Annotated in this window: 45 protein-coding genes, 2 tRNA genes and 1 riboswitch (2 of these 48 cut by a window edge); of the genes, 16 read left to right on the top strand and 31 right to left on the bottom strand. The window is 44.2% G+C overall.

Annotation, left to right across the window (positions count from 1 at the left end; all coding sequences use genetic code 11):
• Positions 1 to 82: riboswitch (cyclic di-GMP riboswitch) on the bottom strand; it reaches 3 nt to the left of the window's first position.
• Between the two features lie 75 nt (positions 83 to 157).
• Positions 158 to 928: a DUF1836 domain-containing protein gene (locus MHI37_RS12850; protein ID WP_076335719.1), complete on the bottom strand. Its 771-nt coding sequence runs from the start codon at positions 926 to 928 to the stop codon at positions 158 to 160.
• A 252-nt stretch (positions 929 to 1,180) separates the two neighbouring features.
• Here MHI37_RS12850 and MHI37_RS12845 point away from each other — a divergent pair, with 252 nt between their 5' ends.
• The 3 genes from MHI37_RS12845 (at position 1,181) to MHI37_RS12835 (ending at position 2,824) form a co-directional block, all read left to right on the top strand.
• Positions 1,181 to 2,500, top strand: a complete 1,320-nt coding sequence (locus MHI37_RS12845) for a hemolysin family protein (RefSeq protein WP_076335720.1) — start codon at positions 1,181 to 1,183, stop codon at positions 2,498 to 2,500.
• A 160-nt stretch (positions 2,501 to 2,660) separates the two neighbouring features.
• Positions 2,661 to 2,736: transfer RNA gene (locus tag MHI37_RS12840), tRNA-Thr, on the top strand.
• 11 nt (positions 2,737 to 2,747) lie between these two features.
• Positions 2,748 to 2,824 (top strand) — tRNA-Pro (locus tag MHI37_RS12835).
• 67 nt (positions 2,825 to 2,891) lie between these two features.
• Here MHI37_RS12835 and MHI37_RS12830 read toward each other — a convergent pair.
• Complete coding sequence (locus tag MHI37_RS12830; RefSeq protein WP_076335721.1) at positions 2,892 to 4,268, bottom strand: M48 family metallopeptidase; 1,377 nt, start codon at positions 4,266 to 4,268, stop codon at positions 2,892 to 2,894.
• Between the two features lie 35 nt (positions 4,269 to 4,303).
• The gene (locus MHI37_RS12825; RefSeq protein ID WP_218638923.1) at positions 4,304 to 6,046 is read right to left on the bottom strand and encodes a hypothetical protein; all 1,743 of its coding nucleotides are present in this window, start codon (positions 6,044 to 6,046) and stop codon (positions 4,304 to 4,306) included.
• Between the two features lie 138 nt (positions 6,047 to 6,184).
• Between MHI37_RS12825 and MHI37_RS12820 the strand changes: the two genes are divergently transcribed.
• From MHI37_RS12820 to MHI37_RS12800, 5 genes are all read left to right on the top strand, one after another.
• Positions 6,185 to 7,186: a substrate-binding domain-containing protein gene (locus MHI37_RS12820; RefSeq protein WP_076335723.1), complete on the top strand. Its 1,002-nt coding sequence runs from the start codon at positions 6,185 to 6,187 to the stop codon at positions 7,184 to 7,186.
• Positions 7,183 to 8,634 (top strand): sensor histidine kinase, encoded by a 1,452-nt coding sequence (locus tag MHI37_RS12815; protein WP_076335724.1) that lies wholly within the window; start codon positions 7,183 to 7,185, stop codon positions 8,632 to 8,634. The genes MHI37_RS12820 and MHI37_RS12815 overlap by 4 nt, the downstream gene beginning before the upstream one ends.
• On the top strand, positions 8,609 to 9,943 hold the full coding sequence (locus MHI37_RS12810; RefSeq protein ID WP_076335725.1) for a response regulator: 1,335 nt from the start codon (positions 8,609 to 8,611) through the stop codon (positions 9,941 to 9,943). The genes MHI37_RS12815 and MHI37_RS12810 overlap by 26 nt, the downstream gene beginning before the upstream one ends.
• Positions 9,944 to 10,179: 236 nt before the next feature.
• A complete protein-coding gene (locus MHI37_RS12805; RefSeq protein ID WP_076335726.1) occupies positions 10,180 to 11,553 on the top strand; it encodes a sugar porter family MFS transporter in 1,374 nt (457 codons plus the stop codon).
• Positions 11,554 to 11,798: 245 nt separating this feature from the next.
• Complete coding sequence (locus tag MHI37_RS12800; RefSeq protein ID WP_076335727.1) at positions 11,799 to 12,008, top strand: YrzA family protein; 210 nt, start codon at positions 11,799 to 11,801, stop codon at positions 12,006 to 12,008.
• Between the two features lie 63 nt (positions 12,009 to 12,071).
• Here the strand turns inward: MHI37_RS12800 and MHI37_RS12795 are convergent, their stop codons facing one another.
• The 7 genes from MHI37_RS12795 to MHI37_RS12765 all read right to left on the bottom strand — a co-directional run bounded on the left by MHI37_RS12795 (position 12,072) and on the right by MHI37_RS12765 (position 20,931).
• The gene (locus tag MHI37_RS12795) at positions 12,072 to 13,523 is read right to left on the bottom strand and encodes an amidase family protein (RefSeq protein ID WP_076335728.1); all 1,452 of its coding nucleotides are present in this window, start codon (positions 13,521 to 13,523) and stop codon (positions 12,072 to 12,074) included.
• 111 nt (positions 13,524 to 13,634) lie between these two features.
• Positions 13,635 to 14,990: an FAD-dependent oxidoreductase gene (locus tag MHI37_RS12790; protein WP_076335729.1), complete on the bottom strand. Its 1,356-nt coding sequence runs from the start codon at positions 14,988 to 14,990 to the stop codon at positions 13,635 to 13,637.
• A 25-nt stretch (positions 14,991 to 15,015) separates the two neighbouring features.
• Positions 15,016 to 15,858, bottom strand: coding sequence for a carbohydrate ABC transporter permease (locus tag MHI37_RS12785; RefSeq protein ID WP_076335730.1), 843 nt, complete (start codon positions 15,856 to 15,858; stop codon positions 15,016 to 15,018).
• Positions 15,848 to 16,804, bottom strand: a complete 957-nt coding sequence (locus MHI37_RS12780; protein WP_256710161.1) for a sugar ABC transporter permease — start codon at positions 16,802 to 16,804, stop codon at positions 15,848 to 15,850. Before MHI37_RS12780 ends, MHI37_RS12785 begins: the two co-directional genes overlap by 11 nt.
• A gap of 95 nt (positions 16,805 to 16,899) precedes the next feature.
• The gene (locus tag MHI37_RS12775; RefSeq protein WP_076335731.1) at positions 16,900 to 18,237 is read right to left on the bottom strand and encodes a sugar ABC transporter substrate-binding protein; all 1,338 of its coding nucleotides are present in this window, start codon (positions 18,235 to 18,237) and stop codon (positions 16,900 to 16,902) included.
• Between the two features lie 144 nt (positions 18,238 to 18,381).
• Entirely contained in the window at positions 18,382 to 19,164 is a 783-nt protein-coding gene (locus MHI37_RS12770; RefSeq protein WP_076335732.1) for a response regulator, read from the bottom strand.
• A gap of 3 nt (positions 19,165 to 19,167) precedes the next feature.
• Positions 19,168 to 20,931, bottom strand: a complete 1,764-nt coding sequence (locus tag MHI37_RS12765; RefSeq protein ID WP_076335733.1) for a sensor histidine kinase — start codon at positions 20,929 to 20,931, stop codon at positions 19,168 to 19,170.
• 280 nt (positions 20,932 to 21,211) lie between these two features.
• Between MHI37_RS12765 and MHI37_RS12760 the strand changes: the two genes are divergently transcribed.
• Positions 21,212 to 22,285 carry a hypothetical protein gene (locus tag MHI37_RS12760; protein ID WP_076335734.1) on the top strand — a complete coding sequence of 358 codons (1,074 nt, stop codon included), beginning with the start codon at positions 21,212 to 21,214 and terminating at the stop codon, positions 22,283 to 22,285.
• A gap of 167 nt (positions 22,286 to 22,452) precedes the next feature.
• Here MHI37_RS12760 and tatC read toward each other — a convergent pair whose 3' ends face one another.
• The 3 genes from tatC to MHI37_RS12745 all read right to left on the bottom strand — a co-directional run bounded on the left by tatC (position 22,453) and on the right by MHI37_RS12745 (position 25,123).
• Positions 22,453 to 23,190: a twin-arginine translocase subunit TatC gene (gene tatC / locus MHI37_RS12755; protein WP_076335735.1), complete on the bottom strand. Its 738-nt coding sequence runs from the start codon at positions 23,188 to 23,190 to the stop codon at positions 22,453 to 22,455.
• Position 23,191: 1 nt separating this feature from the next.
• Positions 23,192 to 23,407 carry a twin-arginine translocase TatA/TatE family subunit gene (gene tatA, locus MHI37_RS12750; protein ID WP_076335736.1) on the bottom strand — a complete coding sequence of 72 codons (216 nt, stop codon included), beginning with the start codon at positions 23,405 to 23,407 and terminating at the stop codon, positions 23,192 to 23,194.
• 78 nt (positions 23,408 to 23,485) lie between these two features.
• A complete protein-coding gene (locus MHI37_RS12745) occupies positions 23,486 to 25,123 on the bottom strand; it encodes an alkaline phosphatase PhoX (RefSeq protein WP_076335737.1) in 1,638 nt (545 codons plus the stop codon).
• A 227-nt stretch (positions 25,124 to 25,350) separates the two neighbouring features.
• Here MHI37_RS12745 and MHI37_RS12740 point away from each other — a divergent pair, with 227 nt between their 5' ends.
• Positions 25,351 to 26,346: an alpha/beta hydrolase gene (locus MHI37_RS12740; RefSeq protein ID WP_076335738.1), complete on the top strand. Its 996-nt coding sequence runs from the start codon at positions 25,351 to 25,353 to the stop codon at positions 26,344 to 26,346.
• Positions 26,347 to 26,500: 154 nt separating this feature from the next.
• Entirely contained in the window at positions 26,501 to 27,358 is an 858-nt protein-coding gene (locus tag MHI37_RS12735; RefSeq protein WP_076335739.1) for an SDR family oxidoreductase, read from the top strand.
• A 91-nt stretch (positions 27,359 to 27,449) separates the two neighbouring features.
• Here MHI37_RS12735 and arsC read toward each other — a convergent pair whose 3' ends face one another.
• The 16 genes from arsC to MHI37_RS12655 form a co-directional block, all read right to left on the bottom strand.
• Complete coding sequence (gene arsC / locus MHI37_RS12730) at positions 27,450 to 27,872, bottom strand: arsenate reductase (thioredoxin) (protein ID WP_076335740.1); 423 nt, start codon at positions 27,870 to 27,872, stop codon at positions 27,450 to 27,452.
• 24 nt (positions 27,873 to 27,896) lie between these two features.
• Positions 27,897 to 29,189 carry an arsenic transporter gene (locus MHI37_RS12725; protein WP_076335741.1) on the bottom strand — a complete coding sequence of 431 codons (1,293 nt, stop codon included), beginning with the start codon at positions 29,187 to 29,189 and terminating at the stop codon, positions 27,897 to 27,899.
• A gap of 9 nt (positions 29,190 to 29,198) precedes the next feature.
• Complete coding sequence (locus MHI37_RS12720) at positions 29,199 to 30,569, bottom strand: NAD(P)-binding domain-containing protein (protein ID WP_256710167.1); 1,371 nt, start codon at positions 30,567 to 30,569, stop codon at positions 29,199 to 29,201.
• A 50-nt stretch (positions 30,570 to 30,619) separates the two neighbouring features.
• Positions 30,620 to 30,937 (bottom strand): metalloregulator ArsR/SmtB family transcription factor, encoded by a 318-nt coding sequence (locus MHI37_RS12715; protein ID WP_076335742.1) that lies wholly within the window; start codon positions 30,935 to 30,937, stop codon positions 30,620 to 30,622.
• A gap of 179 nt (positions 30,938 to 31,116) precedes the next feature.
• On the bottom strand, positions 31,117 to 32,073 hold the full coding sequence (locus MHI37_RS12710) for a D-2-hydroxyacid dehydrogenase (RefSeq protein WP_076335743.1): 957 nt from the start codon (positions 32,071 to 32,073) through the stop codon (positions 31,117 to 31,119).
• A gap of 18 nt (positions 32,074 to 32,091) precedes the next feature.
• Complete coding sequence (locus tag MHI37_RS12705; protein ID WP_076335744.1) at positions 32,092 to 33,063, bottom strand: aldo/keto reductase; 972 nt, start codon at positions 33,061 to 33,063, stop codon at positions 32,092 to 32,094.
• Between the two features lie 246 nt (positions 33,064 to 33,309).
• Positions 33,310 to 35,634 carry a helix-turn-helix domain-containing protein gene (locus tag MHI37_RS12700; protein ID WP_076335745.1) on the bottom strand — a complete coding sequence of 775 codons (2,325 nt, stop codon included), beginning with the start codon at positions 35,632 to 35,634 and terminating at the stop codon, positions 33,310 to 33,312.
• Between the two features lie 132 nt (positions 35,635 to 35,766).
• Positions 35,767 to 37,347: an extracellular solute-binding protein gene (locus MHI37_RS12695; RefSeq protein WP_076335746.1), complete on the bottom strand. Its 1,581-nt coding sequence runs from the start codon at positions 37,345 to 37,347 to the stop codon at positions 35,767 to 35,769.
• A 31-nt stretch (positions 37,348 to 37,378) separates the two neighbouring features.
• The gene (locus MHI37_RS12690; protein ID WP_076335747.1) at positions 37,379 to 38,260 is read right to left on the bottom strand and encodes a carbohydrate ABC transporter permease; all 882 of its coding nucleotides are present in this window, start codon (positions 38,258 to 38,260) and stop codon (positions 37,379 to 37,381) included.
• 14 nt (positions 38,261 to 38,274) lie between these two features.
• A complete protein-coding gene (locus MHI37_RS12685) occupies positions 38,275 to 39,162 on the bottom strand; it encodes an ABC transporter permease subunit (RefSeq protein WP_083676135.1) in 888 nt (295 codons plus the stop codon).
• A gap of 102 nt (positions 39,163 to 39,264) precedes the next feature.
• Positions 39,265 to 39,732, bottom strand: a complete 468-nt coding sequence (locus tag MHI37_RS12680) for a heme-degrading domain-containing protein (protein WP_076335748.1) — start codon at positions 39,730 to 39,732, stop codon at positions 39,265 to 39,267.
• A 33-nt stretch (positions 39,733 to 39,765) separates the two neighbouring features.
• Positions 39,766 to 40,602 (bottom strand): phytanoyl-CoA dioxygenase family protein, encoded by an 837-nt coding sequence (locus MHI37_RS12675; RefSeq protein ID WP_076335749.1) that lies wholly within the window; start codon positions 40,600 to 40,602, stop codon positions 39,766 to 39,768.
• Positions 40,603 to 40,983: 381 nt separating this feature from the next.
• Positions 40,984 to 45,432, bottom strand: a complete 4,449-nt coding sequence (locus MHI37_RS12670; protein WP_076335750.1) for an endo-1,4-beta-xylanase — start codon at positions 45,430 to 45,432, stop codon at positions 40,984 to 40,986.
• Positions 45,433 to 45,935: 503 nt separating this feature from the next.
• On the bottom strand, positions 45,936 to 46,808 hold the full coding sequence (locus MHI37_RS12665) for a PhzF family phenazine biosynthesis protein (protein ID WP_076335751.1): 873 nt from the start codon (positions 46,806 to 46,808) through the stop codon (positions 45,936 to 45,938).
• Positions 46,809 to 46,961: 153 nt separating this feature from the next.
• The gene (locus tag MHI37_RS12660; RefSeq protein WP_076335752.1) at positions 46,962 to 47,522 is read right to left on the bottom strand and encodes a histidine phosphatase family protein; all 561 of its coding nucleotides are present in this window, start codon (positions 47,520 to 47,522) and stop codon (positions 46,962 to 46,964) included.
• 654 nt (positions 47,523 to 48,176) lie between these two features.
• Complete coding sequence (locus tag MHI37_RS12655; RefSeq protein ID WP_076335753.1) at positions 48,177 to 50,789, bottom strand: adenosylcobalamin-dependent ribonucleoside-diphosphate reductase; 2,613 nt, start codon at positions 50,787 to 50,789, stop codon at positions 48,177 to 48,179.
• Positions 50,790 to 51,068: 279 nt separating this feature from the next.
• Here MHI37_RS12655 and MHI37_RS12650 point away from each other — a divergent pair, with 279 nt between their 5' ends.
• The 3 genes from MHI37_RS12650 to MHI37_RS12640 all read left to right on the top strand — a co-directional run bounded on the left by MHI37_RS12650 (position 51,069) and on the right by MHI37_RS12640 (position 54,865).
• Complete coding sequence (locus MHI37_RS12650) at positions 51,069 to 52,892, top strand: SNF2-related protein (RefSeq protein ID WP_076335754.1); 1,824 nt, start codon at positions 51,069 to 51,071, stop codon at positions 52,890 to 52,892.
• Positions 52,889 to 53,848 carry a YqhG family protein gene (locus MHI37_RS12645; RefSeq protein WP_076335755.1) on the top strand — a complete coding sequence of 320 codons (960 nt, stop codon included), beginning with the start codon at positions 52,889 to 52,891 and terminating at the stop codon, positions 53,846 to 53,848. The genes MHI37_RS12650 and MHI37_RS12645 overlap by 4 nt, the downstream gene beginning before the upstream one ends.
• A 123-nt stretch (positions 53,849 to 53,971) precedes the next feature.
• Entirely contained in the window at positions 53,972 to 54,865 is an 894-nt protein-coding gene (locus MHI37_RS12640) for a hypothetical protein (protein ID WP_076335756.1), read from the top strand.
• Here MHI37_RS12640 and MHI37_RS12635 read toward each other — a convergent pair.
• Positions 54,862 to 55,050 carry a YqzE family protein gene (locus MHI37_RS12635; protein WP_076335757.1) on the bottom strand — a complete coding sequence of 63 codons (189 nt, stop codon included), beginning with the start codon at positions 55,048 to 55,050 and terminating at the stop codon, positions 54,862 to 54,864. The two genes, MHI37_RS12640 and MHI37_RS12635, sit on opposite strands and share 4 nt — an antisense overlap.
• Positions 55,051 to 55,185: 135 nt before the next feature.
• Between MHI37_RS12635 and MHI37_RS12630 the strand changes: the two genes are divergently transcribed.
• On the top strand, positions 55,186 to 55,887 hold the full coding sequence (locus tag MHI37_RS12630) for an N-acetylmuramoyl-L-alanine amidase (protein WP_076335758.1): 702 nt from the start codon (positions 55,186 to 55,188) through the stop codon (positions 55,885 to 55,887).
• Here the strand turns inward: MHI37_RS12630 and MHI37_RS12625 are convergent.
• On the bottom strand, positions 55,852 to 56,634 hold the full coding sequence (locus MHI37_RS12625; RefSeq protein WP_076335849.1) for a divergent polysaccharide deacetylase family protein: 783 nt from the start codon (positions 56,632 to 56,634) through the stop codon (positions 55,852 to 55,854). The two genes, MHI37_RS12630 and MHI37_RS12625, sit on opposite strands and share 36 nt — an antisense overlap.
• 514 nt (positions 56,635 to 57,148) lie before the next feature.
• Between MHI37_RS12625 and MHI37_RS12620 the strand changes: the two genes are divergently transcribed.
• Positions 57,149 to 57,671, top strand: the beginning of a protein-coding gene (locus MHI37_RS12620; protein WP_076335850.1) for a maltose ABC transporter substrate-binding protein. Its footprint extends 770 nt past the window's final position; the window shows 523 of its 1,293 coding nt (coding positions 1-523); its start codon is at positions 57,149 to 57,151; its stop codon lies off the right edge, out of view.

Here is a 57,671-nt window from a genome sequence, read left to right as displayed (position 1 = left end):
GGCGGTCTGGCCGCCGTAGTGTGAACACCTTAGGCCCATAACTTTGCGTACTAATCTTTCAATTAGCTTGCCTTTTCAGTTTGTCTATGTCTGTTTATTTACAACACTCCCCAGTATAGGTTATTTCAGAGAGCTTGTACATACCATTAGACCTAATTTACTCCGGATTTAGAAATAAAGTCGCGTTGCAATAACGCCTGGCCAACGAATGAAAGTAAGACGTCTGAATCGATATAACCGCAACGAGTAAAATATTACGAACCGCTTCCCATTGCTTCTCCGATAAATTGGGCAGTCGGCTGGCAAATTGATTCGCTGAGGAGCGAATCACATGCTCAGTCAGTTGATCCTGATGCGGATGCTCCTTCAAATGACCGGAAATATCAAGCAATTGATCGTTATTAGCATCCAATTCCTCAAACATACTTGTGTATGCTGCATATAGTTCAATTGGACCAATAAGATCATCTGCCATGTCCTCCGGCTTCTTAAAAATAATCTCAAACAGCTTGCGTATAGATTCAAAATCTAAATTTGACTTTAAATCATCAATAATGAACAATAACGCCGCTTGATTAAGCGAATATTTTTTACCTGCCTTTGGACAATCAAAATAAAGCTTGAAATCACGCTTTACCCAATTCTGCATCGAAGTTATCGATAGATTTGAATATTCAATCAGCTTGCCGAGCGCAGCTATATCATGAAGTGAGAAGCCTTTGAGCTCATTGCCTTTAATTAGCTTCTCAATAATTGGAGGCAGCAGCGTGGATAAAAACGCAGGCAATCCCGACCCTTTTTCCAAATCGCCCTGATGTGTTTTGGTCCATGCGGCTTGCAGTACCTGAAGCGGCTTCTGACCATGCTTGCCGTCCAAGGCAAGCAGCAGGCACGCCATCTCTTTTCGAGTAATCGTAAAGGACTCCATATCCCTTCCTCCTCGCAGTTTCGTCGTACATGCTATGTTGTAGTTCATATGAACTCATCATATGCCGGAGTTTGACGCTTGTAAAGGCTCGATAATCAATGAGAACTAGCTTTTCCAGCTTATAGAATCACTTTAAATGCAGATAGAAGGCGTTTACCGTTGGATATGAGAGTTGTCATATCCTGTTATGATTCGTTATAGTAGATCATAAGAATAAAAAATATAATAAAAAAAGGGTAGTGAGAAACGGAAATGGGTATAGGATTCAATTTATTCATGATTGCTCTTCTAATTTTATTAACTGCTTTTTTCGTCGCAACGGAGTTCTCCATCATTAGACTTCGCTCCAGTCGGATCGATCAGTTAGTTCTTGAGGGCCGGAAGAACGCGCTTGCCGTTCAACAGGTCACGAGTAATCTGGATGCCTACTTGTCAGCCTGCCAATTAGGTATTACCATTACAGCGCTCGGGCTGGGCTGGCTGGGAGAACCAACAGTAGAAAAAATGCTTTTACCCTTGTTTAAACAGTTAGAAATTAATGATGATATTAGTCATATTCTATCCTTTTTCATTGCCTTTATTTCGGTGACTTTTCTGCATGTCGTTGTCGGTGAGCTCGCACCAAAAACGTGGGCGATCCAAAAAGCAGAATTCATCAGTTTTTTAACAGCTAAACCGATTATTCTATTTTACAAAATTTTGTTTCCATTCATTTGGTTCCTCAACGGATCAGCCAATACCTTGGTTCGCTTGTTCGGATTAAAACCTGCTACGGAGCATGAAGAAGCGCATTCGGAAGAAGAAATTCAAATCATTCTTAATGAGAGCTATCAGAGTGGAAAAATTAACAATACAGAGTATGGCTATGTAAGCCGCATCTTCGCCTTTGACGAGCTGCTTGCCAAAGAAATTATGGTGCCTCGCACCGACATGATCTGTTTATATACAAACAAATCGTTAACTGAAAATATGGAAATTATTCGCAAGGAACAATATACACGCTTCCCAGTTGCACTTGAGAGCAAGGACAATATTGTCGGCATGATCAACACGAAACAGCTTTTCTTAGAATATGAGACGGATCGTGAACTTGATTTCAAAAAGCTAGTTCATCCCGTTCTAAGCGTTTCCGAGGTTACACCTGTAAAAATGCTATTAAAACGGATGCAGCTCGAGCGAGTTCATATCGCCATCCTGGTGGATGAATACGGCGGTACCTCCGGTCTAATTACGATTGAAGACATTTTAGAGGAAATCGTGGGAGAAATTCGAGATGAGTTCGATGCCGACGAGCGCAAAGAAATTGAACAGCTTGACGAGCATTGCTACCTTCTTGACGGAAAAGTATCGCTTACTGAGCTTAGCGACTTAACCGGTATGAACTTCGAAGAAGAAGATGTCGATACGGTTGGCGGCTGGCTTTACAGCCAGGTGACAGATCCGAAGCCCGGCAAAGAGCACTTTTACGAAAATTATAAATTCATCATACGTGAAACTAGTAAAAACCGAATTCGCAAAGTCGAAATGCTCATTCAGCGTAATGAAGAAGAAGTTGAAGGCGAAATCGCATAACGAAGTAAAACAAAGAAGAAGCCCCCTCAGCATCATGCAGGGAGGCTTCTTTTTCTTCCAAAAATCCCCTTTTTATTTTTCTTCTATTTTTTCAAAAAAACTCTTGCAATCTAATATTATTCTATGTAATAATACATCTTGTGCAAAACGAAAAACACGTGCCGTTGTAGCTCAACTGGTAGAGCAACTGACTTGTAATCAGTAGGTTGGGGGTTCAAGTCCTCTCGACGGCACCACTTTTTTTTAGCGGGACGTAGCTCAGCTTGGTAGAGCACCTGGTTTGGGACCAGGGGGTCGCATGTTCAAATCGTGTCGTCCCGACCACCGTTAATCAAATGAAGAGCTTGTTACATAGATGAAAGAAGCTTGATTGCTCAAGCTTCTTTTTTTTTTATATATTATCACCTATTTTTAGAAGTAATGCCGCAATATCCTCAAACCCGTAATCCAAAGCATAATCCCCGGCCGTATATCCATTATCATCGTATTTCATAGGATTAGCGCCTGCCTTCAGCAGCAATCTTGTCGCTTCCATATCGCCGTTGCTCGCTGCAGTCATTAGCGGAGTCCATCCGGTGCTGTCCTGCAAATCGGGGTTTACCCCCTCCTCCAGAAGCAGCATGACCATTTCCAAACTGTTATTATACAAAGCTACAGTGAGCGCTGTCTCTTCATAACTTGTCTCAACTAGATTGGGATTCGCTCCTGCTTCGAGCAGCGCTCTGCCAATCTCCGTATTATTTAATTGAGCAGCCCACATCAGTGAGGTCCATCCTTCCTCATCTGCCGTATCCGGATTTGCGCCTGAATCGAGCAGCGATTGCACCTCAGTTAGCTTCCCTTCTGATGCTGCGCCAAGCAAATCCTCTCCTGATGAAGCCTCCTTTATCATGGTCACTAATGTACTTGCAGAGATGGAAACCAACCATCCGATGGATAAGGTTCCAACCACGAGTACAGACACGATCGCAATAACAATACCTTTTCTCGTTGTTTTAAATACAATATTAGAAGGAATGCCAGAAAACTGCTGAATGGCATATATACGTTTAGGTAGAGAAGGATGCGTTGACAGCCTCTCAGCCAGCCATACAAAAAAACCTTTCTCATAGCTGGCTTGCAAGAGATACTCCTCTCGATCAACACGCTTATAGAGCGATTTGCCTATCGCCAATATCGTTAAGCCATCCATTGCTGCATCAACATCATTCGTAAAATAGACAGCCATGCGGTCACAGGTATACTCACAAGCACGAGAATACGCTTCCCCAATAAAAGGCAGCCATAAGGCTGGAATAATTAGCAGCTGCTTAGTTAGATGGTTTCGTTTGATGTGGGCGAGCTCATGCGTAATGACAAAGGTCAGCTCCTTTTCTCCACCCTTCTGAATAAGCTCGAACAAATCCGAATAAAGCACAACCATGTTTCTGCCAAAAAATCGCGAAGCAAACGCATTTAAAATGCCGCTGGATTCCATTACATACACATCCGGGACGACGGCAAAGCCCATTTTGCTGCATTGCTCCTGCACGACTGCAAACACTTCAGGAAATTGTCTCGGCGTTATTCTAACGCCATTCACCCGAATGCTGGCGAGCATAATTCCTTGCGCAAGCAGCGGCAGTAAAAACAATATCGGAATTACGATAATAAAGACAAGGGAAAACAACAAACAAAAATAAACCATAATGCTGAAAATCAGCGCTATCGCAAAATAGCGCCCCTCATTCTTATGGACTAGAGATTGATCTGTTTCATAGGGATTCAACAAGACAGCTCCTTTTTCGAGAATAGTACACACATTTACAGTTTTCTTATCGAGCTGACAAAAACCTCAGAGGTCAGCCATTTTCGGAATAAAAGAAAAATAACAATCGACGGCAGACTTAGCCATGCGCCAAATTGCAGTATCACCCTAATGTTGCCTTCTCCTGACGAGGCTTGCTGCGCAAATTGCATAACTGGAGAGTAGTTTTCCACATTGGCGAGATAGATTAATGAAGGATAATAAGAATTCCATAAGACTACAAATTGCAGTGCGCCAAGCGCTAACAGCGGCTTCCATATTTTTGGGATAAAGAGGGTAATAAAGGTATGGAGCTCTCCCCTTCCTCCGGCTTCCGCCTGCTCCTTTAAATCCGCATATCTTGCATTAAAGATACTTTTCAGAACAAATACGGCCGTTAAATTAAAAAATCCAAACAAGAATTGCGGGAATATGGTATTCACCATATTAAGATTACGGGCGAACAAATACTCGCTGATAAGTCCTCCCCCCATCGTAATGATGAGAATCAACAGAAGCTTGTATACGCTGCGTCCCGGCAATCTCTTGACCGTTAATGGATAGGCCAGAGTAACGGTAATGAACATAAACATAAAAACAGCAAGCAAATCAATGACTATATAGGAGACAACATTCCAAAAGGAGAAAAACGACCCTATTGATTCAATCCCCCCTGCAAACGGATATACAAATAGCATATACAATGGGACAATAACGACAATTGCATATAAACATGCTATCGCGATTCCAAAGATGCTCTTTCCACCGTTCTCTGCTTTTATAGCTGAAGGACTAGCATATCCGTTAAATAAATCTTTCAGAAAATTTCCTTTCACAATGAAATATGCAATTACCGTAAAAAAGAGCTGAATACCAAATTGAACCAGCCCAATAGCCGCTGATTGACTCACTTCCATCATCATAAAGCTGATTCGAAAGCTGTAATGTTCGAGTGTGTCTCCTACTTCATAGACCAATGGATTCACTAAGCTCCGAATAAGCTCGAAATCGGTAGACAGCAAGGTAGAGAGCTGTAAAATCATAAAAGCGGCTACTGCTCTTAGAGCGGGAAGCACATTCATTTGCATATAACTCAATTTACTTTTCGTGCTCTCGCTGGCCTGTCTCTCCACTGCCGCATGCTTGGCAGAAATAGCAGCAAGGGCAATCATAATGGGGATGCCACAGGTCTTCAGCACTTCAACGAAAACGAGCATCGGACGGAATACATCGGGATCAGCCCAAATAAGTGTCTCTGTCGTGAGAAAGGGAGAAGTGCTTGGTGAGAGCATATACAGAAAAATAAATGCAAATACAACAGACGGAATAAAAAATGGGATAAGAAACAGCGATGAAAACAATCCTCTTACCAGCTTTGACCGTATACTGCCTAATGCAAGCGCGATTAGAAACGCTGCAGCCCCGCATATGAATATATACATGACTTTGATAAGCAGCGTATTCACAAGCACCTTGCGAAAGATTGGATCAGCGAATAATCGGGTAAAATGATCAAAGCCCACCCATTGACTGTTAAACAAGCCTGTGAAAACTTTATAATCGACTAAAGATATCCATATCCCACTTACAAAAGGTATGATTTTGAAAATAATAAGCAATAACATAGCTGGAATTACGATGATATAGTGCAGCTTATATCTCCATATCCGCTGCGCTATACTTTCATGATTCCCAGTAAGCTTAATTTCTTCCCGCCCTGCAGCCCCTGCTTGATGCTCCATTTTGAACCTCACTCTCATCCATTATTTCCTAAATTATAGTAATTGTTTTTAGTTTTGTATAGCATGAACTTTTGAAAATCCGATGCTGACTTTTGATTGTACCAACTCTCTTGTATAATAATCGAATAGAAATGGATGTTATGAAGGAGCTTTAGCATGTCCAATCGAAAATGGAATATCGGAATTGCCATACTGTTTATAATTTTTGCTTGTCTATTGGCAAGCTTTTTACAATCCACCATAAATATCCGTACTTTACTTCAGCCTGCTCATTCAGATCCGGGGACCGAGAGCGAAGCTACCACTAAACATATCGTGCTCATCTCCCAAGAGCTGGACAATCCTTATTGGCGTTCCATCGAGGAAGGGGCCATAGAGGCAGCGCTCAAATACGGGATGCAGCTTGAGTACGTCGGTCCGCTCCGCATTAATTCATCAGAACAGAGCCAGCTCCTTGAGAAGGCGATTGCAGCCAAAGCGGACGCTGTGCTAGTGCAAGGTATCAACGACCCAAAATATATAGCTCTGATTGACGAGGCAATTGAAGAAGGCATTGCTGTCCTGACGATCGATACGGATGAACAAGGCAGTCGCCGTCTCTCTTATGTAGGAACTAATAATTTTGATGCTGGCGTTGCCATGGGCGAGTTAGTTGCCAAAGCAGCTAGAAATCGTGGAGACGTCGCTGTATTAATCGGCAACGAGCAATCACCGAATCAACAGCTCAGATTGGCAGGCTTTCGTTCCGTCTTGAGTCAGCTCCCTGAGATGACTCTCGTCGATGTTCGCTCCTCGAATATCTCTCGTCTTCAAGCTGCGGGAGAAACGGAGAAGCTGCTTATTCAAAATCCGCAAATTAATTTCATGGTTGGATTAAGCGCTTTAGACGGTATCGGTATTTCGGAAGCCGCACAACGATTACGGCGAAGCGGACTGCAAATCTTTGCATTTGATGCCTTGGAGGAAACCGTTGAGCGGGTTCGCAGCGGAGCCATCCATTCGACGATCGTACAGCAGCCCTATGATATGGGATACGCTGCGATTTCACAGCTGAACGATTATTTTCTTGGTAAACAGCTCCCTGAACATTTTTTCACGAAAGTGACGCTGCTTGGCTCCGATGAATTAAAACGATCAATGGGAGATGCAGACTCATGACTATTCGTACTAAACTGCTTATTTTCATCCCCCTTCTCGTGCTATCGGTCAATATGGTCACCTTTTTTTTATTTCAAAGCGGAAAGATGGTGCAGCAAAGCTACAATCAAATGCTGGATCGCCTCCTTTTGTACAAGCAGTCAACACAGAGCGCAGATACCAGCTTAATAGCACTTAACAGCTATTTGCTTAATCCCGATGAGAAGCAAGGCGAGCTGTTCTCATTGAGCAGAAACCAAGTAGAAGAGCACCAACAACAATTTGTTGAGCTAGCTGCTGCTTCTCTGCCCTCCTCCGTTATTACAAGCTACAGTCAAATGCTGGATACATTTTTGGAGCAGACGCAAGCCGCATTCGATATGACAGCTGCTTATTCCTCAAATGCCTCGTTTGTTCATTACGAGAAAGCTGAGAAAACAGCCAGCTTCATTCGGGAAGACAGTCAGCAGCTCGTTGACATGGAACTAAGTATTTATGAGCCGATCAACAAACAAGTTCAAGCTGAACATAATCGGATGTATTATTTAGGAGCCGCTGTATTTATAACGAATACGTTAATGAGTATTTTACTGGCGATATGGATATCTCGCAGCATTACGCTGCCTGTGAGCAGGCTTGTCTCAAGAGCACGGCAAATATCCAAAGGGAATTTGCAGCAAAGCGCTCATCCGCAATTAGCCGCGGATGAGCTGGGCATTTTATCCAATGCCTTTGAGCAAATGTCAAGCGATCTGTTCTTACTCATTGAGAAGGATAAAGAAAGCTTAGAGAAAGATCGGCTTGTTAAAGAGCTGGAGCTACAGGCGCTGCAAAGCCAAATTAATCCTCACTTTTTATTTAATACACTAAATGCGCTCTCCAAGCTCGCACTCCTTGAAGGAGCCGAGAAAACGAGTGATTTGATCGTATCAATGTCTAATCTGCTCAGGTACAATTTACGCAATCTAGAACATCCCGTCTCCCTGCACGATGAGGTTGAGCATGTGAAGGAATATGTTATTATTCAACAAGCCCGCTTTCGCGACCGCGTACGCTTTGAGCTGGATTTTGATCCACTTGCGCTACAGCAGCAAATTCCGGCATTAACGCTTCAACCGCTTGTAGAGAATGCTTTCGTGCATGGCATTGAGCATATGGAGAGCGGTGCGAAGATTCGCATGCAGATTAAACAGGATGCTAATTACGTGCGCATCATTCTGATGGACAATGGCATCGGGATGTCTGAAGAGGTTCGAGCGGCCTTGCTCCGGCTTGACTTAGTTTCTAATCATAAACAATCTACAGGCTTAGGTACAAAAAATGTATTTAAGCGCCTGCAGCTGTTTTACGGTCAAATAGGGCTGGTAGAAATTGATAGCTCTGCGGGCCAAGGAACAAAAATAACGATAAGCATCCCGCTTGGAGAGGAAGGTGAGCACAAAAATGTACCGACTATTGATCGCCGATGACGAAGCGCTTGAGCGCGAGGGGCTAGAATTAATTATCGAACGGCTGCTTCCAAAAACATTTCATATTGTCCACGCTGAAAACGGACGTTTGGCTATCGAGCATGCTGAGGAGCATCGACCCCATATCGTATTGATGGATGTGAATATGCCCGGTATTCAGGGCCTCGAGGCTATACGTGAAATCAAGCGCTCCATGCCAGAAACAAAGTTTGTCATGATAACGGCATACGATTATTTTGCCTATGCGAAGGAAGCACTCGCTCTTGGCGTAAAGGAATATTTGGTCAAGCCGGCAAAGCGTGAGCAAGTGATTCAGACGCTGCAGATGCTTATTTCAGAGCTCGATGCTGAGAAAAAGAAACGCTCGACCGAGCTGGAGCTGCGCCATAAGCTCTCCCAGTTGATTCCGATCGTAGAAAATGAGCTGGCAATGATGTTCATGATCGATCATATCACATCGACCGATATCGAGCAGTTATCCGAGTGGCTCAGCTTTTCACTGGAGGAGGCGTGTGCGATCGTAATCGCGTTTCCCGAACAGCTCAGCATTGCCAGCCAGCAAAAAATTTATGATAAAATAAGTGGATTTGCGAAAAACTATGAAGCAAACAGCATCGTAAGCTCGTTAATTGATCGTCATATGGCGATCTACATCCATAAAGAATCATTGCAAGACGATCATTTGTGGAAAGAGAGGGCAACGGCCTTCGGAGAAGAGCTATATGGAATGGCCGCTCGTCTCTTCGATTCTAAAATTTCAGTCGGTATCGGCCAAACCTACTCGGGTGCGGAAGGACTGCGAAAATCTTATTTTGAAGCCGTATTCGCTTCTAATTATGATGATCATAATGGAGTGGTATGCCGGTTCGATGAGTTAAAGCAAGGAAAGCGTGCCTCACAAGAGGAACTGCTTGAGTCGTCGCAAGTCATGAATACGATACCCGAAGCCTATGTGCTTTCTGCCATGCAGCGTATTCGTGAGCAGCGTGAGCAGCAAACCCATAGCGTTATGGACCGAGCAAAACATTATATCCAAAGCAAATTCGCCGAGGAGCTGTCGCTCGAGGAAGTAGCCGATTCCGTACACCTTAATCCTCATTATTTCAGTAAAATTTTCAAGCAGCAAATGGGTACAACATTCATTGATTATGTCACCGCTCTTCGTATTGATAAAGCAAAATCGTTAATGGCTTCGGGAAAGCTGAGCTTAAAGGAGGTCTGCTTCGAGGTTGGCTACAAGGACCCCAATTATTTTAGCCGTGTCTTCAAAAAAGTAACTGGCGTTCCTCCGTCCGATTACCGAGAATAAGGCTACAACCAATAAATACCGTGGCAGCTGCTCCATGACATGGACTTTTTTGTGCTTCAAGGCTCAATAAAATGCTAGTCAGTCTAAATTTGAGCGCTATCGGCTTATTGTCCGAAATAAATGCAGCAACAACACGAATTATTGAAGTCTTCTCTGCTCAGATCTACCCAATTTGCGTGATATAATGAAATTCGTTTTAGTGAAGGTTGGGTTTGTCAGAAAGGAGAAAAACGCAGATGGGAAATGTTGTTGCGAGCAATAATGATCGAGTAAGCATGAAATTTGTAACACTTGTTTCTATCGTATCCGCCCTAGGCGGCTTACTTTTCGGCTTCGATACGGCTGTCGTATCGGGTGCTGTAGGTTTTATGGAGGATCGCTTCGATTTATCGAAGCTGCAGGTCGGCTGGGCTGTTTCAAGTTTAATTATCGGCTGTATAGTAGGTGCAGCTATGTCTGGAGTGCTCAGTGATCGCTTTGGACGCAAAAGAGTGCTCATTGCTGCAGCTATCCTCTTCATCATTAGCTCAATAGGCTCCGCCATTCCGGACACCTTCTCTGGCTTTGTTATTGCCAGAATTATTGGTGGAATAGGGATTGGGATTACTTCCACCCTCTGCCCGTTATATAACGCAGAGATTGCTCCCGCCAAATATCGCGGTCGCTTAGTGGCTCTCAATCAGCTCGCTGTCGTTAGCGGCATCTTTCTTACTTATTTCGTAAATCTATGGATATCGAATTCAGGAAATGAGGCTTGGGGCATCGAGACGGCTTGGCGCTGGATGTTCGGAGTTGGCGCTGTTCCCGGTGTACTCTTCCTTGTTCTGTTGTTCTTCGTCCCTGAAAGCCCAAGATGGCTAATTAAGCAAGGACAAGCTGCTGCTGCACTGCCTATTCTCTTAAAGATCCATGGCGAGAAATTAGCTAAACAAGAAGTGATCGATATTAAAAACTCCTTTGCGAACGAAAATGGATCCATCCGTCAGCTGTTTAAACCAAGCTTGCGAATCGTATTAATTGTAGGTGTTGGGCTCGCCATCCTTCAGCAGGTAACTGGCATCAATGCAGTTATGTATTATGCTCCTGAGATATTTAAAGCAACGGGCGCTGGTACGAATGCTGCATTAGTTCAAACCATACTTGTCGGTTTCATCAACCTCTTGTTCACCATCATCGCATTGTGGCTGATTGATAAGGTTGGACGTAAAGCATTATTGCTCTTTGGTTCAGCATCCATGGCAATATCGCTGCTGGTTATCGGAATCGCCTTCCATTCCGGACATACTGACGGCCCGTTTGTACTTGTATTTGTATTGCTGTATGTCGCATCGTTTGCCGTATCTTTTGGCCCTGTCGTATGGGTGCTCATGTCAGAAATATTCCCAAATCGGATTCGCGGCAAAGCGACAGCAATCGCTTCGATGGCCCTTTGGGCAGCAGACTACGTTGTCTCTCAGACGTTTCCACCGCTGCTCAACACCGCTGGTCCAGCAACGACGTTTTGGCTATATGGCGCCATGGCTCTGATTGCCTTCTTCTTCACTTGGCGACTTGTACCCGAAACGAAAGGGAAATCGCTTGAGGAAATCGAAGTTTTGTGGAAAAGATAATATCTCTGTATAATAGATTTATATAACTTGAACTTGAAAAATTGAAGATTTAGCGAAGCGAGAAGATCGTTCTGGAGAAACGAAGTGTTCGCCTTTGCAGCCATATTCTTACCTTTAAATGTCTTAGGAAATCAAAGAATCTGGCTGCAACAGCGATCGTAAGAATGATCTTCTCGCACAGCGCCCAAAACGCAAATTTCTAGTTCAACTTATATATCAATTAATCTATTATTAGGGGATATTTTATGGACTTTCGATTAGATTTGATCGATAACAAAATAGAATTTTTTGAAGCGTATGATTTGAAAACGTTGGAGCAAAAGATCGACCAGCAAATCGATAATAATAAAGGTTTGCTGCTGGAGGTTTTCCACGTCAGTCATCATGCTGTATTTAATCCGAAAATCGAAAAAATGCTGTACAGCGCAGTTATTCATTTTAAAGCAAAGAAATAGCTGGATCAGCAAAAAACCTTCCCGCTTATTAAAGCCGAGAAGGTTTTTTGCTGTAATTGCCCGCTATATGAAGCTTTTTAAGGAAGGGGGTCTGCGGACCATACTGAGCTGCTCATAGGCATAGGCAAGCTTAATCAGTGTTGGCTCCTCGTACGCTTTCGCTGCGAAGGCAACGCCAAACGGCACGCCCTTGCCTGTATAGCCTGCGGGTACGACAATCGAAGGATAGCCTGCACGGGAAGTAATTCTTGCGCCAAAGTCAGCTGGAAAGAGCAGCGCATCCAGGCGGTGCTCCTTCATCGTCGCATCTAAGCCCTCATCCTTGCACAATCGCAAATCAGTGCTGCGATCGCGAAGGTAGGGCAGCTCGGTTAGTGTGCCCGATGTCGTTAATTCGGCGTTCAACAGTGTTTTTTGTCCGTACTTCAGCGTTTCTATTGGATGCTCGTTATTGAAAGCAATGATATCCTTGAGCGTGCGAATACTCGTACTCGGCGGAAGCTTAGCTAAGTATGCATTTAATGAAGCTTTGAATTCATTGAGCACGACAGAGGAATATACGATCTCACGAACGGTTCTCACATCTGCCGGGTCCACAATAATCGCTCCGTGCTTCCTCATAAGCTCCACTGCCACATTAAAAATCTCAAGCTGCTCGTCCGTCAATTCCTCAAAAAAATAATCTCTCGGAATACCAATTCGGGCTCCCTCAAGTCCTCTAGGGTCAAGAAACACGCTATAATCCTTCTGTTTTCGCCAATATCCCGCTCCCATAGCTGCATCATCACTATCATGTGCAACAATCGCATTCAGTACATGTACAGCATCTGTCACCGTTCTTGCCATTGGGCCTGCCGTATCCTGGCTGTTGGATAGCGGCAATATGCCCGTGCGGCTAACTAGACCTACCGTTGGTTTAATGCCTACGGTCGAGCTTAAATTGCCCGGATTTAGAATGGAGCCCGACGTTTCTGTGCCGATGGAGGCCATGCAAAAATTACATGCCACAGCAACACCCGAGCCTGCGCTCGATCCACCCGTCGGTGCAGATATATTATAGGGATTGAGAACCTGTCCGCCGCGCGAGCTATAACCAGATGGCATGCCCTCGGTCATAAAGTTGGCAAACTCCGTCATATTTACCTTGCCTAAAATAACGGCTCCCGCTTCCCGAAGTCTCTTGACGATAAAAGCATCCTCGCCCGCATAAGAGTTCGCAAGCGCCAGCGAACCTGCACTCGTGTGCATCAGATCACCGGTATTAATATTATCCTTTAGCAAAATAGGAATACCATGCAGCGGGCCCCTTGAGCCTTGAGCCGCTCGTTCGCTATCAAGTGCAGAAGCAATAAATAGAGCATCAGGATTTAGCTCAAGCACCGAATTGATCGTTAATCCAGCTTTATCATGAGAGGCAATTCGGTCAAAATAGGCCAGAACGAGCTTATGGGATGTAAGCTCACCCGCTTCTAACGCTTCTTGAGTGGACGAAATGGTTGCTTCTACAATTTCCATGCTATACTAACCCCTCATCAACCGGATGATTGCTTTATATCGTTAGTATATACTATTTTTTTCCAATAACCAGCCTGTCATGTAGAATCCGAATGGTATCTCATCAATCCATCAATCTAACAGTGCACCATTCTGACGCAGCAGCTCTTGCAGTTCATGAATGGATACTTTTTGCGGCGACGTATTATGCTTTACTGCAAGCGCCGCGGCTGTTCCAGCTGCCTGTCCTGTTGCCATGCAGCTAGGAGACAATCTTGTTGTACCGAGTGCTTCATGGGAGGTTGAGATGCAGCGTCCGCCCATAATTAAATTATCGATTTTTTGCGGAAGCAGGCAGCGGTAAGGAATATCATAAGCGCCATCCCCTTCGATCCATGAAACGACGACATTATTTCCAGATGGAGCATGTACATCAATGGGATACCCGCTTCGAGCAATTACGTCCTCAAAACGTTTACCCTCTACCACATCCTGCATCGCAAGAATATACTGCCCTTCAATTCTGCGGCTCTCACGAATCCCAATCTGCGCGCCTACCTGTGAAATGGACGCTCCTTCAAAGCCCGGTAACGATTTTTCCATAAAATCTGCGACCACTAGTACCTGCTTGCGTCCTAATTCCTCCGCTAATGTCAGATCCTCAACATTGGTTCCGTCCAAGCCTTGGATACGTGTCATATTCACGAGTACCTCATCTGCCTCAGGCCCGCTAAAGAACAATACTTGATCCCGCTTAATCGGCAGGTCAGCTTCCTTCCAATGCTTATAAAACCCTTGAACCGCAGACAAATATAAACCTGGAAGCTCATCAAACGGAGTTTTATGATAAAATTCATCCGGGTGCTCGATAATATACGCTTTCACTTTAGCTAAATCAACGCCCCGCATGCGAAACTTCATCGTCATCGGCTGCGTCAAATGATCACCATCACGACCTTGAAGCACAGGCGCACCAGATAAGTACGCTAAATCAGCATCGCCTGAGGTATCAATAAAGATGCGGCCTTTAATCTCAATCCGCCCTGATTTGGTCGTCAACGTCACCCCATTAATATGATCGTCCTTCACTGAAACCGAATCAACAAAACTATGAAACAGTAAACGAACTCCGGCTTCCTTCAGCATATCAACGGCAAGTACTTTATAAACCTCGGGATGAAAGGGAGTAATCGTATGCACGAAGCCGCAGGTATCACGGACATGTCCAGGAGACGCATTCAGGGCGGCTAACCGGTCTACCATTTCCTGACCAGTCCCCTTGATCACCTGCTTTCCGTCTGTTGTATGGAAGGTCATCCACGGATAGACTAACGCTGCTGTAGACATTCCTCCAGCAAATCCATAGCGTTCGACCAGTACGGTCTTCGCACCTCCGCGTCCTGCTGCTAAAGCTGCATGTATGCCTGCCGGCCCTGCTCCGACTACAACGACATCGGCTTCTATAGTAGATGTTACTTGAATTGTCATTAGAGATTAAGCTCCTTTCTAGTTCTTATTTCAATCCCGTTAGTGCCACACCTTCAATAAATTTTTTCTGGGCAAAGAAGAAGACGATGAGCAAAGGAACGGTTGCCATAACCGAAGCCGCCATGAGCAATTGCCATTCGGTCCCGGCTGTATCCGTGAATAGCTTAAGACCAACGGGCAGTGTAAACAAATGATTAGAACTTATAAAAATAAGTGGATCAAAATAGTTGTCCCAGCTATGCAAAAAGGTGAAAATAGCTAATGTAGCTAGGGTTGGCCCTGATAACGGCAGCATGATGCGCCAGAATGTTGTCCATGGCGAGCAGCCATCGATTTTTGCCGCTTCATCCAGCTCATTAGGCACAGTGATAAAAAATTGGCGAAGCAGGAAAACCCCGAACATTCCTCCCGCTCCGAGCATCGGAGGCACAATAAGTGGAAAGTGTGTATCTGTTAAATGAAGCTTCGTGAACCATATAAACATCGGAATGGCTGTAACCTCTGTTGGGATCATCATTCCGGTTAACAGAATAAGAAATACGATATGTCTTAAAGCAAAGTGAAGCTTAGCAAATGCGTAGCCAGCTAGAGCTGCAAAGATACAAGTTCCCGCTGTAACAAGCACTGCGATATAGGCACTATTGAAGAAATAAAGCGGAAACTCCGGCTGACTTTCGAACACAGCCGAGAAGTTGGACCATACGAACGGATCCGGCCACCATTGCGGTGGAAACATAAAAATCTTCGTCTGCTCCTTAAGGGCCGTAGTGACCATCCAGAAAAACGGAAAGATGACAAGTATAGAGACGAAGGATAATACCAAATAAATAGGCAGATTTTTAAGGAGAGTCCGCTGTTTATTCTTCATGATGCACCCACCTTTTTCTTAAATTCCATTGTACGATGGTTAATACCAGCACCAGAAAGAACAGTATAAAGGCTATGGCAGACGCATATCCAAAATCAAATATTTTAAATGCCTGCTGGTAGATATAATACACAAGCACGTAAGTGCTCGTACCCGGACCACCATCAGTCATGACTTGAATTTGTGAGAATACCTTCAATGAGCCGATAAGGGTTAGAATCATGGCTAGGAAGAGTGAAGGTGAAATCATCGGCATCGTAACGTTAGTGAACATTTTGTATTTTGAGGCACCGTCGATTTTCGCGGCTTCATAATACATCTTTGGCACATCCTGCAGCGCAGCAAGAAAAATAACCATGTTCAAGCCTACATTTTTTAATACGCTTACGATGATGACTACAGGCATGGCCAATTGAAAATTATAGAGCCACGCGGGTCCCTCAATGTGAAGCAGCTTTAATAATTCATTGATAAGGCCATAATCCGTTGCAAAAATATATTTCCAAGCAATTGCCCATACTACAATTGATGTAACGACAGGCGTAAATATCGCGGTACGAAACAAACCGATTCCTGGTATTTTTCGATTAAGGAGCAGTGCCAGCCCTAAAGCAAGACAAAGATTTAATGGAATCAAACCAGCTGAGAAATAGAGCGTTTGCCCCACAGACTTCCAAAAAAGCGGGTCCTCGCTAAATGCAATTTTATAATTATCCAAGCCTACGAAGGATGAGTCATGAAGCAAGGAATAATCCGTAAAACTCATGAAAAAAGCACCCATAATAGGGACAAATAAAAACAGCATATAACCTAAAACCATCGGTGAAATAAAGAGCCAAGCAAACCAATTTTCTTTATGATGCAGGCGGCTTTTCTTACTTTTTCCAAACCTCGCCTTTACCCTAATTTCCTCTGCTTGAGCATGCTTTACGTCTAAAGTACTCACGGCAACGCATCCTCTCTTTAACATGCTGATTCTCTTTTTATATAAAATCCTCGCTAAGCTATTCCGCTCAGCGAGGATTTTAGCTGCTTAGCTCTTTACTTTAACAAAGGGGTAATCGATTCATCAGCTTTCTTCAGAACCTCCTGTACCGTTGCAGATTTGGAGTACAAATAATCTAGAACGGTTTTCATACTGGAATCGATTTTTGCCCAATCCTGAAAGCTTGGCAAAGTTTGTGCTGCAGCCATTTGATCAATAACCGCCAGCTTCATGCTTTCTGCAGAAGGTCCTTGATTAAGGAAGCTGTCTGACTCCAGCACACTCTTGCGACTTGGCACAAAATATTGTGAAGTAATCGCCATATTCTCTGGACTTGTAATGAATTTCAGAAATTCCAAAGCTTCATCAGGATATTTTGAATCTTTGGTTATCGTAACAGCAGCATATCCGAGTGTTGTTCCCAAACCATTCGGTCCAGCAGGCAAAGGTGCAATATCCCACTCAAAATCTGTAACCGCTTTCGCTTTCCCCATATAGCTGAAAAGCTCTTTTTGCATCGCTATTTTTCCAGAGTCAAATGTCGTTTGATCACCTGGCTTCGGATGAACGCCGTCTTTAAAAATCATATCCGAGTACAATTGCAGCGCTTGTTCGCCTTGACTCGAATCCAGTGTAAATTCTGTACCTTCTTTATTAATTAGTTCAGCCCCATAGGCATTAAAGAGCGTTTGCAGAGCATCCGGCCAATTCTCCCAGCCATTCCGAACAAAATTAGTGCCATAAATACCCGCTGAGGAATCCGTAAGCGCTTTTGCAGCTTTCAGATATTCGTCATATGTCCACTTGCCCTGTTTGTATAGCTCTGTTGGAGTTGCTAGACCTTTTGCTTCAAACAAGGTTTTGTTGTAGTAAATCATAGAGGGCGGTGTGGAAAAAGGAATGCCGTAATTGCTGCCATCTTTAATGAGCAGATCTAAGGCGGATGGGAAAATATCAGCAAAATTATAATCTGCATCTGATTTCAAAGCGGAAACATCCAACAAAGCATCTGTTGATATAAACTGTGGAATCATCCGCTCAGCTAACCAGGCAATATCCGGTGCTGTTCTCGAGGCTTGCATAATCGTAAGCTTTTGCTGATAATCGGCAAATGGAATGACCATAATCTCTACATTGATATTGGGATTCTTTTCTTTAAACTGAACAATCATATCCTCGTACATCTGTTTATGATTGTCATTCCCCCAAATACTAAATTTTAATGAGACCGCCTTTTGCCGTTCTTTGGTCGGATCTGGAGCCTTTGTTGCTGAGTCTGGAGCTGCTGTGGCCTGATTCTCCCCATTACCGCTCTCCGTTTTATTACTGCTGCAGCCCGCAATTAGTGCGATAATAAGCAGCAGTGACATCATAAGCGTTGCGCCCTTTTTCATAGCCGAATCCCCTTTTTAGCTTTTTTGAATCCACCTTTTAAAGCGTTTTCATAATCTGATTATATAAAATAGAAAAGATCCTTATAATGACCTAATGTTCAGAAAAGGTTCGAATTGTATTGATTACTGACAAATCTCCAAACTTTATTGCTGATGATCGCGGTATTCGGTAGGAGTAAATCCAACCACCTGTTTAAATACCGACATAAAATATTTCGTATTGGGGTATCCCGCCAGCCGCGAAATATCTTGAATTTTAAGCTGCGTATGCTTTAACAAGCCTTTGGCTTTCTCCATACGGCATTGTGTTACATAATCCGATAGATTTACACCTGTTTCCGTCTTAAACAACACGGATAAATAACGATGATTCAGATTTACTTGATCTGCTATGTATTGAAGGGAGATATCCTGTTCCAGCCGCAGCGCAATAATCTCCTTAATTTTACGAATGATTTGACGCTCCTTCACCTCATCTGCAGCCGCTGGGCTTGCAGCATTAGAAGCTGGATTCTCCACAACCGAACGCCGCTCTATAGTTAAAGTTTGGTTTCCTTTGAGCTTATTCGTCAGCTTTTGGATCACCTGCGTCAACTCAACTCGATCCAGAGGTTTAAGCAAATAATCAGCTACCTCGTATCGCAGTGCTTCCCTAACATAGATGAAATCGTTATAACCGCTAATGATTACTACTGGCATCGAAGGACTCTGTTCCTTTAAACGCTTCATGAGCTCGATTCCATTCATATCCTTCATCCGAATATCCGTAATGACGATGTCCGTTACATTTGTTTTCAGCCACTCCAACGCCTCTAGTCCATTCGATGCCTCGCCTACTACCTTACAGCCGCCAATCACATCCTCCAGCAGCTTGCTAAAGCGTGAGCGAAGGTTGATTTCATCCTCAACAAGTAAAATTTGAAGCATAGTTTAGTTCTCCTCTTCGTAGCGTAATGGAATGCGCAGCAATAATTGAAGCCCCTGATGATGAGTCTTTTGAATAAACAGACCATAGCCTTCTCCATACAGCAAATACAAGCGCCGATGCACGTTGCGCAGCGCAAATTCCTTCTTCTTTTCACCAAATCGCTGCTTGATCGTTTCATCCTGCTCGGCATACATATGCTTCTCAACATAGTCCATACGAGCAGCAGTCATGCCAGCACCATCATCTTCAATCAGAATAAGCAGGTCGTCCTGATCTATTCTTGTCTTTATCTTCAATGTAACCGGTTCATCCGTAAGGGCGTGTTCAATCACATTTTCAATTAACGGCTGGAGGATAAGCTTCGGAATCAGCAAGTAATCATGCCCAATTTCGATATGAAATTCCGTTTCAAGCTTAATGCCTAATCGAGTCGATTGAATTTCAAGATACGCCTGCACAAATGAAACTTCATCCTTTACAAAAACATACTTGTCCTTTCGATCTACCGTATACCTCAGAAGCCGACCTAAATTGACAACCACATCCGATACCTCGAATTGATTGGATTGCAAAGCAAGTGAATTAATAGATTCCAACGTATTATATATAAAATGCGGATTCATCTGACTCTGCAGGGCATAAAATTCCGCTTCACTTTCTCGGAGCTTACTCTCATAAACCTCTTTCACCAATCTTTCAATTTCTGTGACCATTACATTAAAGCCAAAAGTAAGCTGACCAATTTCATCATAGGTAGACACGACCGCCCGTTCACGAAAATCTCCTTTTTGCACCTTTTTCATCTTCGTTTGCAAATGTCGGATCGGCTTGAGCAGTCTTCCAGAAGCAACTCCTGCTGCAAAATAGGCGAGTAGAATAGCCATTAGTGAAATGATAAGTGTAGAGCGAGTTAATTGACGCGCGCCTGCCTTCATATCATCCTGCGGGATAAGCACCGTTACCTGCATGCCTGTGTAGCCCGATTGCTTGGTTGCTGTAATAAAGGTTTCCCCGTCAATCGTTATCTTTGGCCCTGCTGCAATCAAATCATCCCTGCCATGGAGCGGATACAAAAGCCGGTCTTCACGATCCGAGACATAGATATGACTATTCCGACTAAAGCTTGCGGAGCCCAGAATTTTTTCAAAGCCCAGCTCAGACAAATCAATCTTCACAATGCCGAGATGCTCATTGGTAACGGCTGCCCTTACTACTCTAGCAATCGAAACGACCTCTCTATTTTTACCAATATAATAGCTGACATCATGCGGCGGGATTATGACTAAGTCACCATCCGCTGCAATAACGTCTTTCATCCATATATTCGCTGAATACTCCCAATGCTGGGCGATGCTTCCTTGTAAATTGCTGAATATCGTGCCGTCATTAGCGAATATCGCAATGCTTTGCAGCTCACTTCGATCAATAGCAAGAGACGAAATCATAAGGTTCATTTTCGCCGTTTCTTCTGTTTTTACAAAAGCCCCCATCGTGCTTTCCGATAAGTGCGCCCTTAGAATTCCAATGACATTATTATCGTAATACGGCGCTAAGGTTAATCGGTCCATATCCTTCATATAGCGATCCAAATTAATCGTAATTTGATCGATAATCTGCTCCGTATAAGCGATAGCATCCTCCTCTACATTGCTAGAATATTGCTTGTAAGTAATAAAGCCGATAAAGAAAAAGGGAATTGTAATGAGTAGAAAAAAAAGAATAACAAACTTCATCCGCAGTGATAAAAACAACTTTTTTGCTTTCAAAGCCAGAATCCCCACCTATCCAAATCAAGATGCCTTTCAAAAACAGGTTTCGATCAACGTACGAATCAGTACATTTCAAACCTTTTCTATACATTAGGTCATTAACCCTAACTATTTACTCGTTTATACTAGAATTGAAAGCGATTACAATTAAAGGAGAGTGTCCATATGCGTTTACTGGTCACCCTACTATAATGTAACACATGTTTCCTCCCCGTATATGTTCTGGAATGATATCGAAAATAAATATTATATGTATTACCATGGAGAAAACACGACCATGCGTATCGCAACCTCTACAGATGGAATCAATTTCACCTATAATAAAGTTGCTTTAAGTACAAGTAATTTCACCGGTTTAACGGAAACCTCTTACGCCAAAGTGTTCAAATATACAATCCCATCTAAAAACAACAAATATATCATGCTTTTAATGGGGAATCAAACTAATAATACAAGACATATCTATCTTGCTTGGTCTAATGATGGTCTGAATTGGACCACTCAGCAAGCTCCGCTTATTTCGCCCAATTCTGAAGAAGGCACTAACCTTTCAGGCCCAACCTTCTTCCCTTGGAATGGAAACTATTACGTTGCCTACCACGCCTCCTCGGGCAATATTCATATCACAGAGGTCGGAGCAAACTTTAATCTGCAAAATCATCTAGGCGTATTATATGATTCCGATACAACCATAGATCGAGGAAGAGCCGCTTCACCAAACTTCATCACGATCGGAGACACGATGTACATGTTTTATGAGCAAGGTCCAAGGCTGGACGGACAGATCGCTTACGCAAGGACGGTCCTGAATACGCCATGGAATATATTTAGCGACAATATGAGCAACTACAGCAGCGGATGGTCTACCACTGGAAACGGAAGCTTTGTCCAATATAATAACGATGTCAATATCATTGATACTGGAACAACCACTGGAAGCTACAGTTATATTACCAAGAACCATATCAGCACCCCTTCAGAAGCGTTTACGTTTGAGGTGAGGGCTAAAGTAAACGCCGCGGGCACACTCAATGAAATTACCGCTCGGAACGCAAACTATCAGATTAGCCTTTATTTAACTTATGGAACATCCGGCACAGCACAAAACAAAGCATCCAGTCCGACGAAAAGCTTTACGCTGAATACTACCATCTATCACAATTATCGAGTTGTCGTTAAATCTAACTACACTTATGACTTATACGTGGATGGGACTCTCAGATGGAGCGGAGCAGCAAGTCTAGGATCAGGCTCCAATGTTTTCAAAATAGGCGGTGACACAGCGACAACCGCTAATATGAGTGTTGATCAGGTTTTTATGGGGACTGGTTTAATACTGCCGGGCAGCTAACCTCGAAAGAGAAGCTGCCGATTTATAACATATATGCACGATTATCAAGTGAAAAAAGGCCGGATAATTTTGGGAATAGGTATAAATAGGGCAAAGAAACAGGACTTTCTCTTTCAAGAAAGCCTTGTTTCTTTATAACACTCGTTCACTTGAGAGTAATCCTACTGTTAAGCAGCCATGCCCTCTTCACTTGCCAGCCTCAGCTGCTTGCGGTAAACAAACTTCGAGATGGATATACTGATTTCATATAGCAGAAATAGCGGAACGATAACGATAATGTCTGATAAAATATCAGGCGGAGTGATCGTAATCGCTACGAGCGCGAGTATAAAATACGCGAGCTTACGAGCTTTGGCCAGCCGCACCGGATTAAGAATGCCTAGCTTCGTCAGAAACATGACGATCGCCGGCATTTCAAATAGAAGTCCGAAGGGCACCGTCATATGAATCATGAACGTAAAATACTTTTGAGCCGTATACATAGCAGCAAACTCGGCTGCCGCTATTTGGTTCATAAAGTGAAGCACCATCGGAAACAAAATGAAATAGCCGAAGCAAATGCCTAGCAGAAACAGCATACTGATGCTCGGTATAAACAACAGTGCAGCCCTTTGCGCTTCCTTCGGCACAGCTGGCGTGACGAACTTCCACGCTTGATAGGCCGCGATTGGGAGCGTAACTACAATGGCGATGACACCTGCAATCATCATATAGACCCAAATCACATCGGATGGTCCAAGCAGCACAAGCTTTTGATCCAAATCTCTGACCAGCCATTGATAAATGTCCCTCACATAAATGAACGCAGCTGCCATAGCAACAAGAAACGCAGCTAATACCCGAATAATTCTTGTGCGCATTTCCTCCAAATGTCCCAGCAAGCTTTGATCGTTCGGATCGCTCATCCTACTTCACAGTCGATGCAGATACCCTCGACGACTCCTCTTCCTTACGCTTCTCTTCGTCCTCACCATTGATAAGGCCGCGAGTAGCCCCTTTAAATTCGCTTAATGTTCTTCCAAATGCACGACCAAGCTCTGGAAGCTTAGACGGGCCGAAGATGATAAGTGCAATAATAAGAATTAACACTAATCCCCCAATACCAATATTGCCAAATGGCATAATGACAGCTCCTTCATCATTGAATGGCAGCCGCAGACAGCTAGTCTGCGGCTGCTGTCGTAGTCACCTTATTCTATATTACCCAAGTTTAAAGCCGCTAATGGCAACGACTGCACATCTCGCTTTACTGTCTCCTGTTCGGTGCGGCCACCTGCTGGTTGGCTTGCTTAAATCTGTCGTGTTCTCTCCGGGATGCTGTACAGATAAAAACAAGGTTTGTTCATCAGGTGTAAAGTATGGCCCTGTCAGCTCGCTTTCCACAGGAGCCGATGCGAATTGCAGCGCATTTGCTTTGTCTGGACCGCTCGTCGGAATAACAAACAAGCCGTTATTCATAAAGGGCTTATGTACGCCTTTATTTTGGCTGCTGCTGGAAATATCGGTGACGACCCACAGATCGCCATTGGAATCGAAGGCTAAGTTATCTGGCGAGCTGAAACCAGACTGACGCCCGCCAGCAGCAAATATTTCAAAATCAAATTCGAGAGAGCCTAAATCATTATTCACTTCAAAGATCCGCGTAATATGGCCGTGAATATTGCCGTGATTATCATTGTTCGTATGGCAAATGAAGATGGTATTATCAAACGGTGATATTTCAATGTCCTCTGGACGATCCGTTGGCGTTCCGCCTACAAGCAAAGCCGCTTCCTGACAATAGGTCACTACGTCGCCTTGCGTTTTAAATTTCTTTTGCAAATCAGGCTTCTCCTTAATCGCTTTGGTCACTTCCTCCAGCGTAACCGGTACCCATTTCCCGCTTTTCAGATTGGCAACATATAACGTGCCTTCCTCCAGCAAGGAAGAATTGGCTCGCCCCTTAAGCTTATCGTACTTGCCTTTACTTACGAATTTGTACACACAGGCATCCTTCTTGTCATCCCCCATATAGACAACCACTCGCCCATCCGGTGCTAGACCCATCGCTGTATTCTCGTGGTTGAAGCGGCCTAATGCCGTATGCTTCTTCAGATATGTCTTGTCGAACGGATCGATCTCGATAACCCAGCCATAATGTGTTTCTGGAAGCTTGGATGCAGCAGCCGTCTCTGCAAAATTTTCTTCACAGGACAGCACCGTATTCCACAGCGTCACGCCTCCTGAACAATTCGCGAACGTTCCGACTGCTGTGGCAGCACCGCCCAGTGCTGCCCCGCCCTTCGCTGGGCCTGTAAGCACAAACTTTGTATATCCATTAATTCGGCGTGCATGCTTCGAGGCGGTGTCCATCTTCCATGTTCCCGCTTCATCACGATACACCTCTATAACTGACATGCCTTGATAATATAAATTTTTATGCAGCTGATCAGCCGTCATCTTCCCATCCTTTACCGCACCAATGGAGAAAATCGTGCTGTATTCATGGTTATTGACCAGTAATCCACGGACATTCGATCCCTCAAGCGGGAAATAGGCATTGTAATCACAGCCCGAGCCAAATTTCTCTCCCTCCCCGTTAATAACATCGTCAAAAGCAGCTACGACATCATATTTGAAGTTTTTTGGCAGGAGGAGCAGATCTTCCTTAGAGGGCTCTATGGGCTCAAAATAGCCGCTTACACGATTCGTGTTAAATCCAAACAAATGATCAGCAGTTGAAGACATCGCAGATGCCTTCCCATTCAATACGCCTAACCCCGCCGAGGCTGTTGCAAGTGCAGCTGCTCCCGTACCCAAATAAGAAAGAAACGTTTTTCGATCGATCGTTTTGTTCAACTTTTCCACTCCTCATTAATAAGATCCACTCACAGACAAGCATAACGAGAAATTGTTTTGCCAACGTTACCAGCAGTTTTATTATTTGTAAATCATGGAGCATTTCAGCTTCATTCCTTACAATTAAATAGCTTCAACGCTATAAAAATTGCTTCTTGCTGAGAACACTGCTATTTTAAAAGGAAATGCTTCTTATTGGAAAAATGAAATTTGAGGGGTTATTCATTATGAAGTTGCCATTTGTAATAACAGGGGGCTTAGTTTTCGTGCTGCTAGGAATACTTATTGCCCTGAGCTACTATTTCTACAATGTTGCGATCAAGCGAAATTCCAAGGCGTTTTTGAGTGACAATAGTGATTTGGCTGAGATTAGCAGCAAGGATGAAGATGAGCCAACTACGGTAAAAGTTACGAATGACGTGCAGCCTACTCCGGTTGAAACTACAGGCATTACATGGGTCGAGAGCCACGTATACGATACTTGGCAGCTCACGACAGATGATGGATTAGCGCTTGTTGGTTATTACCTCGCAGCTCATGTACCAACAACCAAAACCGTCATTCTCGCCCATGGCTATTCATCCCAAGGAAAAGATATGGGCAGCTTTGCGCAATTTTATTATGAAGAGCTTGGCTACAATGTGCTGATGCCCGATGATCGCGGTCATGGCAGGAGCGAAGGAAATTATATTGGCTTTGGGTGGGCGGATCGGAAGGATTACTTGCTGTGGATTCATAAAGTTATTGAGGTCATTGGTGATTCTGCACAAATCGTTCTGCATGGCATTTCTATGGGCGGAGCAACGGTCATGATGGTGAGCGGCGAGGACGTTCCGAAGCAAGTAAAGGCTATTGTGGAGGATTGCGGCTATACCTCTGTTTATGATCAGCTTCGCTATCAATTGAAACGAATCTACAAGCTGCCTGCCTTTCCTATTATGCAGACCACTAGCTTGCTGACTTGGATAAAGGCTGGTTATCACTTCCAAGAAGCATCCGCACTTAAACAATTGGAGAAAAACAAGCTGCCTACCCTCTTCATCCACGGCTCAGACGATTCCTTCGTGCCTACTGAAATGGTGTGGAGGCTATATGAAGCCTGCAAAGCGGACAAAGAAATCTTCATTGTCGATGGTGCTGGCCACGGAATGGCTTATCTCGTTGACAAAACGAGCTATGAGCAGAAGGTGACTGCCTTTATTGGACATTATGTTCAGGCATGATCATCCTTGTATGACACTCCCTCGCTAAAGCCAGCTTTATTGCCCCTATATCACAGCTCAGCTGGTTTTTATTCTCGATTTTGCACATACTGGGCCGCCCTTGCCGATAAGATGAATCAAGTAATTCCATAAGAGAAAAGGAGGCTGGTCAAGTATGAGTCCTTTTTCTACTGATTTATTGAAAGGCAAGGTTATCCTTATCACTGGAGGAGCAACAGGTCTAGGTCGTGCTATGGGAGAGAAGTTTCTTGCTCTAGGCGCGAGTCTGGCAATTGCAAGCAGGCGGGAGAACGTCCTTAAAAAAGCTGCTGATGAAATGGGTACTGAAACGAACCCCGTTTATTACAAATGCTGTGACGTTCGCGACCCTTCGCAAGTCCATGACCTTATTGATGCAGTTGAGCATCATTTTGGGCATATCGATATCCTCGTCAACAATGCAGCTGGAAATTTCATAAGTCCTACGGAGCGTCTCTCTCCAAGAGCAGTGGATACGATTCTGAACATCGTTCTTCATGGCACCTTTTATACGATGCTAGAGGTAGGTAAGCGATGGATTGCACAAGGGAGAACAGGTACGATGCTTAATATTGTGACGACTTATGCTTCAACTGGCTCAGGCTACGTCGTACCCTCGGCAGCAGCTAAAGCAGGAGTATTAGCTTTAACGAGATCACTTGCAGCTGAATGGGGTAAATATGGCATCAGGCAGGTCGCTATTGCACCTGGCCCATTCCCGACAGAAGGCGCATGGTCACGCCTCTCTCCGACACCAGAGCTTGAAGAGAAAATGATCAACCGCATCCCTATAAAGCGGGTTGGCGATAAGGATGAGTTGGCCAACCTAGCCGCCTTTCTCGTTTCTGAATATGCAGCCTATATGAATGGTGAAGTTGTAACCATTGACGGCGGGGAATGGCTGCAGGGTGCTGGTCAATTCAACGGCTTGTCCGAGCTAACTAGCTCGCAATGGGACGCATTAGCTGAGCTGACACGCAAGGGAAAAGATTAGCGAGTTGAAGAAGTGAAATTTCAAGTAATGCTTATGCCTCCTGTATTAGGATTATAAAATTTCCATACGAGGCCTGATACAGGAGGCAATTTCACCAGCCTTCCTTCAAAAATTGTTCGATGCGCTGCTTGATGGAATCACGTACTTCACGAAACTTATCCCTCACTTCGTCTTCTGTTCCTGTCGCTTTCGCAGGGTCGTCAAAGCCCCAATGCCAACGTTCTGCTTTATCGTTGCGAACAACGGGGCAGTTATCGTCAGCGTGAGAACATAACGTAATGATATAATCCGCTTTGCTCAAAATATCAGGGTCAATCACATCAGAGGTATGATTAGAAATATCGATCCCAGCCTCTTTCATGATGGCAACAGCGCGGGGGTTTAATCCATGTGCTTCTAAGCCCGCACTTTTCACTTCATATTTATCGCTTCCGAGTGCGTTTAAATACCCATCTGCCATTTGGCTCCGGCAAGAGTTTCCTGTACATAGAAAATACACTAATTTTTTATTCATTGTTAAACCTCTTCCTATTTGTTGTTATGAAATAAAGCTTAACCATAGATATAAGCCAACTAGAGTAATAAGCAGCGTAGGAACAGTAAGCATGATACCTATTCGAAAATAATAGCCCCACGTAATTTTAACGCCTTTTTGAGAAAGTACATGCAGCCACAATAACGTAGCTAGAGAACCAATCGGCGTAATTTTCGGACCTAAATCACTGCCAATGACATTCGCATAAATGAGTGCTTCCTTGATTACCCCTTCTGTTTCCGTACCTTGAATGGCAAGAGCGTTAATCATAACCGTCGGCATATTGTTCATTAACGAGGAAAGAATGGCTGCTAGCAATCCCATTCCAATCGTTGCAATGAACAATCCCTGACCTGCAATGTATGCTATGACCGTTCCCAAAGCATCTGTCAGGCCTACGTTTTTCAAACCATAAACAACTACATACATCCCGATAGAAAAAACAACGACAGACCAAGGTGCGCCTTTTATAATTTTTTTAGTATTAATAGCCTTGCTTGATCGTGCGAGTAAAATAAAGACGATAGCTGCTGCTCCTGCAAGGATTGAAACGGGTATCTTAATGAAACCACTGATCAGATACGCAACTAGAAGGACAGCAAGGATCACCCAAGACAATCGAAACAGCTTTTTATCTTTAATCGCATCCACTGGTTTTTTGAGCTCTGAGCTATTGTAATTCGCTGGTATATCTTTTCTAAAGAGCAAGAATAAAACTAATAAACTTGCCCCTAAGGAGAATAGGCTTGTCACAACCATTCTGCTTGCGTACGTTGCAAAATCAATGCCAAAGAAGTCAGCAGATACGATGTTTACCAAATTGCTTACGACCAATGGCAGTGAAGCTGAATCCGATATAAATCCGCTAGCCATAACAAACGGTAAAATCATTTTATCCGGAAATTTTAATGCTCTGACCATCGCTAGGACAATCGGAGTCAAGATTAGAGCAGCGCCATCATTAGCAAAAAATGCAGCAACAGCTGCTCCAAGCAATATGACGTATACAAACATCAATCTGCCATTCCCTTTTGCCATACGTGCCATATGCAGGGCTGACCATTCAAAAAATCCAATATCGTCTAATATCAATGAGATTAAGATGACTGCTACAAAAGCTAATGTGGCATTCCAGACGATACCTGTAACCGTTACAACATCACTAAGCGATACAACTTGAAAAATGAGCGCTAAAACAGCCCCTCCTGATGCTGACCATCCAATATTAAGTCCTTTCGGTTGCCAAATGACAAAGGTTAAAGTGATCAAAAATATAGCGATAGCAATGTATATCATAAGTTCCTCCTACACAGGTGAGCAGCATGAAACACTTGTCTCTTGATTATTTACAGATTGCCCGGCCCTAGTACTGCATACTCCTGTTTCGGGCAGCTCCAGCTCAACTCTTTCTGCTGATTCCATATCCCCCATTAAAGCGGCAACAACCGACCTTACTTGCTCATATCCTGTTGCCATCAAAAATGTTGGCGCTCTCCCATAGCTTTTTGACCCTACGATATAAAAATCCTTTTCTGGCTGCCTAAGCTCCCTTTCACCATGTGGTCTAACTGTGCCGCAGCTATGGACATTAGGATCAATTAGCGGTGCTAACCCCAGCACACTTTCTATACTTGGATCTATGGTCACTCTAACTTCGCGCAAAAAAGATAGCTCCGGACGGGAACCCGTGTTTGAAATAATTTCATCGACCCCTTCAATAGAACTCCCATTTGAGCCAAAGACGTGTACCTTCTCTCCATTCTTCCTCAACTCCTCGATATGGAATGAGGTCATGACTTTGATTGAGCCTAATTCAACTAATTTTTGAATTCGTATGCCAAGTTCTCCTCTTGCAGGAAGTTGATCTAAGTCCCTCCCTCCATAAACATCTTCAAGTGTTGATTTTCTCAGCACCCACAAAATTTCAGTCTCTTTTATCTGCTCCTTAAGTGACCCTAGCTCCAAAAGCGTATTTATTGCAGAATGCCCGCTTCCAACGACAAGAACTTTTTTTCCACTATAGCGCTCTTTGTGATTGCCTAGAATATCTGGTATTCCATAATAAATCTGGTTATGAAGAGCTTGCTCATCTGCTGTAAACACACCCGCAGAATGAACTGGACTCGGATTAGACCAGGTTCCAGAAGCATCAATAACCGCCTTTGCCTCAAATACATATCGTTCTTCATTTTTATTAACATGAATCTCGAATGGAAGTTGTTCACGCCCCTGGGACTTAACTTTATTAATGCCTTTACGGCTAACGGCAGTTACTTTGGCATTTACATGAATGTAAGGTTTCATCTCTGGCAATTCAGCCAGAGGCTTTAAATAGGCTTCAACTAATTCTCTGCCTGTAGGAATTGCAGCATCGTCTGGAGCAATCCAGCCACTGGATTGTAATAATTGTTTTGCTGCCTTATTTACATTGAACTCCCATGGAGAAAACAACCTTACATGTGCCCATTTCATAATGTTTGCACCTACAGCTTCTCCTGCATCGAATAGCACAAATGACTCTCCGCTGGAAACGAGATGCGCGGCTGCAGCTAAACCGACAGGTCCCGCACCGATAATGGCAACTGGCAACTGCTTATTCTCACTAGCAGACGTTTCACAGCAGCTGGTTTGACTTTTGATATGAGTAATATCAATTTTTTTCATTCTTTTGATCATTGAAACTCCTCCTATTAAATCAACTTTTTTTGATTAATTGTTCAAAAAAATTAACAGCATTCATTGCTGGCATTCGTATTTGGCCTAAAAATACAGCATAGCTTCTCTGACAATAGCTGAGTCACTTCTTCTGTGTTGATTTCGTAATAGCTCCATGTTCCGCGTGTTTCTTTTACAAGCAAATTTGCGTCCAGCAATATTTTCAAATGGTACGATAGCTTGGACTGAGGCATTTCGATAATTTCCACAAGGTCACAGACACAAGTATTTCCGCGCTGTACCAATTCATATAGAATCTGGAGACGTTTCTCATCGGCAAGTGCTTTAAATTTCGCTTCGTACGCTTTGAAAGAAACATTCGGGATCATCTATGTCACCTACTTTCATTATCATTAAGATCAGCTTAGCCAGTCGGACTATCATTAATCAATTTTTTTTGATTTATCATTCATGAATCCAATTTAGCACATTGTTTTCTAAGATGTCAACGGTGAATCATAATAATAAAACATGACCATGCCTGCAGTATTGCCGGCATGGTCATGTTTTATTTCACTTCATTTACAACCTTTCCTTGTAAGAAGCTGCGTACATTATCGAGAGCCGTATTCATTAGCCGACTACGCGCCTCCTTCGTAGCCCAGGCAATATGCGGAGTAATCATACAATTGCTCGCATGAAGCAACGGCTGATTGTTCTGCGGAGGCTCCGTGCTTAGTACATCCAGCGCCGCACCAGCTAGATTGCCGAGACGAAGCGCTTCAGCCAGCGCATTTTCCTCTATCAAACCGCCGCGTGAAGTATTGATTAAGAAAGCCGATCGCTTCATAAGACTGATCGCAGACTCGTTAATCATATGCTTCGTATCGGGTGTCAGCGGACAATGCATACTGACAACATCTGACTGCTTTAACAGCTCCTTAAGCGTAACAAATTCTACTCCCTCTACTGGAGAAGGTATGTGACGGCCGCTGCCGACTGCCACAACACGCATTCCGAAAGCATGAGCGATTCTCGCGGTTTGCAGACCGATTTTCCCAAGTCCAATCAGTCCCATCGTCTTTCCTGACAGTTCCATTAACGGGTATTTTGTGAAGCAAAAATCCGAGCTTCGCTCCCACTCGCCATCATAAACCGCATCACTGTGCTTTTGAACACGGTGACATAGCTCTAACAGCAAAGCGAAGACAAATTGGGCAACAGAGTGAGTTCCATAGGATGGAATATTCGTAACCACAATACCCTGATCGGCAGCAGCTTGTAGGTCTACTATATTGTATCCGGTTGCTAACACTCCAATATACTTGAGCTTAGGCAAGCTCTCTATTGTTGCTCGTGAAAGAGGCGTTTTGTTCGTTAACACGATCTCAGCCTCTACTGAACGATGAACGATATCTATCGTTGCTGTACGATCATAAACCTTAATTTCGCTCAAGCTCTTCCAAGCATCCCAGCTCAAATCTCCAGGATTCAGCGTATATCCATCCAGTACTACCACGTTCATCTAATAAGCTCCTTCCATTTATACTACTTCCTCCGTTCGATCGGTAGCCGGAGGTGGCGTGATCGACAATGCAGATATTTCCTGACGCCATTCCTGTGTCATCTCAATATTAAGCGCAGCAAGCAGCGGCTCCAGCTGCTCCATATTTCGTGCACCGATAATCGGCGCTGTAATCGCAGGATTAGCCATAACCCATGCAATGGCAAGCGATGCAGGATTTTCTCCTCGTTCGCTAGCATGTTTGTTAAAGCGCTCGGCAACCTCCGAGTAGATTTGCTCCGCATAACGCTGCTGAGTTCCCTCATGCTCGATAAATCTGCCCTGCGAAAGCTTCGCGCCAGCATTGTATTTTCCAGTTAGCAAACCCGCAGCAAGCGGGCTATAGCTTATGACACCGAGCTTCTCCGATTCCGCAAGCGGCAAAATTTCAACCTCGGACTGGCGTTTCACCAGATTGTACATAGGCTGAATACACTCAAAGCGGGCTAAGCCTTCTTTACTCGATATGCCCAGCGCCTTGGCGATCTGCCAAGCAGCCCAATTGCTTACTGCAGGATACAAAATTTTGCCCTGCTTCTGCAAATCGTCCAAGCCTCTAAGTGTTTCCTCAATCGCTGTCTCCGAGTCAAAATGATGAACGAAGTATACATCGATCCAATCCGTTCCCAGACGCTTCAGACTCTCTTCCACAGAAAGTTTCATATGTCTGCGAGACATCCCTCTGGCATTCACTTCTTTACCCGTCGGCAAACAAAATTTTGAGGTTAGCACGATATCATTGCGGCAATCCGCAATAAGCTTACCCAATATTTCTTCTGAACGTCCGCCTGTATACACATCAGCAGTATCAAAAAAGTTTATGCCTACTTCTCGGCAGCGATTAAACATCGCCTTAGATGTATCCTCGTCAGCAATACCGCCAAAGGACATCGCTCCAAAACAAATGTTAGACACCTGCACCCCTGTTTTCCCCAATGTACGATAGTTCATTTAACCTGCCTCCATTCCATGATTTAATATTGCGCAGCTTGGCCAAGCGCCTCTTCCTCGCTCCAAGATAAGATCATTATACAGGCGCTACTTCATGTATTAAACCGAAAATTCCCAGTAAAAACCACATAACATTTTTTGTCCTAAATGAAGTGGCACAGATGTGTTTACTATTGGTTAAAACGGCGATTGAAGTGACACAGGCGCGGGTAAAAAGACAAATATTGTCCATTCTTTCTCAGAGGGCTAACGACGGGACATTCGGTATTGTTTGGGTGACATTCCGACAAAGCGTTGAAAGGTACGGTTCAAATTCCGTTCAGAGTATCCAACAATTTCTGCAATTTCCGTTACGCTTAGATCCGTATCCTGCAGAGACTGCTTCGCCTTCTCCACTTTGAATTCCATTAAATATTCTACGAACGGAACGCCCCTCTCCTTTTTAAACATTCGGCTCAAATAAGACGGGCTCATGCCGATCATGTCTGCGTAATCGCTTAGAGAGTGATTCATGCCGGCATTTTCGTTGATATGCTTGCACACCTTTTGAATGGCGATCTTCACATTTTTTTTCCTAAAGTCCTCGGTAATGTCCTGATATAAAGGAAATATGAATTCAATAAACCATTCATAAATTTCACGGGCAGTTTGTCGTGCCTTTAATTGATCAAACCAATTGTCCTCCAGTGAATCGATTACTCCCGGACCTTCCTTCTCGAGGGATTGAATAATCGACGAGAGAAGCATATGGTAGCACTGATAGATCGTATTGTAGGATTCAGAAATTTTCACGGTCTTGGCAAATTGCTCCAGCCCCTTCTCTGCATCCATCTGTTCTCCTTGGAGTAAAGCTGAGATAACGGCCTTCTCATGCTCACGAGGATAAAAGAAGAGGGATTGCGTCTGTGATCGCTCGATCTCATCAAAAAATAAAATGGACTCAGCATCATTGAAGATCCGATATCGCAGCGCCCCCTGGGCTTCTCTATAGGAATCAGATATTTGATTAATTTCCTTATAAATCCCCCCAATTCCGCTAGCTACGGAAAAAGATAAATAGTGGCTCATGGCAGCCTGAATTTCCTCAGCAAAGACGCGTGTCATTTCCAAAACCTGTTCCCTAGGTGTTGCCTCGTGAAAATAAAGGATCGTCATACTTTCTCTTTCGTTATCCTCAACCACGTAGCCATGCAATACCGATTTCGCCAGCAATTCTTTCATCACATTGACTACGGCAAACAGCACAATAGAGGCTTCACTCGGCATAAACCGTTTCTCTTTAAATAAATTATCTACGATCGTAATCAGTACAATAAAAGAGCCTCTCGTTGGAATCTGATATTCCTCGCATTCCTTGAGGAGTGAGCTACCTCTTCCGGCAAAGCCCTTTAATAGCTTCTTTAGAAGCATATCTCTTAAATTAGGCTTTGTTTTATTCATATAGCTTTCAAGCGCGCGGGCCTGTTCATTCAAATAATCAAGACAAGATTTTAAAAATTCAATTTCGTTTTCTTTCTGTTTAATTGAACGCCCTCCTTGCAAATGCTCTCCGTATTTAATTAAATTCTCGATGGGATTATATACCAGCTTTGATGACAAATAAGTAAGCAGCATACCAAGGATAGTAAAGACGATAACTAGGAAAACAGTCATCCAGCGAATCCAGCCAACCTGCTCCAATAAGTCACCTTCGGGATGCAATGTAATGTAGGTTCTTCCAAGCAGCGTTTTTTGAAATGCGGCTATATAAGATAGGCCATCTCCAGCTTGTAGCACTAATTGGCCTGAGCTTTCCTCACTATTGATGATCTTTTTCAAATCTATCGTTTCCTCACTCCAAGGATCCGAGCGTTCATCGCTCGCCGCCTGTAAAATCGTATTGTTATTGGAGTCCAGAATAAAAAGCGATTGGTTTTTGGAATAGGTTGAATAGGTCAACGCATTTTTCTTCAGCATTTCTTCCTTTACTTGAATAATCAGCACACTTTGCGGTTGATCTGCCGGTATGTCTGGAATTCTTCTTATGTAAGAGATATATCCGCTTTTACTCGCGTCAGGAAGATAGCTCCAAGAAGCAGGCGCCAGCACATTCAAAGCGACATCAATATCTTGGCTGTCTCTGTAATTATCGAATCGCACATAGCCGTAATTGTTCGTGATCACTACATCAGAAAGTCCTTCATAAAAAACGATATCATCAATTAAGCTGTAGGAATTTTTGTGAACCTGAAACATATCTAGAATTGCCATTTGCTGCAGCCATTCATTGCCAAAGCCCCTTTTTCCAATATTCTCCTTCATCGTAGGACTGATTGATATTTCAAGTGATTCCTGTTCGATATTCCCCAAAATATTTTCCATGCGATCCTTCACTAAGGTCAAGGCACCTTTATTATCTTCTTTGAATTGATTCGTCAATTTAACGACTGAAAAATGATAGTAAGCGCTTCCAGCAATAAGGATCGGAATGGACACTGTCAGGCATCCAAACCAAATAAGCCTTCTTAAATAATTTGTTTGCGGCAACATCGAGAAAAAAGTTTTGTACAAGACCTTTAACCATCTTCTCATTGGTCCACAACCCCCGACCGATATTGGTAACTTACTGGCTTAAGTATAGCAAGTAATAACTGTCATTGCGATATGATCGTACATACAAAAATTGTGGTCACCGGAATACTACAGCTCCGGCAACCACAACCACTATTTTTCTGTGAATAATTCATACGCTGCTGCAAATTCCTTGAAGGCTGTTTTCATTTCCGGCAAATTTCTCAGTTTTTCGGTGTATGCTTTAAATTCTTCTAAAGTAATTTGACCTACAATGGCTTTGGCCTCCATCGTCTTCCATTCACTCTCATATTTCGGCCAAATATTCAGCCATGTGGCAGATACAAGACCCTTCATTGGATTAACCTTGCCTACTTCATCAAATTGTTCAACCTCTTTCATTTTCGCATCATTAAATTCCTTTGTTCCCGAAGCGCTGATCACCTTCCCCCACTTCGAATAAGCGAGAACGCCCGCACCTTTACTCGTCACGTTCACTTCCTTCACGCCTTGCTCTGTCAGTACCTTTTGTCCGTCGACTACCGTGTAGTGCACACCTTCTATGCCGTAATAAGCAAAGTCGGTCATCTCCTGCGACGCGGTGAAATCTAAATACTTAAGCAGCTGCTTCACTCTTTCTTCTGGCACCTTCTTCGAAATATAGTATCCCCCTGATACCCCTGTTTGCAGTTCCAATGCTGCGTCGCCATTCGGTCCTTTCAATAACAGATTAAGTATTTTGGCATCTGGCTGCGTCTTCCTATTTTCCTTTTCCCATTCATCGTCCCACCAAATACTGTTCGTATAGGAGGCTGCTTTACCTGTTCTGAACAATTCTTCGTTCTGAGTTCTCTTCATAACCGAGAATTCCTTAGGCAAGCCACCATCTGTATACATTTGCCGGAAATACGCTATCATATCGTCCCATTGCGGCGTCAGCCTAGTCTCGATCATGCCCCCTTCATCATTAAAGGTAGGGTTCAATGCACCAAAGCCTGCAGCGAACAAGACCGTCCCGTCATCAACTACAACACCTTGACCGATAATGCCGAGCGTATCCTTTTTTCCATTCCCATCCAAATCCGCATTAACGATTTGTTTTAACGCAGCAGCATATTCATCTAATGTGGTCGGAACGGGGATATTCAGCTTATCCAGCCAGTCCTTACGAATCTTTAGACCAAGATCCACTCTTGAACGAGAACGCGGCAGCGCATAAACCTTGCCTTCAACAGACAAATATTTGAGGGCATTCTCAGCCAAGTTGTTCTTCAAGTTCGGATATTCCGAGAAATCACCTAGAAAAGGAGTCAGATCCCAAAATGCGCCATTCTTCGCTGCATTGATCAAAGCCGGCCGGCTGGCATCTGGTGAAGAGAGTATTTCCGGTAGATCACCGGAAGCCAGTACCAAATCCATTTTCGTGTCGATGTCACCAGATGGAACCCATTCCATTTCTAATTTAGAATTGGTTCTCTTTTGCCATTCGGTCCAATAGGCATTGTTCATATCCGGAGCATCATTATAAAGACCCGCAAATATTTTAACCGTAAGCGGCTTTGCTTCCTCTGTCTTCGCAGTTGTAGTCGGCTTAGTCGTCGCTTCATTCTTCCCAGTGCTTTCAGTACTACCACTATTACTATTACCCCCACTATTTGAACATGCAGCCAGCATCGACACGACTAGCAGACAGGAAATCCACAGAGAGAACCTTTTTATCCTAAAATTATTCATTCACTGCTCCTCCTCTAATATATAGCTTGGTTTAACCTTTCACAGAACCTAGCATGACACCCTTGGCAAAATGTTTCTGCAGGAACGGATAAACAACTAGAATAGGGAGCATAGCCAGCATGATAGAAGCCATTCGTATGGTTTCCTGTGGTACAGCTCGTGCATCGCCGCCTGCACCCGCCTGCCCGACAGCATTGGAATCAGAATCAATAACAAGCGTCTTGATCAGTAATTGCAGCGTCCATTTCTTAGAATCTGATAAATAGATCAAGGCGTTAAAATAGGTATTCCAGTAAGCTACTGCGAAAAAAAGCGTAAAGGCAGCTATTGCAGGCATCGATAAAGGAATCACTATTCTCGTAAATACACCGATATCTGAACAGCCGTCAATCTTAGCCGCATCTTCAAGTTCGGAGGGCAGTGATTCAAAAAAGCTTTTAATCACAATTAAGCTCCATGCATTCGTCAAGCTGGGCCAGATTAAGCTCCAAAGCGAATTAATAAGTCCTAACTGCTTGATCAGAATGTAGCCCGGTACAATTCCAGCATTGAATACTAATGTGAAAATAACTGCGCTCATCATGATGTTGCGTCCAGGCATTAATTTTTTTGTAAGCGTATACGCTAATGTGAAAGAAACGATGATATTCAGTACCGTGCCTACGACGGTAATAAAAACGGTATTTTTCAGCGCGAATAAAAAGCTGTTTGTCGACAGTAAATAGTTATACGCGGCGAGAGACCATTGATCTGGAAAAAAATAAAACTTAAGCGGAACATATGCTTCAGGATCAGTAAAGGAAACACTAAATACATAAATGAAAGGAAATAGACAGAGCAGTGAAATCAAAGCCAGGAATGTATAGATTACCCAATCAAAGGCTGACATCTTCTTCGTTGCAACAAAGCTCATAAGTCATCTCCTTTCTAGTAAATGCCTTCCTGACCCATTTTCTTAACAATATAATTAGAAGCTAATACCAGTATCAAGCCCACAACCCCTTTAAACATGCCAACTGTAATTCCGACACTGATCTGCCCGCTCAGAATCCCGTGTGTATAGGCGTAAGTATCAAACACTTCACCAACGGAAACAACAAGCGGATTAATCATTAGCAGCACCTGCTCGAAGCCGACGTCTGCCATTTGGCCGATTCTTAAAATAAGCAGGATGACAATCGTCGGACGGATTGCAGGCAGTGTGATATGCCAAATTTGCCGAAGTCTGCTAGCTCCATCGACTACAGCAGCCTCATACCTTTGCGGATCAACACCGGCCATGGCTGCTAAAAAAATGATCGTTCCCCAGCCGGCCTCTTTCCACATATTTTGAAGCGTAATCAAGCCCCAGAAATATTTAGGCTCTGATAAAAAGGTAACAGGCTCGCGTCCGAGTTCGATCAGAAGTTTATTGACAATACCAACATCCGAGGAAAGCATGAAGAAGGTCATGCTGACAACCACTACCCATGATAGAAAATGGGGCAAATATACAATCGATTGATTCAGCTTCTTAAAGCCCTCATGCCGAACTTCGTTCAGCATAAGGGCAAGCAGAATTGGGACTGGGAACATGAACAGTAAACCAAACATATTTATCGCAAAAGTATTCCGCAGCATGATATAAAAATTAGAATCAGAAAATAATTCAACAAAATGCTTCGCCCCGACCCATTCACTGTCGCTGAAGCCGCTGTAAGGGTTGTAATCCTTGAAGGCCAGAAGCAGTCCCCACATCGGAGCAAATTTAAATAACATGAAGAACAGGATACCCGGCACAGCAAGTGCGTACATATACTTATACTGTTTGATCATTATCCACAGCCGAGAACGAGCTGCAGGCTTTTTATCGGTCTGAATCAATGCGCTTCTTGGCTGCAAAACTCCACCTCTATTCTCATCGGATGCTGTTCATCCTCAGCTCACAAATTCCTTAAGAACCGAGGTCACCATTTGGTGATCATCTTCTTGAGGCAATCCAGAAACCGAGATCGTTCCTACGATACCAACATCCTTAATGATTAAAGGAAAGGCTCCCCCTACTGCCGCATATTCATTTGGATCAAGAAAACCCCATTCTGTCATAGTCATGTTTTTGGACTTCAACAAGGTGGCCATATAATACGAGCTGCGACCAAACTGACGAACGACATTATTTTTGCGTTTAATCCACTGTGCATTGTTCAAGGTTTTGCCTTCCATTGCGCAGTGAAAGAGGCACTGTCCATTTCTTTGAATATCAACTAAAATCGACTTCCCTTCTGCCTCTGCTTTCGCCACGATTCGGCTTCCAATTTCAAATGCCATTTTATTCGTAAAATGGCTGAACTGGAGCGCCTTCTCCTCTAGTAAAAGCTGTTCCAGCAGCAAGTTAAGCTCTTGCATACACAGCACATCCTATTCCATTTAAGCTAGGTACTACCATTTCGCTAGTTCAGGGGCATGTTCCTGCAACCAAGTACGAAGCGGAACGTCTGCATCCGTCGGCGTATAGTAGCTATCTGCATTTTTGCCAGCACCCAGCAGCTGCTTGCGAATCGGCGAGCTGGCATCCCATAGATCACTGACCGTCATATCATCTTTTGTACGTACCCATCGGTAACCGTACCCATAGAACAGCACCTTACGAGTAATGTCCGACCAGTTCGGACTTGCCGCATGCCACAATCTGCGATCAAAAAACACTGCAGTACCTGGCTTAACACGAACAGGAATCGCGCCTTCCGGCTGCCCTTCGCCATCAGGAATGATGATATCATCATCTTTCAAATGGCTGTTCGGTACGATATAGAAATTACCGCGGCCCGCTTCCGAAATATCCGATAGGAAGTAAGCCACCTTCAATGAAACACGCGGACGTGGATGGGATTCCATTTCTCGGTTCATCCTGCCGCTGTCCTGATGCCAAGCGAATGTGCGGTCATGCTTCTCAAGACCTGTCGGCGGCGTTACGATCATGTGACAATGGTATAAATAAATATTCCAGCCTAAAATTCCCCATACCTTTGGCAGCACCTTCTCATAGTCAACCAAATCAAGAAACAGCTTATGATCCGGTATAAAGTTAGGATGGAACATCGCTTTTTTGGGATCATGTCCTAGGTTCAGCTTTTCTTCATAGATCGCATCCACTTCTTTGGTTAACTCCGCAACCTGATCCTCTGAAAGGATATTTTTTAAAATAAGATAACCCGTTTCATCAAAGGTACGGCGTTCTTCCTCTGTCAATGAGTACTGCAAGCAAGATTTGTCCATGATAATAGCCTCCAATATCGTTTGTATTCTTTCGAGTCAGCCTCGACATTTGCCATTGCTGCTCGTTAGTCACATTATAGGAGGCGTTTCACGCAGCATAACACCGACAATTCATGTGAAATGGCATAGAACAAAATCTGTCTCAACGATTGATTATGAAATATGAATAAAAAGGACCTATTTTTGCGGAGCAGCACAAGGGGAATTTAGATGATAACAATTATTGTCCAAAAAACGCAAAGAGCCATTTTGTGTGAACCTGCTAGTGCAACTTGAACGAAAAAAAGGACAGCCCTCTGGACTGTCCCAATACATTTGGATCTCAAATAGGAATAGAATGGTTGTTTAAGGGGCTAGATGCCCCCCTCCTACTTGATCGTCTTACTTAGCCGTGATTAGATTCCAGATGCGGTATAGGATGACTGCCGCTTCAGCTCGTGTGAGCGAATCGTTCGGCGCAATCTTGCCGTTCTTTCCGTTCACAATTCCGGATTTAACCAGAGCCGCAGCGCTGTCTTTTGCAAAACCTGAAATACTCGCCGCGTCAGGAAATGCGTCTAAAGTGCCTAAAACTTCGAATTTCTTGCCTGCTGCCGCCAGCGCGCGTGTCGTCATCACCATCATTTCTTGACGTGAGATCGCGCTGTCTGGCTTGAACGTATTGTCTCCATAGCCAGTAATGATTCCCAGTTCCTTCGCAATAACCAGCTCATGAATATAATAAGCAGTATTTTGAACATCGCTGAACATCGCTTCATTTTTGCCTGTACCTTGCAATTCAAGCGCTCTTATAAGAAGTGCGATGAAGTCCGCTCTCTTGATAGAAGCTGCAGGAGAGAAGCTGTTCGCGGAGCTTCCTTTCACGACATCGCGCGCTGCCATTACTTCAATCGCTTGCTTCGCCCAAGCCACGTTCTGCAGATCTCCGAAGGTCTTGAATACGGAGCCTACTGCATATGTGCTGAAGTGGGTGGTTTGGAATGCAACCGTACCGCTTGCCACATCATATCGACCGTTCGGAATCGATGTAACCTTGCCTTCGCCATCGATGTACCAAACGACGATATGATCCGTATTGTTAAGCTCTTGCGCTGTCGGTGTGTAAGGAATGGCTACCGTTACAGGCGCATTAGAGTTGTTCCAAGCAACTACAGAGTTACCAACCAAAACTTCAAGGTTAATAACTGGTCTATCGCCAATTTGTTCACGAACCGCATCGCTGAGCCCTGTCGTAGTAGCTTGGGCGATTCGAATCGTCACCTTGTCGGCATTGCCAACATCAGTATTGGAGAACATGTTACCCGGAAGATCGATCGTACCGTTCTCCGTTTTGATGGAGAGTACGGTCGTATCCGAATCTTTCAAGCTCGAAGTCGGCAATTGCACTTCATAGGAAGTCGAGCCCGCTTGTGCCGGAATTTCTACAATAACTTGTTTCTTGCCTTGAGCGTTTACTGGCGCTGCATCCAATGCTTTCGTCAGATCGTTGTTCGAGACGGTAGCTGTAGTTACGCCATTCTTAGTCTCAACTTTAGGCTCGATGATTACTTTACCGTCTGCGTTTGGTTTAGGATCGCTCGATACAGGTGGCACATAGCCATCGTTACTAGGAGGTGGAGTAGTAGTTGGTGCACCTAAACCTATAACCTTCCAGAATGCCTCCTTAGGTCTATAGCTGTTGTCGAACAGCAGAGGCATGCCCGAACCGCGCCAGCTTTGTATATCGGCTTTGCCCCAGAACGTAACGCGGTCGATATTGTCGGCATATTTTTTGTAAATTCCAAATAATATGCCATACAACTCTGCTTGTTGCGCTTGTCTCGCTTCGTCAAGATGATAATTGTTATTTGCCGCGAAAGGAATATCAAGCTCAGAAACGGAGATTCTTAAGTCCGCTTGAATGAAGCGTTGGATTGTCGTTTCAACTTCAGTTACATCAACATCGGGGTCTTGACCAACCCAGAAGTGTGATTGCATACCAATGCCTTCTACAAGCTTACGGGCTTGATCGGTGTTTCTGGAATCGGTCGCCCACTTCGCGTTAAGGCTTTCAGCCATTTGCGCGATTTGTTCATACTTATAGGTTTCGTTATAGTCGTTGTAATAAAGTGCTGCGTTGGGGTCAGCCAAGCGAGCGGCTACAAACGCATCGTAGATATAATCCGCGCCGCTTTCGCCTTTGCTTGCGTCAGCGCCGTTGGCATAAGCCATATACCAAGGCGAATCTTTACGCAAGCCTGTTGTCCAGTCGCTACCGTCAAAGTTTGAGGTAGTGTCGCTAAACGCTTCGTTTACAACGTCCCATGAAATTACTTGATCTTTAAAATGCCCCGCTACGTTAGCGATGTAGCTTTCAAGGTTAGCTTTCGCGCTTTCGCGGTTTGCGGCAGAACCCTTATTTAACCACGCAGGGGATTGTTGATGCCATACAAGTGTATGCCCGACAACGTCTATTTTGTTAGCCGTTGCCCAGGCGATTAACTTATCGGCTGGAGTGTAGTCGTAAGTGTCTTTTGCTTTAGAAATGTTATCAGGCTTCATTACGTTTTCAGCCGTAACTACGTTATATTGAGCCTTAAACATGGCTTCGGTTTGAGAGACAATGCTTGCGTCTTTCAATGCCTGATCTGTTTGGTCGTTTTCTTGACCCCAAGGCGTCATGGCAGCATTACCACCCCAACCAAGAATATTACCGATTAAGAAATATTTGCTGTAAGCCTCTTTAAGAGATGGAAGGGTTAAATCCCACTTAGATTCTGGCCATACATAATCATCAGGAACAAACGGAGCGGCTGTGTTTGACCATTGAACCAAAACATTGCCGTTGTCGTCTGTAATTTTGAGGCTGTTGATTGTAAAATCGCTACTGCCTGATGTTCCTCGAATAGCAATGTTACCGATAAGCCCATCAGCAGCTTCGCTTCCGCTCATTACAAAATCAACAGTAAAATCTAACGTTTTATCCTTAATTTCGCCACTTGTGAATGAACCCGGAAGTGTTGTCGCTACTGTTCCGGCTGCGTATGAATGAGCTGCGTCACTTACAACAGCCGCATCTGCTCCTGTATAACCACCGTTATCGTTACCTGTAATCCAACGCACACGATAACCGTTCGTGCCTGTTGAAGTAGCATTGAATGTAAGGTGATATTTCGCGTCTTTAACAGGTGTGAAAGCTACAACGTCGCCCTCTGTACTAGAGGAGAATGGCCATTGTGTCTGATCTAAACCTAAAATAATGTTTGCGCCTGACCAGCTATCGCCTTTTGCCGTTAATGATACATGAACGCCCGGAACAGTCGGCAACGGTTTCGGCGGCATTTTAATTCCGCCTTTAACCGTAATGATAAGGCTGTCAATCACAAAAGCAGCGATACCCTCGCTGGCTTGTATTCTAAGCCCCGCGCCCGAATCCCAAACGCCTTCGTAGCTCAATGTGAAGTCTGTGGCTGCGTCAACGGATTGGAATTCAGTATACGGGTCGCTCGCAAGACCCAAAGCAATTTTCGCGCCGCTTGGAACAGTAACGCCGTCAGGAATATGTCCGGCTAATTCAACGCTATACTCCGCATCTTTTGCTAAACCTAACGCGCCGACTTTAACATCAATGCCGTCATAACTGTTGACACGGTTAGAGATTTCAATGGCTACTGTGCCGTCGTCATTTGATAACGGTGTAAGTGTAGGGCCGCCAGCCTTTGTTAGATAATCGGTTCCGCCATTCGTCATTAGGTCAACAAGCCCCACATCTTCTTGAAGATCATAGGCTACAACAACCTGATCTGAAACTGGAGGTGTAGGTGTTGGGGTAGTTGAAGCACCAATGCTATTAACATTAGTTAATGCAGCCGTTCCACTTTGTGTAAAGCCACCAACCGTTTCGTCGTCAAAGTCGGCTGTGTAAACTACATCGCCGCTTGTCGCGTCTGTAACAACAAAGTTATCGATGTAGTACGTTATGTTCGCAGCTCCACTCTTTTTAACAAATTGAATCTGGGCACCACTATCCACTAGATAAATATATGTCGCAGTATATGAAGCCCAAGCGGGGCTTGCCGCACTTAAAGCTCCTGTATCTTTAATCCAGTTGTAGTTTCCGTTAGTTTGCAGAATAATGCCCGCCACATCTTGGTCGGGTGTGTATAAGTCATATGAGAAGGTGTAGGCTGTGCCGGCAACGAGGTTTAAGCCGCTTGCCCCTGTGTCTATTTGCGCACCGTCATACTGCTGCCCGCCTTTGGTTTCAACTTTTAGGAAATAATCGGTTGCTGCCTGCGGTGTCGCTACAGCAGATAATGTAGCCGTTCCACTTTGTGTAAAGCCACCAACCGTTTGGTCCTCAAAACCTGCTGTGTAAACAACATCGCCGCTTGTTGCGTCTGTAACAACAAAGTTGTCGATGTAGTACGTTATGTTCGCAGCTCCGCTCTTTTTAACAAATTGAATCTTGGTACCACTATCCACTAGATAAGTATATGTCCCAGTGTATGAAGTCCAAGCAGGGCTTGCCGCACTTAAAGCTCCTGTATCTTTAATCCAGTTGTAGTTTCCGTTAGTTTGCAGAATAATGCCCGCCACATCTTGGTCGGGTGTGTATAAGTCGTATGAGAACGTGTAGGCTGTGCCAGCAACGAGGTTTAAGCCGCTTGCCCCTGTGTCTATTTGCGCACCGTCATACTGTTGCCCGCCTGTGGTTTCAACTTTTAAAACATAATTTCCATTCGTACTGCCGGAACTATCAGCCGCCGCAACTGGTGCAAGTAGTACTTGCGGTACGAATAATGCGGCTGCCAGCAGCAACATCAATATTCTTTTGAAACGTCGATTCATTGTGATGTCCCCCTCCAAATTTGCATTATTATAAAGCGCTTACAATTAACCTTCGTATGAGTTCTCCTTTCACAGCCTTAATTATACAGCGTATCAGAAAGACGTTTTACTAGAAGAACTAAAGACTATACTGTAATTACTATATATTGGAACGAAACGAATGATAAAATATGGTAATTTAACTATATAAATCCCAGTCTTCGTATATTTGATTTTAGCGTTAATCTAGCAGGGATTAGTCTTGATAGTTATATAAATTCTATGATGTCGCGATGACACTTTCGCGTTGCATAGGAGATCCCACTTAACTTTTCCTCTAACGGGATACTATATATTCAAAGTATCCACCCCTTAACATAATGAAGCCGCCAATCATGCTGGCAGCTTCGTAAACAGGTGTTTATTGATCAAAAGTTCCCCGTTAGCGCAATAAGACCGCCGATTCATATCCTGTCGGCAGCCTTATTGTTGTTGTATTATCGTTTCCCGTTTGTTCAATTCGGTTAAATCGAAACCTCAAATTCTTTTATATAAACAGCATTTCCCGTTACTTCTATGACATCGCCATTTGTTACTGTTACTTGCACGCTGCCACTCCTTCCGATTTCCTGACCTTGTTCTATCAAAAGATGTAATAAAGAATCTGACTTTATATATCTTGAATAATAAGCTCCCATTACACCAGAGGCAGTGCCAGTAACTGGGTCTTCAATTGTACCAGAATACGGTGATGAAAAATGGCGAGCGTGCATATGTGCTTTGGAATCGTATGTTTTTAAACAAAAAGGATGAAGAGATGCTCTAGGCATTTCCTTCAGAATGTTTGGAAAAAGTTTATTAATTGGTATCATTCGTCTGAAAGCAGCAAGACTTTTTATTGGAATCAATAATGTCCATGTTCCTGTGCTGCCATACAAAGTTGGTAATTCTGTCTCTATGTCACCCTCATCAATCCCCATAGAAATAGCTAATTCTTGAAGAGAACCATTGAATTCCTGAAATTGAGGAGTTGCTTGCCTCATTGTTATGTAAAGTCCTTCGTTTGAAATTACTCTTATCGGTAAAACCCCTGCTTTTGTTTCAATGGTGAAATCAGTTTTACCACCCAATAAACCTTTTGTTTTCAATGCATAGATAGTTGCCATTGTTGCGTGACCACAAAGATTTATCTCATGACCCGGCGTAAAAAAACGAATTCTTAAATCAGCGATATCGGATTGAAGTGGGAAAGCCGTTTCATTAAAGCCTACTTTTCCTGCCACTTCTAGCATCTGCTCTTCAGTAAGATTTTCACCATCCAATACTACCCCTGCTGGATTTCCCATATTAGGAATATTACTAAATGCGTCATAATGATAAACCTTTATTGTTTTCACAAGCCCACCCCCAACGTAATACCCTTATAATAGAAATTTCAGAGTGTTATTGCAACGAAAATCTCGCCAATGTTTCTTGAGGATACTGCCCGGCTGCAACTGCTCCATTTTGTGTTTAACTAATTTATCCCGTCAACTTAATGAGTTTTTTTCTTAATCCCTTCCCCATAACCTAATAACCTCTTTCAATTCAGTTCCATCGAATGACAATTTATATATGTCTGGCATATCAAGTTGCTTCCAAAAATTAAAATCGTATTTTTTATCAAAATAATTCATAATTAAAACCATAATATTTCCATGTGTTCCTATAACAATGTTCTTAGTACTGAACCTCTCCAAGACCTGTAAAGTTACTCTTACCCCTCGCTTTTGGGCATTTTCATTCGATTCTCCACCTTCAAACGAAAAATTATAATCTTCCCACACTCGTTTAATGGCATAGTTAAAATCGTCTACTGGTCTTTCAGACAGGACTCTTTCTTTAAAATCCTCTTCAATCACAATTTCTTCACCTATGTATTTAGCAATGCCTTCGACTGTTTGAAATGCTCGTTTGTACGGACTGGAGATTACATGATCAATATTCGCTTTTTGTAATATTTCATTTACTTTTTTAGCATCACTAAAGCCGCGTTCCGATAACGGTCTTGTTAATTCTTCTGGGGTATATATGGAATGAGCATGCCGTACAAAATATAAATTTGTTCCCAAAAGTTTCCCTCCAAAAAGATTAGATACCTTATTTTATCATTTTTCATCTAACTAAACCGCCCGTTAGCATAACAAGCCCCACGCATAGTAAAGTACGGAGCTTATTTGTGCCAACGTAACTGTTTTCTCTTTGTTCATGCACCCAGCAATAATGAAACATCACAGGTTTAAGAATTGCAGTTGTAAGCTTGATGGAATCTTAGAGTGGAAGTATAACTATGATGAGGTTCAAAATATTTAAAACAAAAAATCGCTCTGGACATTTGTCAAATGTGATTTTCCGTTCCTGTCATTGAACTAAAGAATATGAGTAGTCTTTCCCACGTTAATTTAAATAAAAGAGGACTCAATTCTTTTCAAGTTAAAGAACTTCGGCGTCGGCTGTACAATATGGTTTGTGTGGCGAATTTAGCTGCAAGCAATATATCTTGGTGCGAGACATTTTTTTCGATAATAATTTCGGGAATTTTCTCCTTCAAACCATAGAAAAGTAAAAAAACACGGCAACGAAATGTCTGTTGCCGTGTTTTTTAAGTTTCTTGTTCAAGTGCTCAGTTGACAGCATGAATCTACATCAAAACTCCCATTAGTCACTTATCTGAAATACTTTGTCGCGTCACAAAACAACCCATGATAACAATAGGAAATGGATTATCAATTACATTTGCTATAGCCGCAGTTACTACACTGCTTGCAGCCCTCAATATTGATCAATGCGGCTGAGCCGCAGGAAGGGCATAAATCTAGCGAGCCGGCGCTTACCTTTTTATTTTGCGAATAGGAGGATTGGTTAGTTTCCGCTGCTGTAGCATGCTCAGCTAACGAATCGATCACAATTCCCTGATCCATTGCGCTGGCAAGATGCAGCTCCAGCGATTTCGCCACCGCATCAGCAATTGATTCCACGCGATTTACCCCGAAGCCAATCGCACCGGAGCCGCCAATCCCCTTCAAGTGCTTGATAAGCAGCTTAACCTTATTGCCGTGATCGCCATAGCGCAGGAACAATGAACATACCCGTCCTAACGCTTCAGCCATGGCAAATACATCCGAGCCTGCCTTGCCGACATTCAAGAAGATTTCACCTGGCGTACCATTTAGATCATTGATCGTAATATAGGCCATGCCAAATGGTGTATTTACTTTATAGGTTGCTCCACGAAGCACCTGTGGCCTGCTTTTATATTGTTTGTCCAGTCCCTGCTCTGCTTGCACCAGAGCAGCAGGTACAGCGGCCTCGACCAGATCAGCGTCAAAATGCTCATCGCTAACTATATCTTGTGAAGCTGATTGTTCTGGTTCCAAAGGCAATTCAGCCGCAGGCTCAGCCGATTCTTCCTTCTTCGTTGACAGCACCTGCACATCGCGGCTGCCGTCCCGGTAAATCGTTACGCCTTTGCAGCCAAGCTCGAATGCCAGCTCATAGAGCCGCCCTGTTTCTTCTACCGTGAAGTCTGCCGGACAATTTGCTGTTTTCGATATTGAGCTGTCTACCCAGCGCTGAATCGCCGCCTGTACACGAATATGATCCTCGGCTGATAAGCTCATCGAGGTTACAAAATATTCAGGCAGGTCCTCTCCCGGATGTGCCTCTTTCCACTGTGCAGCAATAGGAACATCCTGCTTATCAAAGCCAAGCCGGCTCTGACGGAAATATTCGAATGCAAAGTAAGGCTCGATCCCTGTCGAGGTTCCGACCATCGTACCTGTACTTCCGGTTGGCGCCTGTGTCAGGACCGTCACATTTCGCATGCCTTGCGCAGCAACAGCCTCCCCAATCTCAGGGAATTCCGCAATGATATGCTTCATAAAGCCGCTTTGCACATATTTTTCAGCATCAAAGGCTTGGAAAGAGCCCTTCTCCGCAGCAATTTCAGTCGATGCCAAATAAGATTCACGTGCAATAAATCCATACAATTTATCTAAAAATACTAATGAGTCCGCGCTGCCATAGGTTACGCCAAGCTTGATCATAAGCTCTGCTAAACCCATAGTTCCGAGTCCGATACGGCGCTCCAGCTTCTGATTGCGTTCATTTTCTTCAAAATGATAAGGAGTCTTGTCAATAACATTATCAAGAAACCTTACTGACCAACGCGTTACCTTCGCAAGCTCTTCCCAATCGACATCATTATTTTTTTCATCATAAAACTTCGATAAATTAACAGCTGATAAATTACATACCCCCCATGCAGGCAAACCTTGCTCACCGCACGGATTTGTGCTAATAATTGGATTGAAATACCAGCTGTTTGACATTTGATTGTAATGCTCCATAAAGACGACGCCAGGCTCAGCAGATTTCCATGCGGAATCAATAATAGCCTGCCAGATTTCCCGAGCACGAACCGTCTTGTAATGGATGACCCGCTTGCCTAGCTGCTTCCACTCCGCCAAATCACCGTTCCATAGCTCGTCGTAGCCCTCTTCCTTCGTATCAGGGAATACGAGCTCCCAATCCGCATCTTCCTTGACTGCCTTCATGAAAGCGTTGCTTACGCATACAGACAAATTAGCATTTGTCACTTGGCCCATGGTCTGCTTAACGGTTATAAATTCAAGCACATCGGGATGCCAATCGTTGAGCATGAGCATCAATGCACCTCTACGGCTTCCACCTTGCTCGATCAGTCCTGTCGTATAGCTAAACAATCCTCCCCAAGATACCGCACCGCTGGAAGAACCGTTTACCCCTGCAACAATCGCACGCTTCGGCCGCAGCGATGACAGGTTCATCCCAACGCCGCCGCCGCGCGCCATAATCTCCGTCATTTCCGTGAGCGTAATCATAATGCCGCCGCGGCTATCCTTTGGCGATGGTACTACATAGCAGTTAAACAAGGTCAGCTCTTCACTTGCACCTGCACCAGCAGCAATTCGTCCACCCGGGACGAGCTTCCAATCGTCCAAAATATATCTGAATTTTTCCTGCCATTCCTTCTGCTTCAGGGGCTCGGATTCCACAGAAGCCATCGCGCTTGCCAGGCGATCCCACATTTCTTCAGGTGTTTTCTCAATCGTCAGAGTAAGCTTATCCACACTGGACTCAAACAGCTCGCCGTTTCTAAGCTTTACCGAAACTTTGCTGCCTTCACGAGAAACAACCTCCCCTACCTCTTTTACAGGAAACTTGGGATCATCTTTCGTCAGGACGAGCACGACATCACCGACAACGGTATTACTCGTATCTGCATTTTTCCAAGCATAGCGATCCAAAAATATTTTTTCACTCAATCCCTCTAGCTTACTCCCGACTAGCTTTTCCAATAGTGCCACCTCTTCCTGAAAATAACCAAGCTACAATACTATGTACAAAATCTCGGTTGTCATTAGCACAATATATTGTGTTGTTAAATCATTATACTATACCACATATTGATATTCACATTCGTTTTCAGCTGTAATTCGCGATCGTCATCGCTTACATGACCACTCTCATGCATTTGCTTGTCCTACCTCTTTTTTATTCAGCTTCTTATTAATATTGAATGAAAAGGCAATACTGTTTATAACTTATCCCTTTTGCTACGGAAGGAGCTGCACATAATGACATTCCCTACATCGCCGCAAGCTGCGTCAGCCGAGAACAGTGCTGCCATCGCCACACGAAAACTTCATCCACTCGTCGACCTTCAATGTGACCGCTCTTGGTTTGATGAGCTGCAAGGCCGAATGACCAAAGGCGGACCTTGGGATGACTGGACGTTATTCCAGCTTGCCTTGGAGGCTGAGCATGCCAAAAAGATTGAAAGCTTTGAGCAATTGCTATGTCTGCGATCACTGCCTTCCTTCGAGCCTATGGCACATCAAATCAGCACCGCGCGCAAGGTCGTGCATGAAATGGGAGGTCGAGCTATTTTAGCTGATGAAGTAGGACTCGGCAAAACAATTGAAGCCGGTCTTGTGCTCAAGGAATATATGGTTCGCGGACTCGTCAAGCGGGTTTTAATTCTCGTACCTGCCTCTCTCGTGCTGCAATGGGTCAGAGAGCTTAATCAAAAGTTTGGCATATCTGCTGTTGCTCAGAAGAAGGCGCATACTTGGGGCTACGATGTCGTCGTTGCCTCTATCGACACAGCCAAGCGTGAGCCGCATCGCGAGCTGGTGCTTGAAACCGACTATGATTTAATCATTATTGATGAAGCCCATAAGCTGAAAAACAAGAAAACGACAAACTACCAGTTTGCTAATTTACTTCGCAAAAAATATTGTTTGCTGCTCACTGCTACTCCTATTCAAAACGATATGGATGAGCTTTTTAATTTAATAACGCTGCTTAAGCCAGGTCAGCTTGGCGGTCAAAGCGATTTTGCTGCTAATTTTGTCGTCGACAAGCGGATGCCCAAAAACGAAGACCAGCTGCAGGAAGCGCTGTCCGGCATCATGATTCGGAATCGTAGAGGTGACGGCGGCATTCATTTCACGAAACGTTTTGTTAAAAACATTCCGCTTACGCTGTCTGAGGAAGAAAAAGCGCTGTACGACGCCGTTACCAGCTTCGTCAAGGAGCGTTATGAGGAAAGCGGCGGTGACCTCTCCAGTATGCTCTCTCTTGTCACGCTTCAGCGCGAGGTATGCAGCAGCCGCGATGCTGTATTTTTGACTCTCGTTAATTTGTTCAAGAAAACGTCAGAGGACTCGCCTATGCGTCCTAAAATATGGGAGCTTGTAGAAAAAATAAAAAATATTAAAGCAAATACGAAAGCAGAAAAAGCGATGGAGCTCGTCAAAGAAATGAATGACAAGGTCATCATTTTCACAGAGTACCGAGCCACACAAGAATATTTGCTGCAGTTTTTCCGTGCACAGGATATGATTGCCGTTCCCTATCGAGGCGGAATGAACCGCGGCAAAAAAGACTGGATGATGGATTTATTCCGCGGCCGCGCTCAAATATTAATTGCTACGGAAGCTGGCGGGGAAGGCATAAACCTGCAGTTTTGCCACCATATGATCAATTTCGATCTGCCATGGAACCCAATGAGAGTGGAGCAGCGAATTGGACGTGTGCATCGACTTGGGCAGAAGGAGGATGTTAAAATATACAACCTTTGCACAATCGGTACGATTGAGGAGCATATCGTCAATTTGTTGCATGAAAAAATCAATTTATTCGAGCTCGTAATCGGAGAGCTGGATCATATTCTGGAGCGATTTGAGAAGGGTGACGGCTCCATTGAACAAAGGCTTGCAAAAATGCTGCTCGAATCTGGAAACGACACCGATCTGAAGCAAAAGATTAATCATTTGGGCTCTTCGCTTAGCCGCATCCGCGAAGAGGTGCTCACTGGAGACCATCCGCTGCCGACAGGCCCGGATTTGCTTGTCAATTTAGATACGCTTGGACAAACCGTGGAGGTGCAGCCTTGAACGAGAAGCAGGTGCACAAATTTGTAAGCCGCTATTTAGAGGCAACAGAATGTTCAATTTTAGAAAAATCGCCCTCTCATTTCACGGTAAAGTTGTCTCCCCTTGCTGATCGCGAGCTGACGAATCGCCCCTATTATTGGAGCTTCGTGGACCGCATTGGCGGTGAGCCCGAGACGATGACCTACCTATTCGTTACGGACAAAAACAAGTATGACGCGGCAGAGGAATTGAAAAAAAATGAAGTCAGCCTAGAGGAAGCAGACCCAGCAATCGCAGCGCAGGATGCCGCGGCAAACGCAGCGCTAGGACGCTCATTGGGGTTCGTGCATGGAAGCCTGGCTGCTCCCGCACGCGTGCCTCGCGAGGATCTTTTTTTTGGCGCCCGCAAGCTGGATCAGCTGTTCGATGCGGCAAAGGCGAAAGGCAGCTTCGTTCAAATGTTCCAAGAGACGGAGAAACGCAGCGCTAATCCTTTTTCGTCTACTCCTTATACCACATGGCTTGGCGTCAATATGCGGGTGGAATTCGCATGCGACCGCAAGCGAGAAGAAATTCATTGCTATGGCATTTCACTGGCAACGGGGCAATGTGTCGAGCATTTTTACGATCGGCTGCTGGAGCGCAAGCTCACACCTCGTCTGCCAGCCAATATTCACATCACCAAAAACGGAATCTCCTTTAACAAGGCGCTTGCCATCGTTGAGCAAGCACTGGAGCGCAAGCTTCGCAGCTATGATTACAGCTGGGCGGAGAGTGCTTCCTCAAGACTTGAGGAAGAGCTTGAGCGAATTAGAGGCTATTATGAGCCACTAATCAAGAATGGACTTGAAGAAAATAAACCAGCCATCGAGGAACAATTTACTCAGCGCCAATCCGAGATACGTTGGCAATACGAGCCACGTGTGACTGCGTCCGCCATTAACTGCGGCCTCTTCCATCTCGAAGGCATCGAATGACAGCATTTAGACGTTATCCGCACCAATACGTCAAAAAAAAGCGGCCGCAAGGCCGCTCTCACACGACATGTTGTAACAGTCTTCTTGAAGCATGTCCCTTACAATAGCAATGAGGTGATAAATATGTCAAAAAAATTCATTAGGTTTACAGCAGCATGCGTGTTAACTGCTGTCGTATTGTATGCTGGCGGAATACAGCCCCATTCTGCTGCCGCCGTTGCGATTTCCACCTCTGTCTACGAGCCGCTTCAGGAGCAAGCGCAGCGCTGGGTGGACGAGCTTGCCGTACAGCCGGCTTTTGCCAAATGGAAACAATCAACGCTCGATATTTCTCCCATTGGTCCAGGTACTCATAGCTGGCTGGTGCTCGTTAAACACAGCAGCACTACGGTCGGTTACCTCATCGTTCATGCCGTTGAAGCCGGCGGTTATCAGCTAGGCGAATATGGTTCCGGAACCCGCCCCCTATTCGATAATCACACGCTCTCACGCTCGCTCAAGCAGCTTGAGCTAACAGAACCAGCTGCTGGTATAGAAGCACTGTATGTCCACCCGCTGCTCGCTGCTTGGAAAGTGAACGCAGATCATCATGAATTTTATACAGATGCCGCCAGCGGCGAAGCGCTGCCTGCAGAGGCTAACGATTGGCTTGCAGCTTCCACCATCAAAATACCTAAAGCCGAACAGCTTTACACAGCTGGGAAAAGCAGTCTCTTGAAGCAAGTCGTTCTGCCCTCATTCAATCCTTATGATAAGCTGCCTTGGCTGACCGAGCAGCCGCTTCCATTGCGCTCAGACTCCTATAGCTCCTTATTCACGAAAATAAACAGCAAAGAACAGCTCCGCTATGCAGCAGAGCTGTTTGATGGTCAGATGCTTTATGTGTGGTCTGTTGTCGGCTATAACAAATGGAGCAGCGGTCATATTTATGTCGCTTTAGAAGCGGAAGAGGACAGCACCATTCGCCGCTATATTCCAGTTCTGCTCTTGCTTGAGCTTGGCAGCTTCTACCGCTAACGCTCTGATCTGCCTCTCCACCATAGGATGACGCTGACCGGTCCCCAGCCGAACCAACGTGTCAGCCAAGGCTCTCTTAGCGCTTTGGCTGACGATCTGGTCTGCTTTCGTTCTGCTCTTGGCGTATCCAGATAGGTTACTAATTGCTCCGTCATATATTTTACATATTCATCGCTATTCGCCATATCTCCCACCCCTTAAATTCTTTTCTTATGATGTTTTCAGTTTGCCCAGCAGTATCCGTAAGTAAACATGCATGAGTTTTCCTCCAAATAGCCACGATAACCTTATGACAAAAGCAAGCTGGAGGTATCGTCAACATGTTTCGTAGAATGACATTAGTCTTATTTGCCTGTTTGATCGCTTCTTGTATCAGCTCGTCCAGTGCTGCTGCTTGGCCTATGCTGCCCGTAGGCACCGATCAGGACTGGGCGCTTCCATCCACCGTTGTCATTATTGACGTTGGACATGGCGGCGTAGATGGCGGAGCCACTTCATCCGATATTCTCGAGAAAGACATTAATTTGGCGATTGCCCGAAAGCTCTATACGATTTTGCGCAGTCACAACATTCCCGCCGTACTTAATCGAACAGGAGATTATGCGTTAAGTGAAGACAATCGCTGGCATATGACGCGTTCCAGACATCGCAAGGATTTATCGCATCGACGCCAGCTTACGGAGGAAATTGAAAGTGAGCTCCTGATTAGCCTGCATGTCAATTGGTCCAAGAAGCCAACGAAAAAAGGACCGCTTGTTCTGCATCAAACGAATGGAGAAAGCTCACTTCTCGCCTTTTGCATTCAGGATGCGCTTAACCGACAACAAAAAACGGCCTTCCTTCCACGTGAAGGAAAGACGTTTTATTTGCTCAAACGGGTAGAGCAGCCAGCTGTAATCGTTGAGATGGGCTTTATTAGCAGCGGCAGCGATCGCGCTATGCTGACAGATCCGCTGCGTCAAGAGGAGATTGCTGCGGCTATCGCTTCAGGAATTAGGCAATACAAGTGGATCATTCATTAATCCTCCATTAATCAGCGCTGTCAGCTTCACAAATTGCACGTTTTGCTGCATCACAGGGATAGACTGCTTGAGAACGGCGGCTGTCTTCAAACCGCCTGGTCCAACATGTCCTATGGTGATGCAGCTCACGTGTGCTTCCAAATGCTTGCGCAGCATGCCAATCTGCTTCGTAATATGCTCCACCGAATGGACATCGTCTAGAAAAACATCGTTGGAAACGATCGGAACACCAATCTCCGCTGCAATTTTTGGCACAACGGTTTTGTAGGAGGTCCGGCTATCGAGGAAAAACAAGCCCCGCTCCTTGCACACACTAAGCACGATTCGCATCATTCTCTCGTCTGATGTTACCTTCGAGCCCATATGGTTGTTCATACCAATCGCATGAGGCACATCGTTGATAGCCTCCTCCACACGCTTCCTAACCTCAGCATCATTCAAATCTGTCGTCAATGCTCCTGGACCTAGCCACTTTTTCATTCCTTTATTAGGCTCCATCGGCATATGCACAATGACATCATGGCCTAAGCGGTAGGCCTCCTCTGCATCCTGCTTCGTTGTTGGCAGAAAAGGCATGATAGCTACCGTTATTTTTACAGGAAGCTTCAGCATTTCTGCTGTTCCGCTCATTCCATTGCCAAAATCATCAATAACAATGGAAATCGTTCGGTTCACTTGCGGCTCTGCCGAGACCTCATTAGAGACACTAAAGCTTCCAATAGCTAAAATAAAACCAGTAATAACCATAATAAAGCTCGCTTTCTTACAGGCTTTGATCCTCACGCTATTTCTGTTTGCTCCAGATTTTCTCTCTAAACATTCATTCCTGCTCTTCATTGCTGCACTTCCCTCACCTTTTACTATCATTGTTTGTGAAGAGACTGGAAAATATGCTAACGAAATAGAATAACATTGGAAACCATCAGAACAAAAATTACAAAATAAGAGAAATAGACATCTTTATCCATAAAATCGGAGTAAACGGACGATTTGTTCTAATATTCGGATGATTTTGATCGATAATGGTATTTGCAAGCGCTTTTAAGCCACTATATAATGAAGGCGTATCATACAACATGCGTGGAATTCAAACCACAATATAAAGGCGATGTTACCTGTAAAGGTACAACCTCGAGCACATTATGTGTAACCGGGGTTGTGCCTTTTTTTGTTTTCCATCGCTTCTGGAGGTGAGATCTTCTAATCGTTCCTTGCTCAGATTGGCATGAATGCATTTAATAAATTCAAAAGGGGTGCAACAATGTTGCAAAGTAAAAAATGGGTCACTACGCTTATCTGTTCCTTCCTTGTGCTTGCGCTTGCCGCCTGCAACGCAGGCAAATCGAATGTGAATGAAAATGCAGGAAAAAATCAAGGCACTGACCTGGCAGCAGTAGAGAACGACGAGGAGCTAAAGCCAGAAGCGGGTGCAAAACTCGTCATTTGGGAGGCGCAAGAGCAGCAGGATTATATGCAAAAGGTTGGAAAAGCGTTTGAGGAAAAATATGGCGTTCCCGTAACTGTAGAAGTAGTAGCAGGTGGAGATCAAGGAGCCCGTTTAACGACCGATGGCCCTTCCAAGACAGCAGCCGATGTTCTAACCCTTCCTCATGATCAGATCGGTTTAGCCATTAAAGCGGGATTGCTTCTGCCTAACGATGTTTTTGAAGAGGAAACGAAAGCTGACAACCTAGAAACGGCGATCATTGCCTCGTCCTTCGATAACGTTCTGTACGGCTATCCGAAATCAGTAGAAACGTATGCGATGTTCTATAACAAAGATA

Origin of the sequence: Paenibacillus sp. FSL H8-0548 (genome assembly GCF_038630985.1) — a bacterium.
In the GTDB taxonomy this organism is placed as follows: domain Bacteria; phylum Bacillota; class Bacilli; order Paenibacillales; family Paenibacillaceae; genus Pristimantibacillus.
This window is presented reverse-complemented; position numbering and strand designations above follow the sequence as displayed.

Bases quoted from the DNA above. Each gene is read 5' to 3' on its own strand.
- MHI37_RS12845 (WP_076335720.1), top strand. From the start codon at position 1,181: ATGGGTATAGGATTCAATTTATTCATGATTGCTCTTCTAATTTTATTA.
- MHI37_RS12685 (WP_083676135.1), bottom strand. From the start codon at position 39,162: ATGATCAAACAGTATAAGTATATGTACGCACTTGCTGTGCCGGGTATC.
- MHI37_RS12810 (WP_076335725.1), top strand. From the start codon at position 8,609: ATGTACCGACTATTGATCGCCGATGACGAAGCGCTTGAGCGCGAGGGG.
- MHI37_RS12795 (WP_076335728.1), bottom strand. From the start codon at position 13,523: ATGGAAATTGTAGAAGCAACCATTTCGTCCACTCAAGAAGCGTTAGAA.
- MHI37_RS12725 (WP_076335741.1), bottom strand. From the start codon at position 29,189: ATGATATACATTGCTATCGCTATATTTTTGATCACTTTAACCTTTGTC.
- MHI37_RS12715 (WP_076335742.1), bottom strand. From the start codon at position 30,937: ATGATCCCGAATGTTTCTTTCAAAGCGTACGAAGCGAAATTTAAAGCA.
- MHI37_RS12815 (WP_076335724.1), top strand. From the start codon at position 7,183: ATGACTATTCGTACTAAACTGCTTATTTTCATCCCCCTTCTCGTGCTA.
- MHI37_RS12775 (WP_076335731.1), bottom strand. From the start codon at position 18,237: ATGAAAAAGGGCGCAACGCTTATGATGTCACTGCTGCTTATTATCGCA.
- MHI37_RS12640 (WP_076335756.1), top strand. From the start codon at position 53,972: ATGTCAAAAAAATTCATTAGGTTTACAGCAGCATGCGTGTTAACTGCT.
- MHI37_RS12735 (WP_076335739.1), top strand. From the start codon at position 26,501: ATGAGTCCTTTTTCTACTGATTTATTGAAAGGCAAGGTTATCCTTATC.
- MHI37_RS12675 (WP_076335749.1), bottom strand. From the start codon at position 40,602: ATGGACAAATCTTGCTTGCAGTACTCATTGACAGAGGAAGAACGCCGT.
- MHI37_RS12770 (WP_076335732.1), bottom strand. From the start codon at position 19,164: ATGCTTCAAATTTTACTTGTTGAGGATGAAATCAACCTTCGCTCACGC.
- MHI37_RS12625 (WP_076335849.1), bottom strand. From the start codon at position 56,634: ATGGTTATTACTGGTTTTATTTTAGCTATTGGAAGCTTTAGTGTCTCT.
- MHI37_RS12630 (WP_076335758.1), top strand. From the start codon at position 55,186: ATGTTTCGTAGAATGACATTAGTCTTATTTGCCTGTTTGATCGCTTCT.
- MHI37_RS12800 (WP_076335727.1), top strand. From the start codon at position 11,799: ATGGACTTTCGATTAGATTTGATCGATAACAAAATAGAATTTTTTGAA.
- MHI37_RS12710 (WP_076335743.1), bottom strand. From the start codon at position 32,073: ATGAACGTGGTAGTACTGGATGGATATACGCTGAATCCTGGAGATTTG.
- arsC (WP_076335740.1), bottom strand. From the start codon at position 27,872: ATGAATAAAAAATTAGTGTATTTTCTATGTACAGGAAACTCTTGCCGG.
- MHI37_RS12690 (WP_076335747.1), bottom strand. From the start codon at position 38,260: ATGAGCTTTGTTGCAACGAAGAAGATGTCAGCCTTTGATTGGGTAATC.
- MHI37_RS12785 (WP_076335730.1), bottom strand. From the start codon at position 15,858: ATGAAGAATAAACAGCGGACTCTCCTTAAAAATCTGCCTATTTATTTG.
- tatA (WP_076335736.1), bottom strand. From the start codon at position 23,407: ATGCCATTTGGCAATATTGGTATTGGGGGATTAGTGTTAATTCTTATT.
- MHI37_RS12805 (WP_076335726.1), top strand. From the start codon at position 10,180: ATGGGAAATGTTGTTGCGAGCAATAATGATCGAGTAAGCATGAAATTT.
- MHI37_RS12700 (WP_076335745.1), bottom strand. From the start codon at position 35,634: ATGAGAAGATGGTTAAAGGTCTTGTACAAAACTTTTTTCTCGATGTTG.
- MHI37_RS12850 (WP_076335719.1), bottom strand. From the start codon at position 928: ATGGAGTCCTTTACGATTACTCGAAAAGAGATGGCGTGCCTGCTGCTT.
- MHI37_RS12670 (WP_076335750.1), bottom strand. From the start codon at position 45,432: ATGAATCGACGTTTCAAAAGAATATTGATGTTGCTGCTGGCAGCCGCA.
- MHI37_RS12635 (WP_076335757.1), bottom strand. From the start codon at position 55,050: ATGGCGAATAGCGATGAATATGTAAAATATATGACGGAGCAATTAGTA.
- MHI37_RS12695 (WP_076335746.1), bottom strand. From the start codon at position 37,347: ATGAATAATTTTAGGATAAAAAGGTTCTCTCTGTGGATTTCCTGTCTG.
- MHI37_RS12720 (WP_256710167.1), bottom strand. From the start codon at position 30,569: ATGATCAAAAGAATGAAAAAAATTGATATTACTCATATCAAAAGTCAA.
- MHI37_RS12705 (WP_076335744.1), bottom strand. From the start codon at position 33,063: ATGAACTATCGTACATTGGGGAAAACAGGGGTGCAGGTGTCTAACATT.
- tatC (WP_076335735.1), bottom strand. From the start codon at position 23,190: ATGAGCGATCCGAACGATCAAAGCTTGCTGGGACATTTGGAGGAAATG.
- MHI37_RS12790 (WP_076335729.1), bottom strand. From the start codon at position 14,990: ATGACAATTCAAGTAACATCTACTATAGAAGCCGATGTCGTTGTAGTC.
- MHI37_RS12680 (WP_076335748.1), bottom strand. From the start codon at position 39,732: ATGCAAGAGCTTAACTTGCTGCTGGAACAGCTTTTACTAGAGGAGAAG.
- MHI37_RS12820 (WP_076335723.1), top strand. From the start codon at position 6,185: ATGTCCAATCGAAAATGGAATATCGGAATTGCCATACTGTTTATAATT.
- MHI37_RS12650 (WP_076335754.1), top strand. From the start codon at position 51,069: ATGACATTCCCTACATCGCCGCAAGCTGCGTCAGCCGAGAACAGTGCT.
- MHI37_RS12825 (WP_218638923.1), bottom strand. From the start codon at position 6,046: ATGAGAGTGAGGTTCAAAATGGAGCATCAAGCAGGGGCTGCAGGGCGG.
- MHI37_RS12740 (WP_076335738.1), top strand. From the start codon at position 25,351: ATGAAGTTGCCATTTGTAATAACAGGGGGCTTAGTTTTCGTGCTGCTA.
- MHI37_RS12760 (WP_076335734.1), top strand. From the start codon at position 21,212: ATGCGTATCGCAACCTCTACAGATGGAATCAATTTCACCTATAATAAA.